Origin of the sequence: Chitinophaga skermanii (genome assembly GCF_003259335.1) — a bacterium.
Lineage (GTDB): Bacteria > Bacteroidota > Bacteroidia > Chitinophagales > Chitinophagaceae > Chitinophaga > Chitinophaga skermanii.
Window position 1 is genome coordinate 1 of the sequence record NZ_QLLL01000011.1, and the last position, 57671, is coordinate 57671.

Genomic DNA, 57671 nt, shown 5'->3' on the forward strand with positions numbered 1-57671 from the left:
CGCCTAAATGAATCATCATAACTCGATTGACCACCCCCAAGACCTTTTAGTCCAAATAATTTGCTTCTTTTCATCATTTTTCATTTGTGGGTGTAAACTTTTTGCAGGACTAGACATTATAAAGCCATTTTGGTGCTGTTATAGATAGTTAGGATGAATGATTATTATAAGTGTTGTGCCATATATTGATATACTAAGAAAAGTACTTAAAACGTTTTTTCAGCTGTTTAAGCTTGTTTAAGCGTTGTTATTCAATTATATATATAGTGGTCCCGGCCGGTATTATGCGCTTTCATATCGCAGTCTTTACCGCGGAAACAAAAAACTTTACCATTTAACATTTTTTTTACTGTTTCATGGGGGATTTATCACCCTCGAAATGTATTTTTGTGTACAAAGTGTTCGTATTGTAAATGAAGAAGCTAATCTCCATAATCCTGTTTTCGCTGATTTGCGTTCAGCTCCTTCCAATTAAGGAGGTGGGGAAGCTTATTTTCAATAATCAAATCGTAGAGGAACACGTTGAAGGAGGATGCTCGGCCAAAAGCCCTATGAAGCTGGTGAAAGATGTTCACTTCTGCAATTCAGAGCAAAGTTCCTTCCTCGATCCCGGCTTTATTATTGAAACACGTGCTCTTCAATATTTTGAGCAGCTCCCCGCAAGTCCTATTAAGGAAATCCAAACGCCCCCTCCCAACTTTACAGTTGCAGCTTAATGCTTAACCATGTGCACACCATCTTACTCGTGCGCATCACTGTTTCTTTTTTAACTTATTACAAGACTATTACTACGGCTAGCCTGTACTAACCACAGTGGCTTTATACGTGTGCATTCGCGTTCGTGTAAGTGCTATTGATGATGTTGTGTACTACATGGCAGTGGTGACTGTCGTCATTACTTAATGTCTTTCAAAATGAGCATTAAAACATCTCCTTTTTCGAATATTAAAGGCGACCTATCTGCGGGCCTTGTTGTGTTCCTTATTGCTGTACCATTATGTTTGGGTATTGCCCTTGCGTCTGGCGCCCCTTTATTTTCGGGCATGATTGCCGGTATTGTTGGCGGTATTGTTATTGGTGCTTTCTCTGGTTCTAATCTTTCTGTGAGTGGCCCTGCTGCTGGTTTAACGGCCATTGTATTATCAGCTATTACACAACTAGGTGCATTCGATATATTCTTGATGGCGGTTGTAATTGGCGGTGCCTTACAATTGGCTTTCGGCTTCTTGAAAGCGGGTACGGTAGCAAATTACTTTCCATCGAACGTTATCACAGGTATGTTAACCGCTATTGGTATCATCATCATTTTAAAGCAAATACCACATGCTTTTGGTTATGATGCTGACTCTGAAGGTGACTTTGCATTCTTCCAAGTAGATGGAGAAAACTCTTTTACGGCATTATTATCGACGCTCAACCATATTGATATAGGCGCTACTTTGATCACGATCATATCGATTTTGATTATTCTTTACTGGGGTAAAATTCCTAAGGTAAAAGTAGTTCCAGCCGCGCTCGTAGCGGTATTAGCGGGCATCGGCATTAACGAACTTTTCGCTGCGATGGGTTCTTCTTTAGCCGTTTCATCCAAACACTTAGTAAGTTTGCCAATTGCAAGCAGTTTTAACGAGTTCCTCGGTCAGTTTACATTACCGAATTTCGGATCTCTCGCTAGCGGTGAAGTTTGGACCGTTGCCTTTACTATTGCGATCGTTGCATCCATTGAAACTTTGTTGAACGTAGAAGCGACTGATAAACTCGATCCATTGAAACGCTATACTTCTCCTAACAGGGAATTAAAAGCACAAGGTATCGGTAATATGGTAAGTGGTATGATTGGAGGTTTGCCTATTACTTCGGTAATTGTTCGTTCTTCTGCCAACATTAATGCCGGCGGTAGAACAAAGGCATCAACGATTACCCACGGTATTTTGTTATTAGTGTGTGCGGCTTTAATCCCGTCACTCTTAAATAAAATTCCTTTGGCAACATTAGCAGCTATCTTGTTAGTAACAGGGTACAAGCTTTGTAAGATCTCTGTCTTCAAACAAATGTTCCAAAAAGGTAAATACCAATGGGTACCATTTATGGTAACAGTAGTGGCTATTGTATTCACGAACTTATTATTGGGCGTGGCACTAGGTTTAGCAGTAAGCGTACTCGCTATTTTACGCGGTAACTTGAAAACACCTTATTTCTTCACAAAGTCACAAGAAGAAACTGGTGAATTAAAATTGGAATTAGCACAAGAAGTTTCTTTCCTTAATAAAGCGAACATCTTATTAACACTCGATCACCTACCAAATAACACAACGGTGATTCTCGATGCCAGCAAAACCAGCTATATCGACCAGGACGTGTTAGACATCATCCGTGAGTTTGCGCAAATAAAAGCCCCCCAAAAGCAAATCAAAGTGATCTTAACCGGCTTTAAAGACGTATATAAGATCACAAACACAGATCACATGTTCATCGACCAACATAATTTGTCGCATGATACAGTGACCAATGTTAAAACCGGTACTCACAAAGAGTTAATCAAGGAATTGACACTCAATTAATTAACCTTTTTTAAAATTATTTTATGCAAGCGTATAATAAAACAACACAAGGAAATTTAACACCAGACCAAGTATTGGAAGTATTGCAAGATGGTAACAAGCGTTTTGTAAACAACTTGCGTATCAACCGTAACCTTTTACAACAGGTGAACGAAACGAGAGATGGCCAGTGGCCAATTGCGGCGATTGTTAGCTGTATGGACTCTCGTACTTCTGCGGAATTGATTTTTGACCTTGGTTTAGGCGATATCTTCAGTATTCGCTTAGCGGGTAATGTTATTTCTGAATATGTGCTCGGCAGCTTGGAATATGCGTGCTCAGTTGCAGGATCTAAATTTATTGTAGTACTCGGACATACAAAATGCGGTGCCATTAAAGGTGCTTGCGATCACATCGAAATGGGTAACCTTACTGCTTTATTAAGCGAGATTACGCCTTCGGTTGCAGCTGAAAAAGAACACCAAGACAATCGTAATTCTACCAACGAATCATTCGTGGACGCAGTTGCAAATATCCACGTTGATCGTTCAGTAAAAACGATCATGGAAAGGAGTCCTATCTTAAAAGATTTAATTGAAAAAGGTACTATTGGTATTATCGGTGCGATGTACGACGTAGTAACCGGTCAAGTAAGTTTTTATAATCATACAATGATTATAAACCATCCAAAATCTGTAGCTATGGTTGCAGAGTAATAAGTGTTAAGAAGAAAGCAGGGCGGCTATTTTTGGCCGCCCTTATTTTTTATCTAATATCTTATTTGTTAGCATATTGCGTGCGCGAATGCGCTTATCCTACTATAGATACTTCTCTCCTTTATGGCGTTTTACCTCTGCCACGTATTCTTTGATTTGCTGTTCATTTCCTCTTTTACACACCATTAGTACATCGTTTGTATCGATGAGAATGAAGTCGTCGAGGCCTTGTAAAACGACTAGCTTATCGTTAGGAACACGTACCATGCAGTTGCGTGCATCGATTACCATTACGTTTTTACCCTGTACGGCATTGCCGAGGTAATCTTTTTCGAGGTTGCTATAGGCAGAAGACCAAGTACCGAGGTCGCTCCAACCGAAGTTGGAAGGGATAACGTATACGTTATCAGCCTTTTCCATTAAACCATAGTCGATGGAAATGTTGGTGCATTGGGTATATATTCTTTCGATTACTTCTTTTTCGCGGGGTGTATTGAAGACATCGCTGGCGGCTTCGAACATTTCTTCCAATTCGGGAAGGTGTTTTTTGAAGGCAGCCGTAATGGTTTTCACATTCCCGGCGAATATACCGGCGTTCCAAAGGAAGTCGCCGCTTTTGATGAAGGTTTTAGCGATTTCGAGATCGGGTTTCTCTGTAAAGGTTTTTACGGGGTACACGTTATCTGCGACTTGCTGGGTTTCGTATTGAATATAACCGTAGGCCGTGTCGGGGCGTGTAGGTTTAATACCAAACGTGAGCAAGGCGCTATGTTTACGTACGAATAACAGGGCATTCAAGCAGGTGGTGTTGAAGGCGAGGTTGTCAAGTACGAGGTGATCGGCGGGGGCACAGATTAAGTTTGCCTTTGGATCACGGGATTGAATTTTATGGGAGATATACGCAATACAAGGCGCAGTGTTCTTCCTGGAAGGTTCGGCCACAATATTGGCTTTTACCATGCCGGGTAACTGCTCCTCCACCAAACCGGTATACTGGTTATGGGTAATTACGTAAATATTTTCGGGTGGAATAAACTGGATAAATCGCTCGTAGGTCCACTGCAACAATGTTTTGCCGGTATTTAATACATCCAAGAATTGCTTGGGATAATCGGTTCGGCTGTATGGCCAAAACCGGCTTCCAATTCCGCCGGCCATAATGGCCACATAGAAATGATTGTTCATTGACGTCATTACAACTTAAATAATACCTTCCCTGATAAGGTCGTGTAAATGAATAATACCATCGTAAACTTCGCCATCCATTACTAAAAGTTGGGTAATATTATATTGCCTCATCTTTTCCAATGCATTGATAGCCAGCTCATTCTTCTGGATGGTTTTGGGTTTCGTCGACATAATGTCGGCCGCAAGCACATCTGCCGTATCTATCTCTTTCTCCAACATGCGTCTTAAATCCCCGTCCGTAATGATTCCTTCTAAATGTTTATGGTCGTCTACCACGGCTGTAACCCCCAACATTTTGGAAGAAATTTCAACAATTACTTCCTTGATGGTACTTTGTTTTCTTACTTGCGGGGCTTCATGCAATTTACTTAAGTCGCTCACTTTCAAATATAAGCGTTTACCTAAGGCCCCACCTGGGTGGAATTTTGCGAAGTCGGAAGCCGAAAATCCTTTCATTTCCATGAGACAAACAGCCACGGCGTCGCCCATTACCATTTGTGCAGTGGTACTGGAGGTAGGAGCGAGGTTGTTAGGACAAGCTTCCTGGCTTACGGTGGTGTTTAGGATGAAGTCGGCAGATTTAGCTAAGTAAGAATCAAGTTTGCCTACGATAGCGATTAATGTATTACCAAAATTTTTAACAAGCGGAACTAAAACTTTGATTTCGGGAGATTCTCCGGATTTGGAGATAATCATCACCACATCATTTGTTCTTATCATGCCGAGGTCGCCATGTATGGCATCGGCAGCATGCATAAAAAGGGCAGGGGTGCCCGTAGAGTTTAAAGTAGCTACGATTTTTTGCGCCACAATGGCACTTTTCCCGATACCAGCAATCACCACGCGGCCCGTGCATTCGGCCAGCAGCTTCACACATTGCTCGAAATCTTCGTTAATATATCCTTGCAGCGCACCAATGGCAGCTGCCTCTAATTGGATCGTTTTCAACGCTGTTGCTGAGATGTTTACATTCATCGTTTGTATCATGCGGAGCTACAAATTTATCATTTTTTAACTAAGTGAGACGATCATATAATTTATATTGAAGAACGCACTTTTTTAGTTAATTTCGTGTCCCCAAAAAAATTTAGACTATCAATTTTCAGTTTTATCCATCCATTTTGTTGATTTCGTCTGATTTTAGAATTAAACTTCATATGTGATGGCTGTTGCAAAGGTAAGTTTGTTGGATGCTTTACAAGAACATTTTGGGTTTGAAGCCTTTAAGGGTAACCAGGAGAAGATCATCAACAGTATTCTTGCTAAAAAAGATACGTTCGTGATTATGCCTACAGGTGGCGGGAAATCGCTCTGTTACCAGTTACCGGCGCTGATGAACCCAGGGTGTGCTTTAATTGTGTCCCCGCTCATTGCACTGATGAAAAACCAAGTGGATTTGGTTCGTTCATACAGTAGCAAAGACAACGTTGCGCACTTCTTGAACTCTACGCTTACAAAAGCGCAGATCAAAAAGGTGCGTACCGACCTATTATCCGGTAAAACCAAAATGCTCTATGTAGCACCGGAAACGCTCACCAAACAAGAGAATATCGATTTCTTCAAAGATCTCGAGATATCTTTTATTGCCGTAGATGAAGCTCACTGTATTTCCGAATGGGGTCACGACTTCCGCCCGGAATACCGTCGTTTGAAAGAAATGATTGACCAAATCAATCCCGATTTGCCAATTATTGCCCTTACAGCGACTGCTACCCCTAAAGTGCAAAGCGACATTGTTAAAAACTTGGAGCTGCGCATGCCCGAGGTCTTTATTTCTTCCTTCAACCGCCCTAACCTCTATTACGAGATCAGGCCAAAGCGAAAGAAAGAGCAGACCATCAAAGAAATCGTCAAATTTATTCACTCCCATAAAGGAAAGAGCGGTATTATTTATACCCTCAACCGCAAAACCACCGAAGAACTGGCCGATATGCTCGTTGCCAATGGTATTAAAGCCGTAGCGTACCACGCCGGACTAGATGCTACAACCCGTGCACAGCGCCAGGACATGTTCTTGCATGAAGAGGTGGAAGTAATTGTTGCTACCATTGCCTTCGGTATGGGTATCGACAAACCGGACGTTCGCTTCGTTATTCACTTCAACATTCCGAAAAGCTTGGAAAACTATTACCAAGAAACCGGTCGCGCCGGTAGGGATGGCCTAGAAGGTATTTGCGTGTGCTTCTATTCACATAAAGACGTGCAAAAACTCGAGCATTTGATGCGCGATAAGCCGTTAAGTGAACGTGAAATGGGTGCCCAACTTATCAACGAAACCGTGGCATATGCCGAAAGTGCCGTTTGTAGAAGGAAAGTGATCTTGCATTATTTCGGGGAAGGATTAGAGAAAGAGAACTGTGGTAATTGCGACAACTGCCGGAACCCGAAAGAGAAAATCGAGGTGAAGAACCGTGTTGTGATCGTTTTAAAGGCTATTAAAGAGCTGGAAGAACGATTTGGTAGCGAATACGTGGTGAATATTATCATGGGTGTAATTAACCCGCAAATCACCACCTTCAAACACGACAAGTTATCGGTATTTGGTGAGGGTAAAGAATTTGATGCACACTTCTGGAATTCGCTTATCCGCCAGATGATGTTGGAAGACTTGATTGAGAAGGACATTGAAGAATATGGCTTATTGAAAATCAAGGAGAAAGGACATGCATTCTTAAAGAAACCTTATTCTTTGATGGTGGCATTAAATCACCAGTTTGAAGAAGAAGCAGCAGAAGACGACGCGGAAGAAATTGCGGCGGAAGCCCAAATTTCGGCCGACCCTGTGTTGTTCGAGATGCTGAAAGAGCTTCGTAAGAAAGTAGCGAAAGAAAAGAATTTACCGCCGTTTGTGATCTTCTTGGAAACCTCCTTAGAAGACATGGCCACGCAATATCCAACGTCTATCCCTGAATTAGAAAAAATACAGGGTGTAAGTAAAGGAAAGGCGATTCGTTACGGAAAGCAGTTCTTAGACGTGATTTCGAAATACGTAGAAGATAACGACATTACGAAACCGGATGATTTCGTGATGAAGAGCGTGGTGAATAAAAGCGGTTTGAAAGTATTCATTATCCAGAATATCGATAAAAAGATACCACTCGAAACCATTGCTAAGAACAAGGAATTAACCATGAGTAAACTGCTCGACGAGATGGAAACCATCGTTGCGAGTGGTACTAAATTGAACCTTGACTATTGCTTGGATGAAGAACTGGACGACTATGCACAAGACGAGATTTTAGAGTATTTCAAAAACTGTGAAACATCGAGCTTGGCACTAGCCCGCGAAGAGCTGATTGAAAGTAATTACACCTTGGAACAATTGAAACTAATGCGTATCAAGTTCCTCGTAGTATACGGAAACTAACTTTTTATACCTGCTTATATGAGTATCGAATTGATACAGCGCAATATTGCGACTGTAAGAGAGGAAATCGTGCAACATGCACTGTACAACAAACTACAATCCCTCGATGATGTAAAATTGTTTATGGAGCACCACATTTTCGCGGTGTGGGATTTTATGTCGTTGCTGAAAGGACTACAACGCACGCTTACTTGCGTGGAGGTGCCTTGGGTACCGAAAGGCTCTCCTGATACCCGTTATTTCATCAACGAGATTGTAACGGGCGAGGAGAGTGATGTGGACCAAGATGGCAAGAGATGTAGTCATTTTGAGTTGTACTTGCGTGCCATGGAGCAAGCCGGTGCCGATACATCATCGATAAACGGGTTATTAGCCGATTTAAGCGCCGGAAAATCCATTTCCGAAGCAATAGCCGGCTCAAACCTTCCTGCGGCCGTAAAGGGCTTTTTAAGCTTTACTTTTGATGTAATTGCAAGCGGTAAGGCACACGTGATGGCAGCCGTGTTTACATTTGGTCGTGAAGACTTAATTCCTGATATGTTCCACGAGTTGGTAAAAGACTTGAATGAGAAGTTTCCTGGTAAATTGAATATTTTCAATTATTACTTGGAACGTCATATTGAAGTAGATGGCGATCATCATAGTATCCTTTCTATGCAGATGGTGAGCGAGCTTTGTGGCAATGATATTTCGTTGTGGGAAGAAGCGAGTACGTTTGCAGTAAAAAGTTTAGAGTGGCGCAAATCCTTATGGAGCGCGGTTTTAGAAGAAAGTTCTAAAAAATATTCAAAATAAATTTTGCAGTTTCAAAACTTTGCATACCTTTGCAATCCCTTACAGCACAAGGGAATGCGATGGTGGGATAGCTCAGTTGGTAGAGCAAAGGACTGAAAATCCTTGTGTCGCCGGTTCGATCCCGGCTCCTACCACCAGGAAAGAAAAGCTTCGAAGTAATACTTCGAAGCTTTTTTGTTTTTAGACCTTCTTATTTCAAGAACCAAGTTAGAATTCAGCAGTGTCGCCAGTGTTTTCAATTGGATAACCAATAAGGTTAATTAATCTCAATTTTAACTCTTCGCTATAATCCAATTCGTTTAATAGAGAATGTATTATTTCCCTCAAAAGCTCCTTATCGATAATGCTATCTGCAACTAACACCGCGATATTTTCCATTTCAATAAAAAATTTGTCTACGAACATATCCAGCCCATTAATTTCCAAAAAAAAGCCACCTAATGCTATAGAAGTTCTTTTATTTCCATCTCGAAAAGTGTGTCCTTTATTTATTTCGTATACTAGATGAGTAAGTTTATCTTCAAAACAGTTATAATAATCATCGTTTTGAATATGCACCAAAATACTTTCCAACCTTCCTAAATCGACAACACCTGGTAATCCACCAGAAACTTTTAATATAGTATCATGGGTTTGAATGGCATATTTTGCATTAATGTATAAGTATTCAGCCATTACCTATCTTTTAATCTTTTAAATACTTCTTTATTTTCTTCTATCCTCTCTTCCAATGATCTGCTCTTTTGACCTAAAAACTTTTCAAAATCTTCAGAGCTTACAGAATTGATATATAACTTAAGCTTTTCGTGCAAAGCATCTCTAAATACCATATCTCTACTAGCCATTAGGCTTCTTGCCTTTTCTCTTAATGGGTCGTAAATTGTATCTGTCAATTCTTCAAATTCTTTAAACAATTGGTGTGCTTCAGATAGACGAAGTTTTTCATTCTTTTTTTCAAATGCCTTTTTTAAATACGAAGCAAACCCACTCTCATAGCTTGAAACCAAGTCTAGAACTTCTGAATACATAGTGGATCGTGCACTATCCTTAGTACTTAAATTTAGTATTTGGCGATATTCTTTTGCATCTTCTTTGAAAATGCTCAAATAAATCCTATCGGTAAGCTGCGCATACTTAAACTTATTATCCCCAATGTATGCATCTAAAGCGTTGGTAAATTCTTGACGATATGTATACTCCCTTATAGCACTTGGTAAAAACTCCTCCTCACGCTGATTAATGTACTTTGTAGCCCCTCCTAATCGTTTGTTTAAAACATCTATTACTATATCAAGAACAGCTCCGCGCATTTCTCTTGCACGATCAGAGCCAGTTAATAACATACCAATATTCAAAAAAGCCTTATATGTAAATATCGCAGCGCTTGGGGCCCTTGGGCTAATAATTTCATTATCAATGCCTTCGGCGATGTCTCCGACATTAATGTCGGAGACATCGTTTATATAAGCCGCCTGTTCAAAAGCGATCCTAATATCCCTTAAACGGGGACCAACAAATACTTCATACCCGCTTTGCGTAAGCTCTTCATGGTAATTCTCAATAAGCCTTTCAATTGTTCTTACATCTACTTCAAAGTAATTCGCAATCTGTTGTTTAGTAAATCGATAACGTCCTTCAAACATAACTCCATAAAAACCTAGGTTTTTGTAAATTTCTTTAAGGGCGGCAGCATTATTTAATATATTTTTTCTGTCTATTTGTGAATTTGTTAAGTCTTTCATTATTAATTGAAATTCATTAAATTAAAACTAGAACTCAAACATGGAGTACGTTTATAATCTCACGTATTGTAAATGTAACTATCTTATTTTGTTTCTATCAATGCCGTTACATTTTCACTCCCTTTAACTATCTAATACCATTTTTGCCATAATGCAACGCTGCTATTTTCCTATCTTAGCTCCACGACCATACATTTTCACATGGCGGTTTTTCGAGGATGGACAGCGGTTTAGATATTGATCAAGCTACAATCACGGGCTTCTCCACGGGGGATGAAAAAGCGTTTCAGCAGGTGTTCGACTTGCTATTTCGCCCATTGTGTTTCTTTGCCGGTAAGTTTACAGGGCAAAAAGAAGAAGCAGAGGATGCCGTTAGCCAAGCCTTTCACAAACTTTGGATTCACCGTGCTGGATTTAATGCATTGCCGGCTATTCGAACTTTTCTCTATACAACGGTAAAAAACCACTGTTTAGACCTGCTTAAACACAAGGCGGTAGTAGACCATGCTCACCACAATATTCGAATTTCTCAATTGAACGCCGATTCCTTCGCCGAATCGCGCATGATGCAAGCACAGCTTCTCCAAGTTATTTTTGCCGAAATAGAGCACCTTCCTGCCCATTACAGGGATGTGTTAATGCTTAGCTTCGTCGAAGAATTAAGCGTGGCGGAAATTGCTGCCCGTATTAACAAATCAGAAAACCATGTTCGGGCCGATCGTTCGCGCGGCCTAGCTCTACTTCGTGCTTCCTTGAAAAACAAAAAATTACTCGAAGCAGCCCTGCTGCTTTGGACGCTCTACGAGCAAGGTTACTTCCATCGATAACAACCCTCTCAAATTTTTTTTTCACATGGCTGCTGCGTTTTTTCGCATCGGTCGTTTTTACTTTTATATGCAACCAAAATTCTCCTTCAACGAAGCGCTATACCAAGTGCTATACAAACATTGGTCGGGCCAACCACTCCTACCAGCAGAACAGGTCATGTTCGAAGCCTGGATAGCGGAGCCGGATAATGCAGCCGTTTGGGAAGAGTTGAATGATGAATTTTTATTACAACAACAGTTGAAGGAATGGCAATCGTACGATGCACAAGCTACTTGGCAGCAATTCTTACAACTACGCGACGAAGCAACGCCGGTTAAAAAACCTTTCATTAGCCGCCAATTGTTCCGCTGGAGTGCAGCTGCGGCTGTATTCGCGGGTATCGCCATTGGTTCATATGTCTACTTCCAACCAACATCTACACCAACAAACACCACGGTAACACAAGTAGCCGATGTACTACCTGGCAGCTCTAAAGCGATGTTGATTCTCGACGATGGCTCTACGATCGACCTCGACACGGCGCATAACCAAGTTATTCAACAAGGAAGCTCAGCAGCGCAACTACAAGGCGGCTCGCTTCACTATCAAAACAATGTAAACAGCCATACCATTGCTTACAATACACTTAAAACCCCGCGCGGCGGGCAGTTCCAATTAACATTGCCCGATGGCTCCCTGGTTTGGCTAAATGCAGCTTCTTCCATTCGCTTTCCCACTTCCTTCCAAAACGCGGAACGCGTAGTAGATGTAACGGGCGAAGTGTATTTCGAAGTAGCACAAAATGTGAATAAGCCGTTCAGGGTAAATGTAAATAAACAGGCAAGGGTAGAAGTATTGGGTACGTCATTCAATATCCACGCCTACGACGATGCCCCCAATATGCAAACCACGTTGTTGGCTGGTTCCGTGAAAGTTAGCGCTGGTGTACATACCGCCTTGTTGCGGCCGGGCCAACAAGCACAACTGGGGACAGGGAATATGCGTATCAACAAAAATGTGGATATCGCCAAGGTGATGGCTTGGAAGAATGGTTTATTCGATTTCCAAGATGCCAGCTTGCAAGATGTGATGTTGCAATTATCGCGATGGTATGATGTGGAAATCGAGTTTAGGGGTGCTATTCCTGCAACAGAATTCTGGGGGAAAATGGGCCGAAACTTAACATTAATGCAAGTATTAAAAGGCTTAGAGGGTAGTGGTGTACACTTTAAATTGGAAAATAATGGTAAGAAATTAATCGTGCTACCATCATAAAAACAAACCGCCCCGTCTGACCACAGGGCGGCGAATAGTTTAAGGCGATCGCTTTATTAATCAACCAAAAACCGTAACAAAAGTATGTTTTTTAAAACGCTTTGTGATCGGAACGAGCTTGTTATGCCCAAGCGAAAACAGTTCCGGCTTCCAACCAAAATTGAACGAGCCATGAGATTGACCACCTTCCTATTACTGGTTTGCTTGCATGTAACTGCCAACAGCGTTGCACAACAAATCACGTACAGTGGTAAACAGGTGCCATTGGAGAAAGTTTTTAGTGTGATTGAAAAACAAACGGGAAACGTTGTTTTCATCAACAAACAATTATTAAAAGAGGCTAAACCCGTTACGGTAAATGTAACAGCTATGCCACTTAAAAACTTCTTATCGCTCATTTTACAAGATCAACCGCTCGACTACTCTTTCGAGCAACAAACAATCTTCATTAAGAAAAAAAATCAACCAACCATTCAATTGTCCCAAGCGCCAGCGCCGTTTCCAGTTAGCGGGGTGGTACGCGATTCACTGGGCGGCTTCCTGGCTGGGGCTTCTATCCGTATTAAAAACTCCCATGTTTCTACCATCACGGATGTAAACGGGCAATTTGTATTGAATGCGAACAGCGGCGATATCCTCGTGATTTCCTACGTCGGTTTCAAAAACTACGAGTTCAAGGTGATCAATTCTATCCCCGTTATTATTACACTAAGCCGCGAAAGTACCAGCATTGGCGAAGTCGCTATTACGGTAAATACAGGTTACCAAAGTATTCCAAAGGAACGGGCTACAGGTGCTTTCTCTATTGTTACGAGTAAACAATTGGAAGGTAAGATTCGACCCGATTTAAAATCGGCTTTAGAAGGACAAGTAGCCGGTATGTTGCTCACCAACGACGGTAGCATTGAAGTGCGCGGTGTATCGACCTTCGTAGCCGAAAAAACACCGTTGATTATCGTGGATGGTTACCCAATTTCCGGCGGCTTAGAAACTTTGAATATCGACAATATTGAAAGCGTAACTGTACTAAAAGATGGTGTAGCTGCTTCTATTTACGGCGCTAGATCGTCGAACGGGGTGATTGTAGTAACCACGAAACATGGCAAGAAAGGTAACCTGAACGTGAGCTATAACGGTTCCTTCGGGGTAACGCAGAAACCAAACTTGTCGTACCTCCGTCGTACCAGTGCTAGCGATTACGTAGATGCTGAATTGGAATTATATGCCAGCAATCCTAATCAATACCTCAACGCTTATAACAACTACGGCTACCTTTCCCGCGTGATGTATTTGAAAGTAGCAGAGAGTTTAAATATTGTGAAGTCGGCCGATGTAGCATCCGAACTCGCACAACTTCGCAAAAACAACGGGTTACAACAATTAGAGGATTACCTCTTCCGCAACCAGCTCACACAACAACATAACATCAGCCTTTCTGGTGGATCAGACAAAAACCAAGTGTCGGCTTCCGCCAAGTTTATCAACAACCGCGGCAATGCTTTATACATGAAGGATAACCGTTTGATTATGGATGTGAAGAACGACTGGAAACCCACCAGCTTTTTGAATGTAAGACTGTGGACAAACATTAACTACAGCACTGCCGACGCCCCTTTACGTCCGATGAGCGATTTCCTTAGTTACCATTCATTATATCTTATTCACCCGTATGACAATGTGGTAGATCCCAATACCGGCGCTTACCAAAATATATACGCGGTAAATCCTCGCAAACAAGCCCGCTACGAAAATATGCCAGGGCTTAAACCGATGTACTACAACCCGCTGGCCGACCTAGGTAAGGAAATGTCGAACACGCAAAACTTCCAGTTCCGTATTGGTGGTAACATTAGCGCCAACCTAGCGAAAGGTTTAATTCTCGATGCAGGCGGTACTTGGACGCGTGGGAACTCTTTTACCCGCAATTTATACAGCAAGGAATCTTTCAGAATGCGCATGGGTTATAACGATGCTACTTCAGTTACCAATCCTGCCAAGCATTATATTCCAGATGGCGACATGCTAAACGAATCGCGCAATATTAACTACGCGTATACTTTCCGTTCACAATTAAATTACAACCGGTATTTCGGTAAACATAGCGTAATTGGCTTGGCCGGTTTCGAAGTATCGCGTGATGTGAGAGATTACAATACGCTACCTACACGCTTTGGATACAACAACCAAGCGGGTACATTCAATAACTTCAATTATGCCGATTACATCGCGGGTATTTATAACGCAGATATGTTAAGCTCTGCCGGTAAACCTACTGCTAGCATGGGCACTATGAGCTTTCGTGATAACCGTTATGTTTCCTACTACGCTAACGGCTCTTACGAGTACGATCAACGTTACCTCGTAAGTGGTAGCATTCGCTTGGATCAAACGAACTTCTTCGGTACCGACCCTCGTTATAGGCATAAACCATTATGGTCGATCGGGGCTACTTATAAATTATCGAACGAAAGTTTTTACCACGTCGATTGGTTGAACCGTTTGTACTTGCGTGCTTCTTATGGCGTGAATGGTAATATCTCGTTAGATGCAGGTCCGTTCTTGATTATTGCCCCGGGTAGCTTTTCTAATTTAACAGGCGATATTTCTTACTCCATTGCTTCGCCTCCAAATAAAAGCTTACGCTGGGAAAGAACGAATACCAACAACTTCGGTACCGACTTAACCATTTTCAAAAAGCTGAACATCAGCCTCGACTATTACTTCCGTAAAAGCCAAGAGTTGTTAGCTACTAGCCAAGTAGATCCAACTTTAGGTTACAGTTCACTGATCCGCAACGTAGGGCAGATTAACAATACCGGGCTTGAAGTGGCGCTAAGTGGTGAAGTGTATAGAAAAGGTAACTTCTCATGGAATGTATTAGGAACAATGGCTTACAATACGAATAGGGTAGTAACGTACGATGTGAATTATACGTCCCCGGTAGATGTAACCATGACTTCTGTTAACCGTGTTGGCTATCCTTCGAACGCTGTATTTAGTTATCGTTTCGCGGGATTAGATAACAACGGTTTAGCACAGTATTACACCGCCGATGGCAAGTTACAAAGCGGTGGCGGGGTAGGATTGAAAGACGTAGTTTATAACGGCACTTTCCGTCCTAAATACATGTATAGCTTAACGAACACATTGCGCTATAAGAACTGGGAAATGGCGTTTATGCTGTTGGCAAAAACAGGCCACGTAATGCGCCGTGCAGCTTACGCGGGTAACTCCATTCAGCTGGCCGACGTAGCGAAACGCTGGCGTAAACCGGGTGATGAAAAAACAACGATTTACCCTGTATTGAATGAATATGCATTCGATGCCTTCTACTTCCCACAAGCCGACATTTTCATTGAAAGCGCAAATTTCTTAAAGCTCCGCGATGCAAGTTTATCGTACAGCTTTAATAAAGCCTTCATGAAAAAATTGGGCATTAACAATGCCAGCGTAATGTTACAAGGTCGTAACCTATTACTTATAGCTGCCAACAAGGATAAACTTGATCCCGAAGCATATGAAATGGGCGCTTCTGATCCGTTGAATGCAGAATTGGGATTCACGCCAATGCGTCCAATGCCAGAGGTGTATATCGGTTTACGTGTTAATTTTTAATTCTTATTTATGCGACTCTATCATAAACTTTTATTCCTCGCAGCAGGCTCGTTAGTAGCTTGTAATAAGTTCTTGGATGTGAAACCAAAAGGGAAACTCATTCCCCAAGAAATATCGGAGTTTAACCACCTGTTAGACAACCAAGATATTGTACAATACCCGTTCTTAAACAATAACTCCACTTCACTAATGGGTTATTTGAGCGATAATATTGAATTGTCGGAAGGGGTAGGAAAGGTGTATTACAAAGCTAATAACAGCGCTAATATCGACAACTACTACGCGTATACATTCCGCACACCTTATCGTAACCCAACCTTGCCAGATTATTACTGGAACTGGGGTACATATCGTTCGATGAAATATTTCAATAACGTAATTGATGGCATCAATAACATCCGCACAAACGAAAATGCGAAAGAAGCAGATGCTGTTACTGCCCAAGCTTACGTAGGCCGAGCATGGAGCTATTTCCATACGGTATTGGTATATGGCCCTATGTATAAACCAGGTGGCGATAATTCCACCAAAACAATCCCCTATGTAACAAGTAGCGATATTTCGGCACCAATGGTAAATTTATCAACCACCCAAGAGGTATTCGATAAAGTGTTGGCCGATTTACATACTGCTTTACCCAATATTCCAGAAAATACAAATTATCCATCAAGACCAACCAAAGCGGCTACATGGGCAATGCTGGCGTATTACCACTTGTTCACACAACGGTACGACAGTGTTGCTTATTATGCCAACCTCTCGTGGACAAACGCCACGGCTAAAGGCATTGATAAAGTGATGTATGATTTTAATACGTTGAGTTATGCCGATACTCTGAACCCGTTATCGAGCGCTATTTTAAGTCCCGATAGCAAAATCAATTTACCGAACAGCCGCGAAATCCTCTTCTTCCGCAATACCGATAACCGTGGTGGAAAGGCAAACGAATCTTATCCTTCCAGCGAGTTTATTGGCTTATTCGACCAAGCGAAAGATTTACGTTTCAAATATTACTTCATGATGGCGCCCGGTTATAAAACCACGTATAACGGTGTTACTTACAACGATGGTACTCGTTTACAATATTACCGGGGTGCTACAGCCATGGGTAACCCTAAGTTCCAAATGACGGCCGGTTTTACTTACCCAGAAGTATTATTAATGCGTGCAGAAGCGTATGCTAGGTTAGGTCGTTTAAGTGATGCCATGAACGATTTGAACTTGTTGCGCAGGTATCGTTTTGTAATCGGTACAGCACCGTTGGCTCAACCTGCTTCTCCTGATGAAGTAATTAACCTTGTTCTACAAGAACGCAGAAGAGAATTGCCATTAGCGCACCTTAAACGCTTTATGGATTTGAAACGCTTTAGCATAGAACCTGGTAAACCATGGAGCAAAGCCACGGTTAAACATACGCTGGGCGCAGAAACATTCGAAGGTCGTGTAGATGGTCCGCTATTCATTCTACCTATTTCAAATACTGTATTGCTCTTTAATCCTGGTTGGGGTATTCCTCCAGATAATAGACCTTATAATTAATCACCCTCCATTCTAAAAACTATTCATCATGAACAAACTATTCATAGCCGCGATGCTTGTATTGCCAGCGGCTGCTTTTGCACAAAAAACTGCACCCTCCTTCAAAATTAAAGGTGAAATAACCGGTGTTTCGTCACCTGCTAAAGTGTACTTATCGTACCGTATGGATAAAACGATGTACCGTGATTCTGCTGAATTGAAGAACGGAGCTTTTGAAATTGCAGGTAAATTTATGGAGCCTGTTTCTGCTAGTTTGCAACTACAAGTTGAAGGCAGCAAAGACAGGGACTATACTACTATTTACTTAGCACCTACAACGTTAGAAGTAAAAGGCGAACATAAAATTGCGCATGCTACCATTACAGGCGGCGAGGATAACAAGATGTACGCTCTATTGCAATCGAATATTAAGCCGGTGAATACGCGCGAGAAAGAGTTTTTGTTAGCAGGCACTTCTTTATCGAAAGAAGAAAAAGCAACCGCTGCTTATAAGGCTAAAGAAGAGGCGTTTGAAGATTCTATCTTCTCTGCACGCAAACAAGTATGGGCTGCTTTCGTGAAAGCACACCCGAATACGGTTGTTAGTTTAGATATTTTGGATTCTTATGGTGGTTTCTTCCCATCATTCGACGATTTATCGCCATTGTATAAGCTATTGTCGCCCGCTGTGAAAAAGACAGCAAAAGGTAAACAATACGCTCAAACGATTGCTAAATTGGAGAAAACAAATGTAGGCCAGTTTGCTCCTTTGTTCGAAAAGGCAAACCCGGAAGGCAAAAACATCAACTTAAAAGATCTCCGCGGTAAATACGTGTTAATCGATTTCTGGGCTTCTTGGTGCAAACCTTGTCGTGCCGAAAACCCGGTGCTCGTGAAAGCGTATAACGACTATAAAGACAAAAACTTCACCATCCTAGGCGTTTCACTCGATGCCGAGTTCACACGCAATGCTTGGATTAAAGCGATTAAAGATGATGGCTTAACGTGGGCGCAAGTAATTGACTTAGGCACCGAAAAAGCATCTGATACGTATTATGTACAAGCTATTCCACAAAACTTCTTATTAGATCCAAGTGGAAAGATTATCGCTAAAAACTTACGCGGCGAGGCTTTAGAGGCTAAGTTGAAAGAATTGTTATAGTAGTCGGGTAACCCGTTTTAGATAACCCAATCCCGGAATGTTTCGTAATATGCTGGTTACGAAATGTTCCGGGATTGTTGTTTTATAGGCAAGGTTTTGAAAAAATTTATTGACTTACTTTGATATGAAAAAACTTACGAGTAATTTTTACCCAGGCAAACTTTTTTTCTTGTCAGTACCTTTAACTTAACTCAAATTCAATGCTTAAAAAACTCCTCTTGGCAGTGTTAACCATCCTACCTGCTTTTGCATTTGCACAATTCAAGTATACCATTAAAGGCGAAATATCCGACCAAGCATCTGTTGGTCGTATGCAATTGCGGTACTATGTGCCTGGGCAGCGGCCACATTATGATACTGTACCTATTAGGAACGGGAAATTTGAAATAACCGGGGAATTAGATGAAATCAAAATGGCCGATATTTTTTTACTTCATCCTGGGCAACACGATTTGGGAGCTAAAAAATTTGTGCTCGAACCAGGTACGATCATCATGAAAGCAGAGAAAAATTTCAAGAATGTAAAAATAGAGGCTGGCGAAGAAAATCGGATAATGGATGAATATGTAAGGGAAGTTGAACAAATAAATATTCCTATAAGGGCTCGTCGCGCAGAGTTTACAAGTTTATCAAAAGAGTTAAAAGGAACACCTGGCTTCCAAGCTGCTTTTAAAGCGTTTAATGACTCGGTCATTGTCGTCCGTAAAAAATTTCGATCGAGCTTTATTAAATCTCATCCAAGTGCTACGTTTTGTTTCTACCTGCTAGAGTCTTATAATGGTTCAATCAATTCTTACAATGATTTAACCCCTTTATTCGATTTACTATCACCCGCTTTAAAAAGCACACCTACCGGTAAAGAATTTGCTGAAAAGCTGGTACTTATTAAGGCACTTGAAATAGGTAGTATTGCACCTTCGTTTAGCGCACAAGACACATTACAGAAACTTGTAAACCTGGAAGACTTCCGTGGTCAATATGTATTAATCGATTTTTGGGCTTCTTGGTGTGGGCCATGCAGGGAAGAAAACCCATACTTGGTAGCGGCTTACCAAAAGTATAAACACAAAAATTTCAATATTCTTGGTGTTTCATCTGATTTCGAAAATAAACGACAAGATTGGGTAAAAGCTATTAAGGACGATAATTTATCCTGGGTACATGTAATTGACGGGGATTATAAAATTGGGAAACTTTATGACATCAACCTCATTCCTCAGAATTATTTACTCGACCCCACTGGGAAAATCATTGCAAAGAATTTACGGGAGGATGAATTAGAGATGAAATTGAAAGAAATACTGTAATTGTCCTATTTGCTGGTCAACCACTGTCCCAAACATGTTTTTATCCTATTGAATACCAGCATGTTTGGGATTTATTTTTATCTAGCTAACATTTGTTATTACCCTACTGACATACTGCTGTCACTGCGTGGTTTTTACTTTGTACTATCAAACAAAAACAAACGCATATGTTACACTTAGAAACTCCTACCGCAACTGCAACACTCGCTACTATGGCTCAGAACTTCGCGATTTATAACGCTTGGGCCAATGAACGTTTGATCGAATGGTTAACTTCCAAACCCAAAGCCTGCTTCGATGAAGAAGTGGCTTCCAGCTTCAACACCATCAAGAAAACCTTCCAGCACATTGTCGACACACAACAATTCTGGCTCGAAGTATTGCAAGTACGCAATGAAAAGATCAATTTTGGCAATACTGAAGACGCTTATGAATTATTCGATTATATCATCGAACAATCCAACGAGCTACGTGATTATATTCTTACACTAGACGATGAAGCGCTTTGTGAACCGGTTTCATTTACAACACCGTGGGTAAGTGGTACGCAATCGCGCTTCGAATATATTATGCACGTGATGAACCATAGTACTTATCACCGTGGACAAATCATTACCATGGGCCATCATATCGATTTACACGATGCGCCTATGTCGGACTATGGCTTTTATTTAGCAATGCGCGGATAAACACACACCCATGCTACATCCATCTATCTCTTTCGCCCGGATTATTCAACAACAGCTCGTTTCGCCGAAGTTTTCGGCTATTAAAGACATTGTTCGTCATATGGGGGCCATGCAAGCACAAGACGCGTATGCTGCTCAATTTGCTATTGCTTCACGGTTGAACAAACGGGTGAAAGAAATTGACATAGAAAAAGCTTATGCAGCCCGCGAAATTGTGCGCACTTGGCTTTTCCGAGGTACTTTGCATGTATGCGCACCGGAAGATGTTTACTGGATGCTGGCCCTAGCGAAAGAACGACTGTGGAAAACCATGCAAACCCAGTGGCGAAATGCTGGGCTCGATGAAAAAACAATGGCGGGCGCCTTAGCATCTATCAAAAAATTATTAAAGGGTGGACAACAAGTACCCAGGAAGCAAATATTAGAAATGCTTACCGCGAAGGGCATCGATGTAAGCAACCACCGTGGCACCTACATATTGAACCGCGCCGCTTACGAAGGTCTTATTTGTTTCGGCCCCAAATCTGGTAAAGATTTCACCTTCGTATTACTCGAAGAATGGATTCCTAAGCCCAAACCCATTCCGCGGAAACGAGCCGTAGAAATGTTGTTCAACAGGTATATTGAAAGCCGGGGCCCCGCCACATTGAAAGACTTTGCGGCATGGTCGGGTTTAACTTTAACCGAAATCCGCACCGCTGTAAAGAATATAGAAGAGCATACAATCAACGATCAAGCATACATATTCCCCAAAAACTATGTACTGCCCGCCAAAGGCAAACACCCGGTTTTATTATTACCGGCATTCGACGAGTTTTTATTGGGATACGGCGATCGTACAGTAAGTATAAAGGCCGATTATGAAAAAGAAGTGTACAAATCGCTGAACGGGATATTTAGTTATATCGTGGTCATGAAATCGGCTGTTGTGGGCATTTGGAAAAGAACCCTGACGAATAAGAATGTAACTATCCATATCGACCTATTTGAACCTATAAACGCTACCCAAACGAAGGAATTACAAAACGCAGCGAAGCAGTACGGAGAGTTTCTATCGCTTCCTTCCACCATTCATATTCAACAAAAAAAAGCCGTCTCTACACTTAGAGACGGCACTAAATAATAACAAACAGTCTAACTTTTATTCAGTGCGACGAATACTTTTTACAGGATTCGTTAGTGCAACTTTCGATGTTAATAAGGTAACGGTCATCATTACCAGGCAAGCAGTAATGAGTGCTACGACAACAAACGGTACAATGCCCATGTTTACGCGGTAAGCGTAACTATCTAACCAATTCTGTAAAACGTAATAGGCGAGGGGCCATGCTACGATATTGGCAATCAATACAGTAGCTGAAAAATCTTTCACAAACAACATCACAATTTGCGGAACAGAGGCGCCTAATACCTTACGAATACCTACTTCTTTATTGCGTTTGGCGATGCTTAAAGAAACAATACCTATCACGCCTAGCAATACAATAATCAATGCAATCACAGTGGCCATTTCGGATGCTTTTTTCAACTGCATTTCGCGGGTATACATTTTGGCAATGGCATCGTCGATAAATTTATATTCGAATGGTGCACCGGGGAATAATTCTTCCCATTTCAATTTCAACGCGTTAATCGTGTTAGCCGTATTCCCTGGCTGAATTTTAAATGAAAAATACCTGTATAAGGGCGCCAAGTTAGGGTTCACAATTAGCATTGGCGCTATGTTGTTGTGTAAAGATGCGAAATGGAAATCTTTCACTACACCTTTGATCGTAAAGGAATTGTTATTTTGATACATCTTCACTTGCTGGCCAACAGCATCGGCCGGAGTAGCAAATCCATAGGCTTTGGCTGCTGCTTCATTTACCACTACTTGCATGCTGTCTAATACACCACCGGGTTTTACGAAATAGTCGCCCGCGGCCATGGCAATATTATAAGTAGCGGCGTATTTCTCGTCGGTAACAAGAATATCGGTGGCTATACCATTGCTTTCGTTGGATGTGGATTTGAAGGTGAGCACATTTAAACCATTATTGCCATTAGGAATTTCGTAGGAATACGAAGCTGCTTTCACACTTGGAATGCGGGCAAACTCTTCGCGGTTGTTTTGCATACGAATATTCCCTTGGGTTGACCAATCGCGTGGCACACTGGCGGTGATAATGAAGTCTTTTGTATAACCTAAATCCGAGGTGAAGAAGTACGATACTTGTTTACCAATAACGATTGTTGCTATAAACACCACGATAGCTGTAATAAACTGGATAACAACCAACGATTTTCTTAACGCTACCTTCTCACGTACTTGTTTTAGCTTTCCTTTAAGTGATTGAATAGTGGGTTGCATAGATAATACAAACGCAGGGTATAAACCTGCTAATACTCCCACCAACAATGTTAACACGAAAGGAATGGCTACAAATGCGAGCGGTAACTCGGCAATAGTAGGTACATGCTTGCCTAAAATATCACTCATGGTATTCCCACACGTAAGAAATAGTACCACCCCAATTAATACAGCAAAACCGGCAATCAATGTCGATTCGGCAATGAATTGGAGTTTGATCTGCCATGGGTAAGAGCCCATCGTTTTACGTACACCAATTTCACGCAAGCGACCAACAGAATTGCCCACTGTAATGTTGATGAAATTAATGATCGCCATCAACAAAATAAAGAACGATACCACCGCCAGCGTTTGTACCATTCTCAATGGTGCGCCGTTGCTCGATTGAAGATAATAATCTGCTACTGGCATCAACGATACTGTAATATCTTCTTGTACCGATTTATCGGCGTGAGTTTTAACGAGTTGATTAATAGCTTGTAGCACCGCTGCCGGTTGTACGCCGGGTTGCAATTGAATATAGTTAGGGAAGATGGCTAGGTTCCAGTTTTCTTCAATGATTTTACGGCCAAAGAACTCGAGACTCTTCAGTGGGAAAAATATTTGGGGCGCATCGGGAGATGCGTTTGTGATGGTATTGAAAGGCATCTTTTTCAAGACCCCGGTAATTTCGAAATCCTTTTTATTGCCGGCGAATTCTTGGATGTTCAATGTTTTTCCTACTACGTCGGTACGTTGAAAGTAACGCATCGCGGCTTCTTCTGTAATAACAATGCCATTGGGATTATCGAGGGCAGTATTTACATCTCCGTGAAGAAGATTGAAGCCAAACATCTTTAGCAAAGAGGCATCGCCGGGTTGCAGCGATTCGCTGTGCTTAATATCGCCGTTGGATACGTTGGATGTGAGGCCATCGTTGTGATAATGGGCAGCTACGAGGTTAGGGTATTGCTCCATTAGCACCCGGCCTAATGGGTTGAGCGATGTATGCTCTGGCCCCATTTGCAGTGTTTTCCATTTATTCAAAATAATATAGGTACGGTCGCTATTCTTCAAATTCTTATTCACTGTGCATTCACTCCAAATGAAGGCCGCCATCAACATCACAAACCCCATCGCAATGGCCAAGCCGGTTACGTTAACGAATGAAAAGAAAGCGTGTTTTCTAATGCTGCGCCAGGCAACTCGAAAGTAATGTTTTAGCATGCATATTCATTTTGATAAAATAGATTCCACACAAAACATACCGGATATTAACTACTTGATTACCAATCAATAACTTTTGCTATCATGTCCAAAATCGAACAGCGAACGCCCACTTTCGCAAATCCAATGCTTGAAAAATGCACCGTGGTGTAGGTAGATTTTTACAGCGGAATGGGTGATATTAAATTCACGTCAAAAGGCAAAAAAAGTGAATTGAAAGGTAACGAGTAATATCTTCTAATGTTTGTTCAATGTTGTTCCAATGTTATGCCAATGTTGTTCCAATACGAGGGATATATATCCCATGTTATTGAGATGTGTGTAAAGTGGGTTTTAGCTATATTTTCCATCGATCAAAATGGCGCAATACGCATTTTATCGGGCGCAAAACGACATTCTTATTTAAAAAAACTGGAAAAGTCGCCTCTTGAAACCCGCTACAGGTATAGGTGATGTCGGTGAAATGTCGACAAAAGGCTTACTTAAGCCTTACAAACACTGGGGTGTTCTCGGTGAAATGTCGGTGAAGTGTCGGAGACATATCGGAGGAGAGTCGGAGGAGAGTCGGTGGAGAGTCGGAAAAAAGACGGCTGCTGCCTTATTTACAGGTGGCAGCAGCCGGGAAATGATTTGAATAGTAAGATGTTAGCTTATTTGTTTCCTAGAAATTGAAGCCAACATGAATAGTAGGAACACCTACACCTTTCCTGGTTTCAATTTCACGGTAGTTTTCGTAATGGTAGTCGGTCATGGTGAAATAATCGTAGCGCAATGCGGCTTCAAAAATGCCAAACTGCACGCCAATAGAAGGCGCGGCAATAAAGCCTGTGCTGTACTCGTAATCGCTGTAATCGTATTCGTCGTAATAAGTAGTAGTATAGAAATTAGCGCCAATTTCTCCCATCACGAATAGGTGTTTTGTGATGTTGTATTTGTAGCCGGCTTTTAGTGGAATTTGAACGCCAACTTCCGGGTCCATACCTTCTTTTTCATTGGGCGCGAAAGCTTTTACGCCTGTGCCGGCTGTAATATACCCCGGGCCAACTTTATACCGGAAACTAAACGAAGCTCCTACGCCAGCTACATAATAATGAGATAAATAGTTGTCGGTAATGGGAGAATATTCTATTCCGAAACCGAAACTTTTCTTCTTACCAATTCGTTGCGCGTAAGTAGAAATAGAAAGAGCGAGGCAACATACTACTATAGCGAGTAGCTTACTTGTTTGCATAGGTGGATAGAGATTAGGAGTTATTTAAATGGTATATCAAATATATAAAACAGTTATGGCATATTGGGTTATAAAATAAATAATTATCAACAAAAAACCGCTCTCTATACATAGAGAACGGTTCTTCGCTTTACCTATAATTCTTAATGTTAGAAATTGAAACCAACACGGATAGTAGGTACCCCTACACCTTTGTTTTTCTCTTCCCAAGCTTCGTTTAATAATGTTGCTTGTTTCAATGTGAAGTAATCGTACCGGAATGCTAATTCAAACACTCCAAATTGCACACCTGCAGAAGGTGCTACGATAAACCCATTGTGCTGAACCGCATCTTTTTCACCACCATCATCTACAACACTTTGTCTAAAATACGAGTACCCACCTTCACCCATCACGAAGAAATGACGTGCGAAAATGTATTTGTAACCTACTTTAAATGGAATATGTACACCCACTTTTACTTCGTCGCCATCTGTATCTTTTGGTACATAAGCTGTTGCGCCAGTAGCTGCTGTTAAGAAGCCTGGGCCTAATTTCGCGCTAAAGCGGAAAGATAAACCACCACCTACGCTATAGGTATCCTTTAATAATTTATCGGCAGTTGAAGCTGCTTCAATACCAAAGCCAAAGCTGAATCTTTTACCTTTTCGTTGTGCTTGTGTTTGCAGGGAAACAGTAATACAGAGTAGGGCTACTGCGAGCAGTTTAAAATGTTTCATAGGGGAATATGACAGTTATAAATTGATTTGCAACCCAAAGATATAAATAAGTCTAATATTTAATATGTCGTTTTGTGTTTCTTCTGCCAACTATTTATGGGTAGTGAAAAAAGTATAGATTCTCCTGGTGATAGTACTATGAAACCATGTTATGCAAAATGGTGGTAGATCCATCTTCCCGGCCCACTACTACTACATTGGCGAGGTTGATAAACAATCCCGTTGTGGCTACACCGGCAATACTTTTTAATTGATTTTCCAGCTCAATGGGGTTGTTGATATGGTTTAATTGAAGGTCGATGATATAATTTTCGTTTTCCGTGATATAGGGTGCATGCGCTGCCCCTCTTATTATTGCAGGGCCACCAAGTTTTGCGAGTAAGCGCTGTGTTTGTTCGTATCCGAATTGTACTACTTCCACCGGTAAAGGGAACTTACCGAGATGGCGAACAAGCTTATTTTCCCCTACCGCGATTACTACTTTTTCGCTGGCTTGTGCTACAATTTTCTCTCTCATTAATGCACCGCCACCGCCTTTTATCATATGGAAATCTAAATCAACCTCATCGGCTCCATCAATTGTTACAGCTATCTTTTCTACTTCAGCAAAGGTTGTTTGTGGTATACCGTATTGGTGCATAAGTTGTAAGGTTCCGGCAGAAGTGGGGATAGCTTTAATATCGAGCCCTTCTTTGATCATTTCGCCGAGTTTTACAATAGCATAATAGGCAGTGGTACCTGTGCCTAAGCCTACTATCATACCGGGTTTTACAAACTCTACCGCTTTTTCCCCGGCAGCTTTTTTTGCAACATCTGTTTGTATCGTTTCCATGATTTAAAATTAGGGTAGAAGCGGTGAATGGTTATAATTTATTTTGCTTTGTTACTTTTGTTTATGTCTTCGTTACTTCAAACACCTCCACAAAAAACCGGTTGGCGATTAAAAGCGATTTTAACCGGCTCTATCGGCAACTTAGTAGAATGGTACGACTGGTACGTGTACACTGCGTTTGCGCTGTACTTCGCTCCAATTTTCTTTCCAGGCGATAATAAAACACTCCAACTATTAAACACAGCAGCCATCTTCGCGGTTGGCTTTTTAATGCGTCCACTAGGCGGCTGGTTCTTCGGGAAAATAGCCGATCAAAAAGGGCGGAAGGCAGCCATGACCCTATCGGTATTATTGATGAGTTTTGGTTCGTTGTTAATAGCCCTTACACCAGGTTATGATAGCATTGGATGGTTGGCACCGGTTATTCTCTTGGTTGCCCGCCTTCTGCAAGGATTATCTGTTGGTGGCGAATACGGTACTTCGGCTACTTATTTAAGTGAAGTGGCTACCCCTGAACGCCGCGGGTTTTATTCCAGCTTCCAGTATGTGACACTAATTGGTGGACAATTACTGGCCCTAGGTGTGCAAGTGATTTTGCAGAAGGTTTTTCTTAGCCCGGAACAAATGCATAGTTGGGGTTGGCGTATACCGTTTGTAATTGGTGCCTTGTTGGCGTTTGTTGCGTTGTATATGCGTCGTAATATGCACGAATCTGTAAACGTTGCCGAGAAGAAAGAGGGAAAAGGTTCTGTGGTAGTTCTTTTTAAAGAACACCCACGGGCAGTATTAACGGTGGTGGGCTTAACATTAGGCGGAACGCTGGCATTCTATACCTATACCACGTATATGCAGAAGTTTTTGGTTAACACCGTACATTTAAGCATTGAACGGTCTACCCAGTTAACGTTTTTCTTGATGTTGATTTATGCCGGTATGCAGCCCTTATTTGGCTGGTTATCGGATAAATTTGGACGGAAGCCATTACTTATGGGTTTCGGCATATTGGGCACAATCTTCACCATACCTATTCTTACCACGCTAAGTCATACCACCAGTGAATGGCAGGCTTTCTTTTTAATTCTTGGTGCTTTAATTATTGTGAGTGGGTATACATCCATTAACGCTGTAGTGAAAGCAGAAATGTTTCCAGCAGAAGTTCGTGCATTAGGAGTAGGCTTACCGTATGCATTAACAGTGGCCATATTTGGGGGAACGGCAGAAACGTTAGCTTTATATTGGAAAAGTATTGGGCATGAATCCTATTACTATGTGTATGTAACGGTTTGTATTTTCGTTTCGTTAATCGTGTATACGCTGTCGCGGGATTCGAAGAATGGATCTTATATAGATAAAGAATTAAAGGAGCAGTAGTACTGCTCCTTTTTTATGCAAACTGTACAGTAAATGTTGTGCCAATGCCGGGTTGACTTTCAATGCTGATATGTCCTCCCATTGCTTCTACTTGGTTTTTCACAATAAACAATCCCCAGCCGTTGCTATTCTTGCCTTTGTGGAATACTTTATTTAGCTTGAATATATGCTGCCCGTGTTTTTCTAAATCAATACCTAGGCCGTTATCGCTCACACTTAAAAATATTTCTCCTTGTTGCTTATACGTGGCAATTTTAATTACCGGTGGCACACCAGGTTGTGCATATTTTAGTGCATTACTAATAAGATTGTAGCAAATACTTTCTAAATAAATTTTACTAAAGAGAATAGTGGGCACTTGTATATCGATGTCAATTGTTGCCCTGTTTTTGTTTATTTCCTGTTGTAGTTGTACACAACATTTATCCACTATTTCTTTTACATCACAATTTTCTTTTACTACGTGTTCATTTTTCAACTTCACCTCAAGTAATTTCATCAGGTTAGCAAGCGTGTCCATTAAGGCAGCACTTGATTGTTCTAGATACGCGATGAAATTGTTTCTTTCTTCATCGGAATTAGCATCGCGTAAGAAGCTAACCAATGTTGAAATATTACCCGCTACACCACGAAGATTATGTGCAACGATTTGACTGAATTCGCTGAGTTGAATCATTTTTTCATGTAATTCTATTCCCGCTTGTTCTAGTGCATAGTTCTTCTCTTGTAAATCGGTGAAGAGTAATTTTGTGTGGGTAATATCTACAATTTGCGAGATGAAAAAGGATGGTTTTCCATTGAAATCTGTTACCATAGATACGGTGAGTAATATCCATACAATGTGGCCATTCTTATGAAAGTACCGTTTTTCCATTTGGTAGGAATCCAGTTTGCGGGCAAGCATTTGTTCCACGAATAATAGGTCCTTTGCGAGATCGTCGGGGTGGGTAATTTCTTGGAATGTTTTCTTCAACAACTCCTCCTTTGTAAACCCTGTAATGCCGCATAAAGCCTTGTTTACGTCTAAGAAAGCCCCGTTGGTGGAAACGAGTGCGATACCGATCCCGGAATGATTAAATGCTTTGGCGAACTTTTGGTCGTTTGCTCGCTGGGCGTCGTTTACGATAAGTTGATGTACCATTTGCTGCACGGATTGTCTTTCTTTCACCGTTTTCGTTACATCAATAAAATTCACGAGCGCATACTCTTCGTTTTCCACGGTAATCATCCGGGCGCTGGCCGACAGCCAAATATCTTCCCCTTCACCATTCTTAATACCCACTATTCGTTGAATTTGTGGTTCACCGCCCGCTAAAACAATAGCTGCTGGTGATAAATCTTGGGGAATGGGCGTCAAATCTTCGCGCATGGCGCGCCACATTGGATCGTATATATTTTTTCCGATGAAAGTTGTTGCAGGTAATCTTAATAGTTGCAGTGCTTGTTCATTACAAGCAATAATAAATCCCTCTTTATTCACAACAGCTGCGCCTTCCTCCATAATATTCAAAAGAGCTGTTGCAAAAGCGGGTGAAAGATGATATGGGTGTTCGTTCATGTTACAAGAATAGGACAGTAAAAATCAGCTCGTTTAATAAAAGCGGGCTTAAGGCTTGTTTTGGAGCTCTACAATGCTGCTAATATAAACGAGAAAAACCGGTCTATAGTTTTATAAAACGCTTGTTAATACGCCACAGTTAAGCGTTTCATAGAAAACGATATAAATAATAATAATTAAAAAAAGAATGCAATACCTAATTAACGCAACCTGATTTCCGACGGTTTAAAGTGTTGCGTAAATCCATTTTGTTCCATAAGCCATTGTATGTTGTCTTGTTTCCATTTTGGCATGCGCGGATGGCAAATCACATCGAATGCTGCTTTCTTTAATGCAGGAAGTTTGAAAGGTACCTGTGAAAATTGGTTTTTATGGTCTTTTGCTGATATGACGAGGCGAAACTCTTTTTCGCTTTCAAATCCAACATCCTTTCGTAAGCCCACGTGTTTAACATTATACGCTACCTCTGTATTAATTTGTACGAGATCGACGTATTGTACTTTGCCGGAATAAGCACTTGAAAGAGGCATTTGCGCATCAATATCTACCAAGCTTTTTGCCGCGGCGGCAAGGAGGTAAGCTGGATTCAATTTAATGGCAACACTATCTTTATTACTATATAAATTCCACATCGCCGTGCTTTCGCGGAAGCCGATGAACCAACAACTTACAAAATGTTTCTGTTGAATAGCCGCATGTTGGCGATTTTCTTTAATAAGTAACAATGGATCATCTTCTTTTACACGGGATTTTTGCGCTATTAAGAAACGGACAGGCATACCTTCTAATACATCTTCGAAGGTGTCCATCCGGCTAAACATAATGGATTGGTTGTGCAAAAAGGATAGAAACTTATGAATATCCACATAGCGCCACAGCGATTCGTTAGGTGCGAGGTCGGCTAAACCTTGTAACATATTGTGTTGCAATGCTTCTACTTTCATACACATGAAATTACTAAATACAATGAAGAAATATACATGCCTGGGAATTCTTTGAAAGCAACGCCATGAAGCCATAGTGGTGCTTTTTACGCTTAAAATTTTGGGCTGTTAATTTTTGGTTAACACGAGGGATTCTATATCATTCACCCCCTTATTCCATGCGTTCACAAAATTGAAATATTATATATGAATTGGGTGCATATCTTTGACATGGTTTTTCATAGGATATGGTTAAAATAATTGAAGGCAGTATTCTTACTGCCTTTTCCTTTTATACCTAATTAATGTTTTTCGAGCAGTTCGATTCTATTCCCAAAGGGATCGAAAATAGAGAAACGGGTTTGACCCGGTATTGGGATTTCATCTTTCACCACCATCCCTTTATCCAGAAAATATTTTCTTACGCTTTCAATATCAATTACTTCAAATGCAGGGTGACGTTTAGAGGGGCTTTGATTAGCTTCTTCGCCAATGTGTAGTTCAATATCACCCATGGCAAACCACATACCTGGTCGATTCGCTAAAGGTTCAGGACGATTTATTTCCTTCAACCCCAACACGCCGCTATAATAAGCGCGCGCCTGTTCTCCTGCTCCTGGTGGAATACAAATCTGTACATGGTGTACCCGCTTAAACGTAATCATTTCACTGCTGTTTTTCGGGCACGAATGTAAAGACTTGCTAAATTTTAGCAAAATCCTTTTATAACTGCACCCAGCTTTAATCTACAGCGTAAGTTTGTAAATGCAACCACAAAGCCAGTTCTTGTAAATAGGTTTGAACCAAGTAATTATGTTCACCGAAGCAATTCGCCGTTGCTGTAAGCTCTTGAAATTCGCGTACATCATTTAAATAGAGGTCAACAAGTGCTTGTTTCGCCACCGGTGAGGAATATTGCTTCTGGGTTTGTAATAAGGCCTGTAAGCCCCATGTTTCACGTGGCACATATCCCGGGATTGCATTAATTTCTAATCCTATCAACATAATCCTATTGCTCAAAGTTATCAAGCGTTGGAAAAGACTATGTTGTAGCACCGCTTGAGGTAAAACATTCTCCATGGCTACCTCTAAAAAATCGATCCATAATTTTGCTGTACTAGCTTGTTCGCAATGATAGAGGTAATGTGGGAATAATGGACGAGCGCTTGTATTATTTAATCCTGCTTTCCACCGAATACCGGCTAAATACTCCCGTAAATGATAGTTAAAGCGGTTAATCCAAGCGGGTGTTACAAAATGCTGCATCTCGTTATAGAACTTGGCTAGTAATTGACAGAGCTCATCAAAGCTACTACCGCCATCTTCACCGCTAATAATATGTTCGTAGCATTGGTGCACGGGCATAAGTTGCGTGGGAGAATAAAAACTGTAGAGATCGTTGTTGAGGATAAGCCAAGTATACAGGCGACTAAAAGCCAACAAACGTTCGAAACAAGCTGTGGGAAAGGTGTTGGCAATGAACTGTCCTATTTGCATGTTGTGGTAACGAATACGATCTTGTTCATCAATAAAATCGTACCCAGCTAGTTGCTGATCAACTTCCAGTTGTAAAGCTTGACCATACAAGCGTATTAACTGCGCTGCATTGTGTTGAATTGTAGGCATGGCGGTAATTTTTTACTTAAGGAACACAAGGTTTCGGTTAGGGCTACTTCTATCTAATTGTTGTGGATAGGAGATAGTCTTTCATACTGTTTATACACGCGGGGGTTAGGTCTAACAAATTACTTCGTTCGGCTGAATTGTTATATCAGTTCTAGGTTTCATCATGAAATTTAATATCCCCTTAACAGTTCATATAACTTGAATTTGTTGCTAAAGAATGACAGTCAATTCACTGTCAACAATAAATAATCTTACTTACTTTTGCCCGGTACGTCAAACACTCGGTATGTCATTTTTTTATATCAAAGCGCTGCATATAATTTTTATTGTTACTTGGTTCGCGGGCATGTTTTACATCGTGCGTTTATTCGTATATAATACGGAGGCGAATGAAAAGAGTGAGCCAGAGAAGGGAATTTTGCAAGCGCAGTATAAAATTATGATGAAGCGTTTGTGGTATGGTATTACTTGGCCTTCGGCAATATTGACGTTGATATTGGGTCCTACAACTCTTTACTTATATAGTAATACGATTCCTGCTTGGATGTGGGCGAAATTGGGGTTCGTTTTATGTTTATATGCTTATCATTTATTCTTACATAAAATCTTCAAAGAAGAATCAAAAGGCATCTTCAAATTATCTTCCACGCAATTACGTGTATGGAACGAAATAGCAACGATTTTACTCGTTGCTATTGTATTCCTTGTTGTAGTTAAAAGTTTATTGAGTTTTGTATGGGGATTAATAGGCTTATTAGCATTTACTTCATTATTAATGCTTGCTATTAAAATTTATAAACGTTCCCGTGATAAAAAATCTAAATAGCTTTACTGTATTGGTTTATAGCGCCAATTCCATTCGGTTGAAATACATCAAAAGCGTTGCAAATATTCCGAATAAAATGATGCCCTAGCGGTGTTACAATTACTTTTTTATTGTCTTTCAAAACCACCAACCCATCTTCTTCTAATAAAGTAAGTTTCGGTAACACTTTATTCGTAATAATTTCTTGATAAGGATGTTTATCAATGATGGTCATTCCTTTACAAGCAATGTCTAAAATATGTTTACGAAAAACTTTATCAATATCATTCAAATAATATCCTTTTACAACCGGTAATTCTCCTGCATCAATAGCTTTATAGTAAGGAGCTAAGTCCTTTACATTTTGTACATATGCAACACCTGCATCGCTAATACTAGATATACCGAGTGATAAAAGTAAGGAGCTGTTTGTTGTAGTGTACCCCATGAAATTTCGATGTAACTTTCCTTGTTCATATGCTTTGTATAATTCATCTCCAGGTAAAGCAAAATGGTCCATCCCAATATCGGTGTAACCTGCATTGGTAAGAACTTCTTTTCCTAATCTGTACAGTTGCATTTTCAGATCTGCAGAAGGTAAATCCATTTCCGTGAAAAGTCTTTGTGCTTTGGATTTCCATGGAACGTGTGCATAATTATAGAAGGCGATTCGATCGGGTTTTAAAGCCAATACATCTTCGAATGTTTTGCGCATGCTATCCACATTTTGGAAAGGCAGACCATAAATCAAATCGAAGTTAACAGACGTGAAACCTATACTGCGTGCAGTTTCTGTAGCAATGCGTACATTTTCCATAGGTTGTACCCGGTTAATCATTTTTTGTACAAGTGGATCACTGTCTTGCACACCATAACTTACTCTTCTGAAGCCCATTTGATACAATGCTTTCAAGTGTTCGGCGGTCGTGTTATTTGGATGTCCTTCGAAGCTAAAAGCATGTTGTGGATGAATGATGGCATCGGAGAATATACGGGTAAGTAAATCGACTAGGTTTTCGGGGGAAAAGAAGGTAGGGGTACCACCACCTAAATGAACTTCTCGAATGATGGGGGTTTGCGTCATCAACCTAGTATACAATTTCCACTCGCGTACAACAGCATCGATATAAGTATTTTCTACATAATGTTGACGTGTTATTTTCTTATTACAACCGCAATAAGTGCACAACGATTCGCAAAAAGGTAAATGTATATAGAGGCTTAAACCTTCTCCTGTGTTGTGAATATTGAATTGTTCGCTAAAAACTTGTCGCCATTTTGAAGTGCTGGTTATTTCGTGCCAGTTTGGTACGGTGGGGTAGCTCGTGTAGCGAGGTACCGGTACATTGTATTTCGTTAAAAGTTGTTGCATCCCTGTGATCATAGCATCCATTCATTTAATGATGCTAAGGTAGATGCTTATGCTAAGGCAGTAGAACGGGTTAGTCAACTGGTGAGATGATTTTCATCAGTTTTTCAGCTGATAAATTCACACGTTTTAGGGGTTTTTAGCGTGCCATTGGAAATTGATACCTGCGCTGTACAATTTTGTTTGTCCATACCCGATTCTTCCTAGTGGAAGTTTTACATACGGCTGTACGCTCCATTTATAGCGGTTTTCGTGTTTATGTTCATATGTAATACCAAAATTTAATAAAGCAAAGTAATGCTGGTTATCGGCGTATTTTGTAACTGTTTTCTCGGTGTAGTTGGTATAATAATAATCGTACTTTTCCTTTACCATAAACAAACTTGAAGCGCCTACTGTTGCACCCCATGCATGATTCGTATTTTGCTTCCAGAAATAAGTAACATCAAGTGGTACTTCAATAATATCACAATTAGCAGCTATGCTTTTTACGTAGGAAGCCTGGTAGGTATTTAACACTTTATAATCTTTGGCAGTTCCGGCGTAAAGTTTTTTATTATATACGATAGCAGCGCCAAGCATCCAATGTTTGTTTAGATAATACTGCATGTTCAAACCTGCGTTTAGTTCTAGCTTACCGTATGTCATGGAACTGGGTGCATTATAACCTAAGCCGGCAACAATGCCATAAGCCAAACCTTTACGCGGTTCGGGATCTTTTTCAATAGTTGTTGTTGAATCTGTTTGTAGTGGTGAATGATGTTTTCTTTGAATAGATTGATCGAAATTGTATGCCAGTTCTTTACTATTAATTTTACCAAAATTCAGCAAACGACCTTTATTAACACTATCAATTATTGACATATCAATAATATTATTTACTGATTTTATGTTTGTCGTTGATGTATCAATAATTTGTTTAGAAGTGTTAATATTTTCCCCATCAATTAGTGCAATTACTTGTTGCAGTGTATCTCTATAAGCCTTTACTGTTGTGCTTTTCGGGTGATCGTATTTTTGAACAACAATTGTTTCTTCGCTATTATGTGCAGTAATTTCTACATTGGGAGTTGATATAGTCGGCGTATTATTTGGAATGGTGGTTGTAGCTGTAGGTATATCATTTTGGGATGAAGCGTCTATATTATATTCAACGATGTTATTATTGTGATGAGGTAAATGCCAAACATAATATACCGTAGTACATAATAGTAAACACAGTATTGCACCACCTGTTAACCACCAGAAAATAGGGTAGCGGCGTTTACGGTTCAATGCATCAAGTTTCTGTTCCATTTTTAGCCAAGCATCAGCATCGAATGGGAACTCACCTTCATTGAGTTTATTACGGATTATATCGTCAAATTGATCACTCATTTCTTTTCAAATACAATATCATTCGCCGTTGAAATGCCCGGCTGGTAATAGTTTGTGTTGATAGCTATTTTTTCTTTTAGTATTTTTTTTGCTTTGAATAAATTGGATTTAGAAGTGCCTTCTGAAATCCCCAATAAGCCGGCAATTTCATGGTGTTGAAAGCCTTCCATCACGTATAAATTAAATACGGCGTTATAAGCCGGGGGCAGGCTTTGTACAAGCGTTAATAACTCGGCATAAGATAGTTTCTGTAAGGCTAATTCATCGTTCGAACTTTGCACTTCTGGGATATGCGCTACATCCTCGCCAATTACTAAGCGCTTTTTCTGTCGTAAATAATCGATGGCCGTATTCGCAATAATTTTCGATAACCAAGTTTTAAATGGCCGTGTTGTATCAAATTTTTGGATGTTTGTAAAGACTTTCAAAAAACCATCATTCAATATTTCAATCGCCTCTTCTCGCTGTTGCACGTAACGCATGCAAATGCCCATAGCATACCCGAAAAATTGTTTGTACAATTCTTCCTGGTTGCTTCGCTTTCCTTGCAAGCATCCTTGAATGATATCGTCTAAAGTCTGCACGCGCTTCTTAAAAATTTTTGACCATGCTACGAATTCCAAATTTTAATTTTTCGCTGCACAATTTCATTCACCATTTATCATTCGCACGAATACGACGAATTTCCTGCATGTTTATACGGATACTTGGTAAAATAGGTTGCCTGTGCTTATAATTTTTCTTCTATTTTAACTTATCGACACTAAGGCTATTTTTAGGCGTTTTAAGAGAGGGGAGTGGCTTTAGATAAAAACATATTACCCACCAGTCGATCATCGATTTAATAAGAGATAATGAGGTCGTTTTTTCTGCAAAAACATCATTTTTTTATCATTTTACAAGTAAAACGATTTTGATAGATTGTAATTGTCGCCTTAAGAAAAAAGCTGGGTATAAATACCCAGCTTTTCAAAATTATATTTATTGAAGTTTTACGGAAAATTATCTTCCCATATATACCATTAGGATTTGAACATCACTTGGATTCACACCACTAATTCGACTTGCTTGTCCTAATGTGCGTGGTTTAATTTTCAAAAATTTCTGGCGTGCTTCGGCAGATAAAGAAACCAACTTCGAATAATCAAATGAATCGGGGATGATCAAGTCTTCTAATTGACTCATTCTTTTTACAAGTTCATTTTCTTTTTCGATATATACTTCGTATTTGATTTGGATTTCTGCTTGTTCTAAAGTATCCCGGTTGAATTCAGCCAATGCTTGTTCTAATTTCGGCACCGCATTTTTCATTGCAAAAATATCCATCTGCGGGCGCAATAAAATTTGGTAAGCACGTTGACGTTGGGTCAAAGGAGCAGAACCTTTTTCTTCAAGCATGTGGTTAATCTCTTCAGGATCTATTGGTAGCTCTTTCAAGATGTTTTTGATCTTCACCACACCATCTTGCTTTACACGTACTTTTTCCATTCTTTCTTCAGAAGCTAACCCGAGGTTGTAGCTTCTTTCAGTTAAACGAAGGTCGGCATTATCTTGGCGGAGTAGGGTTCTGAATTCAGCACGACTCGTAAACATACGGTAAGGTTCGTCAGTACCTTTATTAATCAAATCGTCGATCAATACCCCGATATAGGCTTCACTTCTTTTCAAAACAAAAGGATCTTGACCTTTAGCTTTCAAAGCAGCATTAATACCTGCCATCAAACCTTGACATGCAGCTTCCTCATAACCGGTAGTACCATTTATTTGGCCAGCGAAGAAGAGGGAGCTAATATGTTTCGTTTCTAATGAGAATTGTAATTGTGTAGGTGGAAAGTAATCATACTCGATCGCATATCCTGGACGGAACATTCTTGCATTCTCAAAACCAGGCACCATTTGCAACGCTTTGTACTGCACATCTTCAGGTAATGAAGTAGAGAATCCATTTACATAGATCTCCACTGTATTAAAACCTTCAGGCTCTACGAATAATTGGTGACGGTCTCTTTCTGCGAAACGGTTGATCTTGTCTTCAATAGATGGACAATATCTTGGTCCTACACCTTGAATTCTTCCTTGGAACATAGGTGAACGATCAAAACCAGTACGCAACATCTCGTGCACTTTTTCACTAGTGTAAGTAATCCAGCAACTACGTTGTTCGGTCGGTTTAATCTTCTCTACATCTAAATAGGAGAAACCAACAATGTCGTCATCACCTTTTTGTTCTTCCATTTTAGAATAGTCCAAACTCCTACCATCGATACGAGGAGGAGTACCCGTTTTTAATCGATCGCTTTCGAAACCAAGTTCAACGAGTTGTTCGGTAATTCCTGTTGCAGCTTTTTCTGCAACACGACCACCACCGAAAGTTTTATCTCCAATGTGAATGACACCATTCAAGAAAGTACCATTTGTAAGAACAACAGCTTTTGCTTTGATTTCATGCCCCAAGCCAGTAATTACACCATAACAAACACCATCTTTCACAAGAAGGCCTTTTACCATGTCCTGGTAAAAATCTATATTCTGGGTATTTTCAAGAGCTTCGCGCCATTTAGCCGCAAACAACATGCGATCGTTTTGCGTACGAGGACTCCACATAGCGGGTCCCTTAGAACGGTTCAACATTCTAAACTGAATCATGGACTGGTCGGTAACAATACCAGAATAACCACCCAAGGCATCTATCTCGCGAACAATTTGTCCTTTTGCAATACCACCCATTGCAGGGTTGCAACTCATTTGAGCGATAGTTTGCATGTTCATGGTCACAAGTAAAACCTTTGACCCCATGTTGGCAGCAGCAGCAGCAGCTTCACAACCAGCATGACCTGCACCAACCACTATAACATCGTAAGTAGGAAACATACTTATAAATTGAAGATGCAAAATTACACATTAGTCAACAAGAAAAATCATAAAAATGAATTGTAGTAAAAGAGTGATAAAATGATGAGAAAGTAAATGTTCCACGTGGAACATATTCTAAGAATAAAGCAGGTTATATCTCCTTTTAATATCTTTAATTCATAAATGTTCCACGTGGAACATTTATGAAAATGGGTAAGATTGAGTTAAAAGTAAAGATATTAACTCTATAGGAAATTGGAGAGAGCACTAGCGTTATAACTATTTAAGGTAAAGCCCAAAGAAGAAATTCTTACATCTGCATCCACGACCAACAAACTCAATTCACAATAAAATCCCATTAAAAATAGACACGCTTAAAAATACATTTCAACTATATCTTCTCTAATTAATTCACGCAAGGAACAGCTGTAAAATATAGTTCGTTTGATAATGACAAATTACTATTCTATGGATTAAAGAAGGGGGCTAATATTCTGAATTCAATTTTAAATAAAATTTCATAGTCAAACCTTTAAACCCTAATCTTCTATACAGTCTAGTAATGCTAAACTACCCTAGAATTTGTTTAGAATTATCATATTGGGGTTAGAAGAGATGCTAAGTTTGAGGAGTGGGATGGCAAAAATTAAGATCGAATTCAATACAAAAAAGGTAGGTACTCGCGTCTCTCATTAAAAGAAAAAGCAGCAACCTAACTTTAGATTACTGCCTTAAAAAAAGTTGTTCTCGAAAATCCTAAGCAAAATATAAAGCTAGGTATTCATCTTCTTTCTTACGCATGAGTTCTTCTTCTTCTTCGGTTTTGTCGCCAAACCCACAAAGATGCAATGCTCCATGGAAAATAACACGGTGCAATTCGTGGTTAAAGCTCACATTGAAGTTAGTCGCATTTTCCTCTACACGTTCTACACTTACATAAATTTCACCCTCCGTTATTTCCGGATCTGGCGATAACTCAAAAGTGATAATATCCGTGTAAGTATCGTGATCTAAAAACTCTTGGTTTACTTGCAAGAGATATTCATCTGTGCAGAATACATACTGCAACCCAGATAAACCTTGATTTTCACGTTTAAATAGGTCGGCTAAAAACTTCTTCAACCTTGTTTTATCCTCTAGAACTAATTTTACTTCGTGGTTTGAAAATCTTACTGCCATAATTGTAAGTTTAGGATTGTAAAAGTATAGTGAAAATTCGGTTTAGCGACCATTTCATTTTTGCATATTGATGATACTAAGGTACTTTTGCTAAGTAATTGCAAAGTGTATTTGTAACTATAGATTGGTAAATCACTTATTTCCTAGACAATGAAAAATGGCATGATCAAATTATCTTCACTTGGCATCGGTAAGAGTGCTGTGATTCGTGAATTCGAAAAGGATGATATTCACATTAAGCTCATGGAAATGGGTTGTGTTCCTGGTGAATATGTAAAGATTGAAAAAATAGCTCCATTGGGTGATCCAATTTCAATCATTGTAGCAGGCTATAATTTATCTCTTCGTAAAACAGAAGCGGACTTTATTTGGGTAGAAGAAGTTGAAGTTACTACTGCTAAATAATCTTAATAATTTCTCTTTATAAAAAGCGAATGTATCAATTGGTACATTCGCTTTTTTTATTGATTTATATGTTCTTATAAGAAGTTTTTGCTTATGCAAAAACAAAAAAATAAAAAATTTTGACTCTTCACAACATTAAAACCCACAAAAAATCTAGAAAATAAATGAGCTGGGTAAAACTAAATTGTTCCGTATAAATAATACTTCCATTTTCAACATACAGTTTTTAAAAATGAAAGTTTTAAATTTATAATAGTTCGAAAAAGAAAATTCTTCATTACGCAATAGATCCACACTTTTTATTTATTCAATAAACAAACATCTTTTATCAACTTGTTAATCCACAAAATATGCTTGAATTAAAACAGCTTTTCTGCAATTAAAGCTATGATATCCTCAATTATTTAGAAAAAGGGGAAAAACAAAAAGCAACAATGTGTTTTCCACAAATAAATAATAGAAAAGAAAAGAAATCATGTAAATGGGCCAGTTATCCACTTATAGACTATAAAAACTGAAAAAAATCGAAATTATAAGCGCTAAGTGTGGATAAGCTAGTCCTTTAAACTTAATAGCAGTAAGGATTTCCAGAATTAATTTATATAAAATCTACAAGCATATTTTTGAAGGCGTTAAGAATCCATTCCAAAATAAAACGACGCCATTACCCTTCCACAATTCAATATTTTTCATTCTCAGCTACTTCCATTTAAAGCTCCTGTGAATTAATCATCCAAATATTTCTAAACATATTTACAAACTATAGGAATCCATCTAAATCTCACGGCCTTAAAAAATGAAGGCTATGAGATTTAAATGAATCTAATAATCTAGGGGAACTTACGGACAATTTTACGGATAAAGCCTTCATTTTTAATGCCTTTGAGATTTGTAAAAAGAGAAAAATACTGTCACTACCACAAGAAAAATATCAGAATAAATTCTCCAAGGCTTTATTAAAAAGTGCACTGAAAATGATATGCTTATCCACATCCCAGGGTACCCACGAAAAAAATGTAAATATTTAATTCTCAACGCTTTAAAATAATGAGTCGTTTGAGAATTCCACAATAATTTCACATCAGATACTAGACTTATACACATAAATCTCAAGCCCTTCTTAAATGAATACAATGACAATTGCGCTAAAAGCCTTATCCCGTGGTAACCACAGGATATGTGTATAAAGTAAAATCTCAGGAGGTTAATTTTCCATTTATAATAAATTAAAACTCAAAATGAAGGCGCTGAGAATTGAATATTTAGGAAGAAATGGGGATATGTACGAGTTTATTCACGTATAAAAGCCTTAAATCACGCATTACCCAGGTATTTTCCACAGCTATTAACACCTGGTTCACATCTTATAATATATATGATGCTATTTTTAATACTGATTATCAACTAGTTACAAAATAACAAGTGTAAGTTACCCAGGTAAATACCAATTAACATGAGAATAATACAGGCAATAAAAAACCCTGTTAAGTGAATTACTTAACAGGGCTATGTGTATAAGAGTGAATTGTTATAAACCAGCTGCAGCACTAATTTCGAGCATAAGATCGATTGGCTTTTTTGCAGCTATACGTAAATTTTCGTCCATTGTAATTTCAGGTTGTTCATACTCCATACATAAGTATAACTTCTCTAGTGTATTGAGTTTCATGTGTGGACAATCGTTACAAGCACATGCATTATTAGGGGGAGCAGGGATAAAAGTTTTACTTGGGTTTTCTTTTTGCATCTGGTGCAAAATCCCAGTCTCAGTAACTACTATGAATTCTTGTGCTTCATCACGTTGACTGAATTTCAACAAACCAGTAGTAGATCCAATATAATCCGCGATGGCTAAGATTGGAGCTTCACATTCTGGGTGAGCAATGACCTTAGCTTTGGGGTGACGAGTTTTTAAGTTGATGATTTTTTCAAGTGAGAAAATTTCGTGCACCATACAAGCCCCGTTCCACAATACCATGTTACGACCAGTTTTCTTATTTAGATAAGAACCTAGGTTGCGATCAGGTGCAAAAATGATCGGTTGATCCTTTGGAAGGCTTTCGATTATTTTTTCGGCATTAGAAGAAGTACAAATGATATCGCTGAGCGCTTTGATACCTGCCGAACAGTTGATGTACGAAATCACTAAGTGATCGGGGTACTTCTCTTTGAACTTTTTGAAAAGCTCCGGGGGAGCACTGTCAGCAAGAGAGCAACCTGCTTTTAAATCAGGCAAAAGCACTTTTTTATGTGGATTTAGAATTTTTGCTGTTTCGGCCATGAAATGCACACCGGCGAATACGATAATATCAGCATCAGTTTTCGCAGCAGCTTGCGCGAGCCCGAGAGAGTCGCCAATATAATCGGCTACATCCTGAATATCGGGTTCTTGATAATAGTGTGCAAGCAAAACGGCATTCTTTTCTTTTTTCAACCGGGCGATTTCATCGAACAAATCCAGGCGCACATCAACAGGTACATCGAGGAACCCATTTTTTTGCAAATTTTTTTTTGCTTCCGTTAATGCCGTAATCATAACTATAAATTCTTTTTTAAATTTTTCAAAAAAATAAAGCCCACTACTATTAGGGATGTTAGTTTGTGGAAAGTGATCAGTCAAACACCATCACAAAGGTACTTGTTATTATATTTTTCTGTGCTATCCACACAAAATTAACAGGCAGTTTTATTGCTGCTATTGAATTTGAGCTACTTTATACACACTGTGGATTATTTTGGACGTGAATAACCACAATGTGGAATAACTCGAAAAAAAGTGTGGGAAATGTACCTTAAATTCGATCGCCAGGTAAGGAAATGATCCAGGCGAGAAAAACAAAAATATTTTTCCCTGCCTGGGAGCCGCAGTTTTCCCACCATTTTTCGACTTACCCAGGGGGTTATCAACAGCTTTTGTGAAAAAATCGACTTGGAAACCTGGGAAATGTTACCCTGGCAAAAAACGGGGTAATTTTAAAAAAATGTGATCTTTTTCCACAAAACGCTGTGAATTATTGTGTAAGTATAATTATTTTGTGGATATTGCTGAAGTCTTATAACCAGGCCTGGAGACCTACCACTGGCGGCTTATAACAACAATTTTAAACCTAATTTTTCAACCTTTATAAAAGCAAAGATTGTGGATAACGTGTGAACCGCCCCTATGCCTTAAAAGTGAGCAATCTCCCGAAATGCTTGCTAGTATTGGTTTTTAACCGATTTAAAGCTATTTTGCAGTTACAGTATTTTTATTTTATTTTTGCTTTCCTTTAAAATTTAGACTATATAATATATGTCAGTTATTCAGACTATCAGGGAAAAGTACGCTAAGATTATGGTTGCGATAATCATCTTAGCCATTTTAGGGTTCATCTTACAAGATGCCTTTTTTGGAAGAGGCGGTGGATTATTCAACCGTTCCACAACCGTAGGTAAAGTAGACGGCGAAGAGCTTTCTCAAAAGGAATATTTGGAGCTAACTGATTTAGCTGAAAGAAACTACTCACAACAAACTGGCCAAGCTTTAGGCGATGAAGGTCGTCAACAAGTTCGTGAACAAGTTTGGAACCAATTCATTTCTGAACAAGTAATGAATAAGCAATTCGAGAAATTGGGTTTAGTTGTTACTGAAGATGAGATCTCTGATCAATTTTTTGGTAAAAATCCAAATCCTCAAGTTGTACAATTATTTACTGATCCACAAACCGGTAAATTCGACCAAGCACAATTGCGTCAAATTGCTCAAAACGTTGCGCAAGATAAAACTGGCCAAGCTTCTGCTCAATTGAAATCTCTCGAAGATCAAATTGGTAAACAACAATTGTATAATAAATATACTACCCTCATTCACCAAGGTATCAATTACCCTAAATGGATGATGGAAATGGATGCTGCCGCTGCCGCAAATTCAGCTAACATTTCTTATGTTCAAGTTCCATACGCTTCAATCCCTGATAGCGACATCAAATTAACTGATGCTGAATTGAACGACTATATTCAAAAACACAAAGATCAATTCCAAACAGAAGAAAACCGCAGAATTGAGTTCATCTCTTTTAATGCAATTCCTTCTGTTGCTGATAGCTTAGCTGCTATTCAACAATTAAATGAATTGAAGGCAGAATTGGATAGCACTACAAATGCTACTGATGTTGCTAACTTGATTAATGCTAACTCTGAAACGAAGTTTTTCGATGGCTATGCTCCAGCTAGCATCGTACGTGTTCCAAACGCAGAAAGCATCGTGAACTTACCAGTTGGTGGTTCTTTCGGTCCTTACTACGATAACAACTTGATCACTTACGCTAAAATGGTTGATCGCAAAACTTTACCTGATACAGTTAAAATCCGCCACATTGCATTAAGCGCTCCAGCTGGCGATTCTTCAGCGAAAGCTCGTTTGGATAGCTTACAAGCTGTGATAAAAGCAGGTGGTAACTTTGCGGCTTTAGCTGCTGAGTTCTCACATGATAACGAAACAGCTAAAAACGGTGGTGAAGTAACAATCACGCCAAACGGTAACTATGTTGAAGAAGAAAAAGAATTTGCTTTGAGTGGTGCTAAAGGCGCGATGAAAGTGGTAAAAACTTCTTACGGTTATGCGTTAGTTGAAATCTTAGAACAAAAGAACTTCGGTCCAGCTATTAAGGTGGCTTATTTGTCAAAGAGAGTAGATCCTAGTGCTGCAACTGCAAGCGCAGCTTATGCAGAAGCTAGCGAATTCGGTACTAAAAACCGTGATCGTAAAACTTTCGAAAACACTATCCGCGAGAAAGGTTTGAACAAAGGTATTTCTGAAGATATTTACCCAATGGATTTCGTTGTGCCAGGTATCGGTTCTACTCGTGAATTAGTTAGATGGGTATACGGTGCAAAGATCGGTGATGTTTCTCCAGTTTTCTCCGTTGAAGATAAACACGTAGTTGCTGTATTAACTAACATCCGCACTAAAGGTACTTTAAGCTTAGATGAAGTTCGTCCTAGAGTAGAAGCGGAAGTTAGAAAAATTAAAAAGGCTGATAAAATCATCGCTAACTTAAAAACACCAGCATCAATCGAAGCAGCAGCACAAGCTACAGCTCAACCTGTAATGGCAGCTTCTAACATTAACTTTGCGGGTTATACTATCGAGGGTTTAGGTTTTGAACCACGTGTAATCGGTGCTTCTTTCAATAAAGCATGGGGTGTTGGTAAAGTTTCAGCTCCTATTGAAGGTTCTAACGGTGTATTTGTAGTGAAAGTAGATGCATATGTTCCATCTTCAATTCCTGCTCCTGAATACACATTGGCTCGTTCTGCATACGAACAACAAACGCGTCAACTTTGGAATTCAGCATTATTTAATGTTATTAAGAAGAAAGTAAATGTGGTAGATAACCGCGCTAAATTCTTCTAATAGAATATATTATACATTCAACAATGCCTCAACACTATGTTGGGGCATTGCTATTTTAGGACTTGTCATGAAATGTTAAAAACATCATTCCAACGCACCATCTCCTCGCTAAGGAAGAATGCTTGCCTGATTATTTCGTAAATTTGTAGCTATAAATTAGCATCATGGAAGAAATTGTTAATAAAGTCGCTCAGAGTGGTTTAATCACGATTGACCTTGAAAAATTTTACCCGGCAGAAGAAATAGTGACTTTCGATTTGAAAGGATATCTTTTTATGGAGTTGATTTTGAAGGAAAAAGATTTCCGTGCTGCGTTACTTACCACCGATTGGGAAGCATACCGTGGTAAGAATGTTGCTATTACATGCACAGCTGATGCTATTATACCGGTGTGGGCATATATGTTAGTGGTTTCTTATTTGGAACCTGTTGCAAATTATGCTACATATGGTGATGAAGCTGTTTTACAACATACACTCTTTTTAAAGAATCTTGCTACCATTAATCCGCAAGATTATATTGATGCGCGGGTTGTGATAAAAGGCTGTGGTGATAAGAATATCAGTGCTTCGGCTTATGTGGAAATCACAAGATTGCTGCGACCAGTAGTTAAAAGTATTATGTACGGAGAGCCTTGCTCTACTGTACCTGTTTATAAAAAGAAATAATTGCAGTGCCTGTAAACCCAATCAGGCATTGTTTCCCACCTTATTGTCCCTATCTCCTGCGATTCAAAAAAGGATATTATGCAGATAAAAAAACTGATAGGAAGTATTGCGCTCATTGGATTAGCTACTTATTTGTTACCCTCATGCGGAGGTTGCAATAAAAATCAACAACCTACCAACGAATCTTCATCTAAAACAGAAGAAAATAACGCCCAAGGTGCCGATTCACTCGATTACTATATCGAACATAACCTAATTACCTGGAAAGGGTGGGTAGATACTGCTTTACACCGCGAATTTAATCTCGATTCTCTTAATCAAGTTACAGTCGATTCTGTTAGAAACCCATTTACAACAGTAATGACACAAGAACGCTATGATGCTTATGCTCCATATTTCGTGTATAATAAGGAGAAAACAATGGCCATTGATATGGTGAGTTATGGCAATGTTTTAGAGAAAGATGTTAATGGTAAACCTCGCTTACTGGGTGGAGATCCCGATTCAGAAGTTGCGATTTTAGATGTGGCATCAAAAGTTCGGTTAAGAATTCTGTTCGTAGGCCCAAGTATAACAATCAAAGAAGTGAATTGGATCAACGACCATGAAATTATCATCGGTGGAATTGAAGCAGATGAACATGGTTTGTTGCGACCAGTAGCATGGAAGTATAATATGGAAACTTCTGAACTATTAAATTGGTCGGCGAATTAGAACCACCTTCTTTTCCTAAAGAAAATAATCATCCCGATAAGAATTATTAACATAACTCCTAGGGTGATGTAATAACCAAATCGAGTTCGTAACTCGGGCATATTTTCGAAGTTCATCCCATAAATACCGGCAATAACGGTTAGAGGCGCCATTAGTGTTGTTACAACAGCCAACACTTTCATGATTTCATTAAGTTTAAGGCTATTTTGCGTATGGTATAGTTCCTGCAGATTAACAACCATATCACGGTAGTTATCCACAAGATCATTTGCTTGAACAATATGATCATACACATCTTTAAAGTATTTCTCTGTCCGTTCTTGCAGCAAATCATTTTCAGATTTTATCAACCCATTAATTACTTCGCGAACAGGTGCGATAGCGCGTTTAAGATATAGTGCTTGTGTACGTGTATGGTTAATTTGAACGAGTGTACGTTTATCGGGGCGATGAGGAATTATATCTTCGAGTATCTCGATTCTTTCACCGAGCTTATCCATTACCACGAAGTAATTATCAACTATGATGTCCAAGAGAGCATATAGTAAATAATCTGCTTTTGCCCCGCGGAGTTTAGAATTAGCTATTCGCAAACGTTCGCGGATTGGATTGAAAACATCTCGATTTGGATCATCTTGAAAGGAAATCACAAAATTTTTTCCCAGTACGAAACTTACTTGCTCTTGCTCTACTTCAGCTGTTTGATCATTAAAATAGATCATCGGCAATAAACAAAATAGTATGTTGTCAATTTCATCCATTTTTGCACGTTGCCCAACACTTAGAATATCTTCTGTTAACAATGGGTGAATCCCAAAATGCTGAGATATATTATTTACGCTGGCTTTGTTAATACCGTCGACATTTATCCACTTTACTTTGTTATTGCCATTATGTACAAAACAGTCTTCCTCACAAGTGTAACTTTTCTCCTTTAGCGCCTCCTCATTGTATTCAAATACGGTAATAATAATCTCCTTTGCTTCAACGCGTGTGGCAACGCTATTAATAGGATTGAAGTTCATAATACGCTGCTTCCGCCTTGATTTGAAAACGGAAAACATATCTGCGATTGGAATGAGCGGACGAATAGCCATTTACGTAAAAAATTTCTATGTTGAAAATTACGAAATAATATAGCATGCAAACAAAATGCCCTCTTCAAAGAGGGCATATGTACTTGTAAAATAGTAAGGAGGAATAAAGAATATTTTTAGAATTTCGGAAGATTGATAACAGGGGAATTTACATTCGATGTATGCTCGAAAGTATCGCCCGCTTTAGCATTGGCGGGTTTGAAGCCGGCAGTCCATAAATAAAACCATTGCTGCTCTGCACCGCCACCATAATCGAGCCTATCCTTTGCCCTAGCCGTAGCATCGTTGGAGAACTTAGCTTGATTTAGTGGATACCATTTACCTTCTGCTGTTTTAATCCAATGATTACCATAATAAGCCTTACATGAAATATTTCCGTTTTCAAATGAAAAATTTTCTAAAAAGGAGTAGAGATTTTTCATGTATTGCCCATCCTTAGGAGCACGGAAGCTGGCTACAAGTTTCCATTCTTTATGCTCAGGAACATAGAAATAAGCCGTATAGGTTGTGTACGTATCTTCCGGAACACTGTGCATCAGGAAACGATAAGTACTATCGGCTTGCCAATTGTACACCCAATGACTATGCCCCCCGGTACCTTCTCCGCCAAAACCATGTGCAACTACTTCATCACCTTTTGCAAGTAAGGTAACTTGGTCTTCATATCTCACTTTATCCCGTGTTTCTGGTTCTCCACCAGCATCCCAAACCGAAAAAATTACACGTCGTTCGGTAGCGCTGTTTACTTGTATACCAAAATATCCACGATGGAACCCACAACTCATATAATACGTTCCAATCTTATCTTCTCCAGTCGGCACCTTAATTTCACCATAAAACCACTCAACTTTTTCATTTGCTGGAGGTGTGTATTTTAAATGTACTGATGCCGATCTTCTCCATGGTTTTGGATTGTACTGAATATCTTTAGTGGCAGTACCTTCTAAAATAACCCCACGTATATCAGCAAAGGTTTTTCCTGTTTTCGTAAGTCCAGTTATGGTTATATCGTAAAACCCGGCTTTCTTTATCTCTGTTTGTAAAACAGGGAGCTTTGTGTAGTCATTAAGGCTACTTAGCTTAACCTGCTTACTCACCCCGTTGGTGATTACTTTTAAGGAAGCTCCCGTAGATTTCGCATCGAGCGAGATATTAAGCTTTCCCGGGTTGCTGATATAACAATAGAACTTCACTTCTGCTTGGGAACTCTCCCAGTTTTCCACACCACGATGTTCATCAATAACAATTCCTTCTTCTAAAGGCGAAGCATATGCAGTAAAGCCAGGAAGTGTAACGCTTTGTGCGCTTGTAGTAAGCGCGTAGATACAGAGCAGGAGGGCTGTGCCGAGTTTTTTCATAAATACGTGTTTAAAATACACTTCAAATAAAACCTTAAACAAGCCGGGATGCAAATGTTGAAGTAGAATTTTACATTTTGCTGAGAGTTTCTAGTTAGTTCAGCTGTACCATGATTATTTCATTGCCGTACAAATCGGCGAAGTGAATGTATTGACTAGAAGGATCGCTTTTTAAAGGACGAATAATCTTCACTTGGTATTCGTCTAAGAGGGTAAGGAATGCTTGCATATCATTTGTGTACATAACCAGTGCTGGTTGATCGCCAGTTTGTTGGCCAACCAGCTGCTTTTGAGTTTCATCTTCAGCTAATAAAAACCAAATTCCTAGGTGACGATCATCAAATCCAATATGTAAAAAGCGTTGCCCAGTTTCAGTTGTTTGTTGGAAAAGAATGCGAGCGTTGAGAACTTTAGAATAAAAATCAAGCGCATCATCGTAATCGTGCACAAGGATTACTACGCGACCAAGAGTAATTTGCATGGTGTATCGAACATTTATGCTGGAATAATTAAACATTGTACCCAATTCACAAATGAAAGGGAGAAAACACGAATCAATTTATTTACTTCTCGCATCGTGCTATCATTCTCTTCAATAACCCCTAATTGTTTTACCACACCGTTTTCCACAATACCATAATACTTGCTGTTGGTTGTTTCCAAAGAAAACCCATTTTCAACGTAACCTTCATGTCCTTGAAATGAAATGCTACCAGGCTCACTTACCTGCAACACAGCCATTAGTTGTTCCAAGGAAATATATAATCCAGGTAAACCGATGGTTTTACGAACATGAATATTTTTAAACGCACGGTGATCATCGTCTATTTCTTTACTGAAATTCATCCATATTTCTTTAATCTCATCTACTTCTTCACCAACTAAAGCAAGTTTGCGTGGATGAATGAATTCTTTTTGTCGCCATTCGTCTTCGTGTAAGAATAGTGTGAATGAGGAGAAAGGCGCTTCTTGCACAAGCATCGGGATTTCATTCGAGATAGTAGGTAAAGAGTAAAGAATATTACTAGGAGGAAGGGGCGTACTGATTTTTTTTAGGTGCAAAACCAATTCCTTTGAAGCAATAAAATCGCTTGCTTGGCTAGGGGTTGCTTCAATTACTTGCCATTGTTCATGCCCAATTTGCAAAGTATTATTATCATCGAATGAAGGAGGCAATTGGTTGGCCGCAATGGAAGTTTCGCCAAACGGTTCCCCGTTTTCAACATTGATAAAAATTACATGGATGTTCTGGTCGTAGGACATAATGAATAAGATATAAGTTGTGCGATTTGCAACAACTGGTTGATAGTTAATGCGTATTCAAAGGCTTTCCGCTATTAGGGTTGTTTGGTCTATAAAAATAACAGCTATTTTTATTAGATGCAAGTCCATAATCGTATTCAAGCACATCTTCCTTTAAAAGTCAATACCAGCCGGGATCTTCATCATATTAATTTAACCTTTCCTCGGTTTTTTATACTTGATTTTCACGTTTGCAACACCTGCTTGGGTTAAATCAATTTTCTTTGCCGCTTTTTTCGACAAATCAATGATTCTTCCAGGAGCAAAAGGACCACGATCGTTGATAGTAACCGTAACGGTTTTACCATTGGTTAAGTTGACCACTTTTACGCGTGTACCAAATGGTAAAGTTTTGTGTGCAGCAGTATTCTTGTTTTGACTGAAACGTGCGCCACTAGCGGTTTTTCTCCCTTCAAATTTATCGGCATAATAAGAAGCTTTTCCGCTTTCTGTTATTTTCGGGCTACAAGAAGCAATAGAAAAAGCAATCGTGGCAAACAAAACTCCTTTGGCAATCAATAAACGTCCTTTCATATGGTGCTTTATACATGAAGAACAAATATAATGTAATTGTATCTTAAGCGTTCAGAACATCTTGCAAAACTTCATTCTTATTTCGCAAGTCGATACCATTTTCTAAAATTGATTTAAGGTTAGCCATGTAAAATACCCAACCTGCCATGCAACCGAGATGCAGCGTGGTTTTTCCTTCTTCAGTAACTGGAATATTAGATTGTACCAGTTCTAAAATAGTTACATGATGCTCCTTAATAATCTTGATTTCAACAAGGCAGCCACAAAAAGAGAATTGTATTGAATCGTGGTGATTGGTGTAGAAAACCTCGCCGATTTCAAAAGTTTCATCATTGTAACCAAACCAACGCCATTTATAGCGATCACCCATTTCGATTTGATCATATTTATTTCGCCGGGTTTGCTGTAGCGAGGTGAATTGGGCACTTCTTAGAAACCACTTCTCAAGTCCAGCTGGTGTAGCCCAAGCTAGAAAAATGTCGCGTGCACTTGCATTGATGGGAATACGTTTTCTAAATTGGCTCCAGTCGTACTGCATAAGAAGGAATTTTTGTACTTATGCTTGAAAAACAAAACCAACCCTTAAAGAGTTGGTTTCGCAGTTATAATTTCCTTTGCATGATAGCATCATTCATAAAAAAGCCATTTCCAATATCTATATCTTCTTCACCAACTTTTTCGAAGCCCACTTTTTCATAGAATTTAATGGCCCTGTTATCCCGGTTTACATTCAGAGAAATATAGTCTTGATGAGCTATACGACCAATTTCACAAACTTCATCCATTAACAATTGACCAGCTTTTTTGCCTTGCATTTCCGGGAGCACATAAATCTTGTGCAGTTTGATGACGGGCGTACCTTTGTAGTTGATTTCGTAAGCAGCATAACCAGCAGGTTTTTCGTCCTCTAGAATAAGAATGTACTTATGCTGTAACTCAGTCATTTGCTTTATGATAGCAGCATCGCTGTACATCATATCGAGCATATATGTGATTTGCTCTGTTGATAAGATATGTCCAAAGGTATTTGGCCAAGTATTTTTGGCAATAAATTGTATTGTAGGAATATCTTCTTGGTGTGCGGGAGTGATACGTAACATCTGTTTCCGGTTATGATGAATAAATATGTGTCCTTTATTTCTTCAGCAAATTATGCACGGCCGTTAATTGTGCTGGCGTTACCTGGTTTTTATGATAGCATAAATACAATGTATTTGTAACAGGAGCATATCCTGGCCATATTTTAACAAGTTGTTTTTGTTTAAGGGCCGACTTAACGAGGTATTCTGGCAATATACTTAATGCTTTTGATGTGGCGATTGCTTTTGCGATGGTGTCGAGATCTGGTATGATGAACGACGGTTGTATAGCAGGGCGTTTCTGAAAGTTAATCAGCCAAAACCGGCGAATAAGTGCAAGATCACTGCTATAGGCGAGCCATTTTTGTTGCTTGAGCCAATTTTCTGTTTTTTGTGAATCACCGCTGGCGACCAGTTTTTTGAAGGGTTGGATATTTAATTTGGGGCTACTGACTAAAACGAGCTTCTCGGTGAAAATAGGTTCGCTGGCAAAATTGGAATTATCCATTGCATAATTCGAAAACACAAAATTGAGTTGCGATTTCTCCAACTTCGCTAAAAGGTCATTAGTTAACCCAAACTGAAAATTTATTTGAAATCCCGATTTCGCAATTCGTGAAGCAACCATTGCATGAAAAAATTCGCGTGGTGCACCAATCGAAATTGTGGGCTGTTGCTTAATAATATTTTTATGAAAAGAATTCTCAACAGACTCCAACGTTTCAAGCGCTCCCACTATCTTCGTATATAACACTTTCCCATAATGTGTCGCAATCATTTTTCGCGCCGTCCTCTCAAATAATTCGACGCCGATATAATTTTCAAGTGCAGCTAAATGTTGACTAACATTCGGCTGCGTGATTGCCAATTCTTTCGCTGCGCCGGTGAGCGTTCCCGCTGTATATATCGCTTTAAAAGTGCGATACCATTCTAGGTTAACCATAAAAAATAACTATAAAAAATTTTATAGATAGCTATAATTCATATTATTTTCTTTATGACTCAAAAACTGCCAGCTTTGCAAATATAACATTCACAAAAAAGATAAAAAAATGATGTTACAACGTAGCATAAAACAATTCTGGCAAACTAGTGTAATACTTATAATGCTTTTATTATCAAGCATTACAGGATTTTCATTCAATAAAGAATTAATCATGAAAAAAAGAATCTTATTTGTATTAACAAGTCATGGTGAAATTGGAAATACCGGTGAAAAAACTGGATTTTGGTTATCTGAAGCTTCCCATCCTTGGGCAGCATTTAAAGAGGCAGGTTATGATATAGATTTTGTAAGTCCACAAGGAGGAATGCCGCCAATTGATGGCAATGATTTAAAAGATCCCGAAAATGCAGCATTTATGGCAGATGCAAAAGTAAAGGATGCGCTTGCACATACCAAAACCCCGTCCAGCATAGATTACAAAGCATACGATGCTATATTTTATGTCGGGGGCCATGGTACAATGTGGGATTTCCCAGGAAATAAGGATTTAGCTCAAATTGCCGCGAAAATATACGAGCAAGGGGGAATTGTTTCCGCTGTTTGTCATGGCCCTGCCGGGTTATTAAATATCAAATTATCGAATGGCGATAATTTGCTTAAAGGTAAGCGCGTAACGGGTTTTACGAATAGTGAAGAAACTGTGCGTGGTTTAGCTAAGGTTGTTCCTTTCTTATTGGAAGATGAATTGAAAGCCCGTGGTGCTCAATACGTTGGAACAGAAAATTGGGCAGATCATATTGAAGTAGACGGAAGATTAATTACAGGGCAAAATCCAGCTTCAGCGAAAAGTGTAGCAAAAGCTGTTATTAAAGCCCTTGAAAGTAAATAAGAATAGAAAGTTAGGATTCCTTTATAATACTATTTGCACTTGTTGATGTTATTCACATCACAAGTGCATTTTTTATTACTGTTTGATGTATTGTTTACTACGATTCGAAAAAAAACGTATTGGTTATACACAGAAGTATGTTAATTATAGCCCTTTATCCACAATATTCTTAATACTTTATTATTTATATTTCGAATATTCGTTTATTCGTTAACGTTATTAACATTTTTTGTGTATAATAATTCGTAAAATCTACAATGAATAATAAAATTGATATATCATATAAATGATCATTTTAGTTCAAATAATTCATTGATATGCTAATAAAGTAACGCTAATAAAAAATCGTATCGTTGTCCCCGTTTTATCCACAAAACTTTGCGGAATGTTTTTTGTTATGTAAGGGATAAAATTTGTTCCCTCATGCGCCTTATACTTTGTTATTTCCTTATTCTTATACCACATCTTGCGCCAGCACAACAACTACAACCTGGTTTCGATCCAAAAGAATATCTTTCATTATTAGAAATCCCGGAAAGAACCGACAGTACAGGTAACTTCAAGGAAGCCAAAGGTTTCACGTTAAAGTATGTGTCTCCAGAAGTTGGCCTATACAACCGCTGGGCACTTTGGGAAAGAGCTGATGGTGTGGATATTATCCGCGTTCGCGGCACTATTCCTAGAAATGAAAGCTGGCTGGCGAACTTTTACGCGGGCATGATCCCTGCTCATGGTACCTTACAAATAAACGATAGCACCAAGTTTGAATATAAGCTAACGGCCGACCAAAATAAAGCTTTTGTACACACCGGTTGGACAATCTCGTTGGCACATCTAGCACCCACAATTGAACAACAAATATTAGCGGAGTATGCAAAAGGTAAACGGGAGTTTATTATTATGGGGCATAGCCAAGGTGGTGCAATAACATTCTTACTTCGATCATATTTATACTACAACCCGCGAATACCCAAAGATATTATATTTAAAACCTATAGCAGTGCAGCTCCTAAACCCGGCAACCTATTCTTCGCATACGATTACGACTTTATCACTCGCGGTGGATGGGGCTTGCGGGTAGTAAACAGCGAAGACTGGGTACCAGAAACGCCTTTCTCCCTTCAAACACTGAAGGATTTCAATCATATCTCTGCCTTTATGAATGTGAAGAAAATTCTTCACGAACAAGATTTTTTTGCCCGGTTAGCAGGCTCCTATGTTTATAATAAAATGGATCGTACAACGAAACGCTCCGAAAGAAGATTTAGGAAATACCTAGGCAACTATGTTTATAAAATGGTAAAGAAAACTTTGCCAGAATTGAAACAACCCAACTATGTAAGATCACACAATTACCAATTAGCAGGTACGCCTATTATACTATTAGCAGATAGCGCCTATCACGAGAAATTCAAGTTTGATGGCAAAAATGTGTTTATGCACCATATGTTTGAACCATACATTTATTTAGTGGAGAAGTACTATCTGCAAAATACCGTAAAGTAATAGCGAATAATCAATGAAGGCAATGCAATCCTTAGGTAATTAGTGTATTAACATTTCTAAATAATCGTTTGAAAGGATAGGGGATTACCTATCCTTTTTTCTGTTATTCCTAACTATTCTAAAATGCTATAAAACAATAATTATCGCTTTATAGAAATTGATATAACTATTTGATTATTAATAAAATGTGTTGTTTTGTATTCGATGATGTCCTAATTTCGCACAACGATGAAAAACTAGTTTTTACGAAAAAACCAACTTGAAAACCATGTCAGAAACTCAAGTAGAATCGATCTTATCAGAGATTAGATTTTTAGGAAACATCATGAATGAAAACTTTCATTCTATTGACCTTCAATTTACCAAAGTCGATGCCCGCTTCGACCTAGTAGATCAAAAGTTCGAGCAAGTCGACGCCCGCTTTGATTTAGTAGATCAAAAGTTCGAGCAAGTCGATGCTCGCTTCGATCTAGTAGATCAAAAGTTTGAAGAAGTCGATGCCCGCTTTGATTTAGTAGATCAAAAGTTTGAGCAGGTCGATGCCCGCTTTGATTTAGTAGATCAAAAGTTCGAGCAAGTTGATGCCCGCTTTGATTTAGTAGATCAAAAGTTTAAGCAAGTCGATGCTCGCTTCGATCTAGTAGATCAAAAGTTCGAACAAGTCGACGCTAGGCTCGATGGTATCGACAATCGCTTGGACAAAATGGATGTTCGTTTAGAGAAAGTTGAAGGAAGATTAGATGTGATCGAGGTAAGGTTAGATAACATCGATGTTCGACTAGATGGTATTGACGATCGCTTAGACAAAATGGATCTCCGCTTCGATGGTATCGACCAACGTCTAGATCAGATGGATCTCCGCTTCGATGGTATCGACCAACGTTTAGATCAAATGGATCTCCGCTTCGATGGTATCGACCAACGTTTAGATCAAATGGATCTTCGTTTCGATGGTATCGATCAACGTTTAGATCAAATGGATCTTCGCTTCGATGGTATCGATCAACGCCTGGATCAAATGGATCTTCGCTTCGAAGAAATGAGTTACCAAATGAACAAAGGTTTCGAAGCAATGGAACTAGGCTTCAGAGGTATAAACACCATTCTTCGCGATTTCCAAAAGAGGTTTGAAGTGCTAGAAACTAGACACAAGCGCCGTAGACGCAGATCCTACTAACTCCAACTATTCTAACCCTTTTTAATTGCTCTTATCACCCATTATCGAAAAAAAAAATGGCCGACTTTTGTCGACCATTTCCTGTTATCTTGAACTATTAAAAGTATCGCCTTGCTTTATATCGCCCGTTTCATACCCCTTCTTAAACCAATACATCCGTTGCTCCGATGTACCATGTGTAAATGCATCGGGCACCACATATCCCTGGGACTCCTTCTGTAAACGATCATCACCAATAGCATTGGCTGCATTCAACGCCGCCTCAATATCACCAGGCTCTAACACGTTCTTCATCTTCTGATCGTAATGCGCCCACAAGCCTGCAAAGAAATCGGCTTGTAGTTCCAACTTCACACTCAGCTTATTGTATTCCGCCTCGCTCAATTGAGAGCGCATGCGTTGTACTTGTTCATTTATGCCTAGTAGGTTTTGTACATGATGACCCACCTCGTGCGCCACTACGTAAGCCATAGCAAACTCG

49 protein-coding genes and 1 tRNA gene (1 of these 50 running past the window's edge) are annotated in these 57671 nt (G+C 39.5%); 23 read left to right on the plus strand and 27 right to left on the minus strand.

Going from position 1 to position 57671, the window contains the following annotated elements:
* The first annotated feature begins 413 nt into the window (after positions 1-413).
* The 3 genes from LX64_RS22775 to LX64_RS22785 all read left to right on the plus strand — a co-directional run bounded on the left by LX64_RS22775 (position 414) and on the right by LX64_RS22785 (position 3256).
* Positions 414-716 carry a hypothetical protein gene (locus LX64_RS22775; protein WP_111600010.1) on the plus strand — a complete coding sequence of 101 codons (303 nt, stop codon included), beginning with the start codon at positions 414-416 and terminating at the stop codon, positions 714-716.
* Positions 717-914: 198 nt separating this feature from the next.
* Entirely contained in the window at positions 915-2561 is a 1647-nt protein-coding gene (locus LX64_RS22780; protein ID WP_111600141.1) for a SulP family inorganic anion transporter, read from the plus strand.
* Positions 2562-2584: 23 nt separating this feature from the next.
* Entirely contained in the window at positions 2585-3256 is a 672-nt protein-coding gene (locus tag LX64_RS22785; protein ID WP_111600011.1) for a carbonic anhydrase family protein, read from the plus strand.
* A 102-nt stretch (positions 3257-3358) separates the two neighbouring features.
* Here the strand turns inward: LX64_RS22785 and LX64_RS22790 are convergent, their stop codons facing one another.
* Positions 3359-4441, minus strand: coding sequence for a mannose-1-phosphate guanylyltransferase (locus tag LX64_RS22790; RefSeq protein ID WP_170132831.1), 1083 nt, complete (start codon positions 4439-4441; stop codon positions 3359-3361).
* Positions 4442-4456: 15 nt separating this feature from the next.
* On the minus strand, positions 4457-5431 hold the full coding sequence (locus tag LX64_RS22795; protein ID WP_245952792.1) for a KpsF/GutQ family sugar-phosphate isomerase: 975 nt from the start codon (positions 5429-5431) through the stop codon (positions 4457-4459).
* A 175-nt stretch (positions 5432-5606) separates the two neighbouring features.
* Here LX64_RS22795 and recQ point away from each other — a divergent pair, with 175 nt between their 5' ends.
* From recQ to LX64_RS22810, 3 genes are all read left to right on the plus strand, one after another.
* Entirely contained in the window at positions 5607-7811 is a 2205-nt protein-coding gene (recQ, locus tag LX64_RS22800; RefSeq protein ID WP_111600013.1) for a DNA helicase RecQ, read from the plus strand.
* A gap of 18 nt (positions 7812-7829) precedes the next feature.
* On the plus strand, positions 7830-8606 hold the full coding sequence (locus tag LX64_RS22805; RefSeq protein WP_111600014.1) for a DUF3050 domain-containing protein: 777 nt from the start codon (positions 7830-7832) through the stop codon (positions 8604-8606).
* 61 nt (positions 8607-8667) lie between these two features.
* Positions 8668-8743: transfer RNA gene (locus LX64_RS22810), tRNA-Phe, on the plus strand.
* Between the two features lie 70 nt (positions 8744-8813).
* Here the strand turns inward: LX64_RS22810 and LX64_RS22815 are convergent.
* Both LX64_RS22815 and LX64_RS22820 read right to left on the minus strand, forming a co-directional pair.
* Positions 8814-9281: a type II toxin-antitoxin system death-on-curing family toxin gene (locus LX64_RS22815; RefSeq protein WP_111600015.1), complete on the minus strand. Its 468-nt coding sequence runs from the start codon at positions 9279-9281 to the stop codon at positions 8814-8816.
* Positions 9281-10348, minus strand: a complete 1068-nt coding sequence (locus LX64_RS22820; RefSeq protein WP_211324876.1) for a hypothetical protein — start codon at positions 10346-10348, stop codon at positions 9281-9283. Before LX64_RS22820 ends, LX64_RS22815 begins: the two co-directional genes overlap by 1 nt.
* A gap of 218 nt (positions 10349-10566) precedes the next feature.
* On the opposite strand from LX64_RS22820, the gene LX64_RS22825 reads away from it, so the two are divergent.
* The 8 genes from LX64_RS22825 to LX64_RS22860 all read left to right on the plus strand — a co-directional run bounded on the left by LX64_RS22825 (position 10567) and on the right by LX64_RS22860 (position 21844).
* On the plus strand, positions 10567-11175 hold the full coding sequence (locus LX64_RS22825; RefSeq protein ID WP_111600017.1) for an RNA polymerase sigma factor: 609 nt from the start codon (positions 10567-10569) through the stop codon (positions 11173-11175).
* A gap of 67 nt (positions 11176-11242) precedes the next feature.
* Positions 11243-12430: a FecR family protein gene (locus LX64_RS22830; protein WP_158538716.1), complete on the plus strand. Its 1188-nt coding sequence runs from the start codon at positions 11243-11245 to the stop codon at positions 12428-12430.
* A gap of 171 nt (positions 12431-12601) precedes the next feature.
* A complete protein-coding gene (locus tag LX64_RS22835) occupies positions 12602-16045 on the plus strand; it encodes a SusC/RagA family TonB-linked outer membrane protein (RefSeq protein ID WP_158538717.1) in 3444 nt (1147 codons plus the stop codon).
* Between the two features lie 9 nt (positions 16046-16054).
* A complete protein-coding gene (locus tag LX64_RS22840; protein WP_111600020.1) occupies positions 16055-17584 on the plus strand; it encodes a RagB/SusD family nutrient uptake outer membrane protein in 1530 nt (509 codons plus the stop codon).
* 28 nt (positions 17585-17612) lie between these two features.
* A complete protein-coding gene (locus tag LX64_RS22845) occupies positions 17613-18725 on the plus strand; it encodes a TlpA disulfide reductase family protein (protein ID WP_111600021.1) in 1113 nt (370 codons plus the stop codon).
* A gap of 200 nt (positions 18726-18925) precedes the next feature.
* Entirely contained in the window at positions 18926-20032 is a 1107-nt protein-coding gene (locus LX64_RS22850) for an AhpC/TSA family protein (protein ID WP_111600022.1), read from the plus strand.
* 167 nt (positions 20033-20199) lie between these two features.
* Complete coding sequence (locus LX64_RS22855) at positions 20200-20721, plus strand: DinB family protein (RefSeq protein WP_111600023.1); 522 nt, start codon at positions 20200-20202, stop codon at positions 20719-20721.
* A gap of 10 nt (positions 20722-20731) precedes the next feature.
* Positions 20732-21844 carry a winged helix DNA-binding domain-containing protein gene (locus tag LX64_RS22860; protein ID WP_111600024.1) on the plus strand — a complete coding sequence of 371 codons (1113 nt, stop codon included), beginning with the start codon at positions 20732-20734 and terminating at the stop codon, positions 21842-21844.
* 18 nt (positions 21845-21862) lie between these two features.
* Here the strand turns inward: LX64_RS22860 and LX64_RS22865 are convergent, their stop codons facing one another.
* The 4 genes from LX64_RS22865 to rpiA all read right to left on the minus strand — a co-directional run bounded on the left by LX64_RS22865 (position 21863) and on the right by rpiA (position 27059).
* On the minus strand, positions 21863-24277 hold the full coding sequence (locus tag LX64_RS22865; RefSeq protein ID WP_111600025.1) for an ABC transporter permease: 2415 nt from the start codon (positions 24275-24277) through the stop codon (positions 21863-21865).
* 661 nt (positions 24278-24938) lie between these two features.
* On the minus strand, positions 24939-25508 hold the full coding sequence (locus LX64_RS22875; protein WP_111600027.1) for a hypothetical protein: 570 nt from the start codon (positions 25506-25508) through the stop codon (positions 24939-24941).
* Between the two features lie 149 nt (positions 25509-25657).
* A complete protein-coding gene (locus LX64_RS22880) occupies positions 25658-26227 on the minus strand; it encodes a hypothetical protein (RefSeq protein ID WP_111600028.1) in 570 nt (189 codons plus the stop codon).
* Between the two features lie 136 nt (positions 26228-26363).
* Positions 26364-27059, minus strand: coding sequence for a ribose-5-phosphate isomerase RpiA (gene rpiA / locus LX64_RS22885; protein WP_111600029.1), 696 nt, complete (start codon positions 27057-27059; stop codon positions 26364-26366).
* 63 nt (positions 27060-27122) lie between these two features.
* Here rpiA and LX64_RS22890 point away from each other — a divergent pair, with 63 nt between their 5' ends.
* Positions 27123-28430, plus strand: a complete 1308-nt coding sequence (locus LX64_RS22890) for an MFS transporter (protein WP_111600030.1) — start codon at positions 27123-27125, stop codon at positions 28428-28430.
* A gap of 13 nt (positions 28431-28443) precedes the next feature.
* On the opposite strand, the gene LX64_RS22895 is transcribed toward LX64_RS22890, so the two are convergent.
* The 4 genes from LX64_RS22895 to LX64_RS22910 all read right to left on the minus strand — a co-directional run bounded on the left by LX64_RS22895 (position 28444) and on the right by LX64_RS22910 (position 32537).
* Entirely contained in the window at positions 28444-29988 is a 1545-nt protein-coding gene (locus tag LX64_RS22895) for a sensor histidine kinase (protein ID WP_111600031.1), read from the minus strand.
* Between the two features lie 200 nt (positions 29989-30188).
* Positions 30189-30932 carry a hypothetical protein gene (locus LX64_RS22900; protein ID WP_111600032.1) on the minus strand — a complete coding sequence of 248 codons (744 nt, stop codon included), beginning with the start codon at positions 30930-30932 and terminating at the stop codon, positions 30189-30191.
* 281 nt (positions 30933-31213) lie between these two features.
* Entirely contained in the window at positions 31214-31576 is a 363-nt protein-coding gene (locus tag LX64_RS22905) for a VOC family protein (protein ID WP_111600033.1), read from the minus strand.
* A 76-nt stretch (positions 31577-31652) separates the two neighbouring features.
* Positions 31653-32537: a terpene synthase family protein gene (locus LX64_RS22910; RefSeq protein ID WP_111600034.1), complete on the minus strand. Its 885-nt coding sequence runs from the start codon at positions 32535-32537 to the stop codon at positions 31653-31655.
* Positions 32538-32823: 286 nt separating this feature from the next.
* Here LX64_RS22910 and LX64_RS22915 point away from each other — a divergent pair, with 286 nt between their 5' ends.
* Positions 32824-33363 carry a CopD family protein gene (locus LX64_RS22915; RefSeq protein ID WP_111600035.1) on the plus strand — a complete coding sequence of 180 codons (540 nt, stop codon included), beginning with the start codon at positions 32824-32826 and terminating at the stop codon, positions 33361-33363.
* Here the strand turns inward: LX64_RS22915 and hemN are convergent.
* From hemN to ybeY, 5 genes are all read right to left on the minus strand, one after another.
* Complete coding sequence (gene hemN / locus LX64_RS22920) at positions 33356-34726, minus strand: oxygen-independent coproporphyrinogen III oxidase (RefSeq protein WP_245952793.1); 1371 nt, start codon at positions 34724-34726, stop codon at positions 33356-33358. The two genes, LX64_RS22915 and hemN, sit on opposite strands and share 8 nt — an antisense overlap.
* 114 nt (positions 34727-34840) lie before the next feature.
* On the minus strand, positions 34841-36088 hold the full coding sequence (locus LX64_RS22925; protein WP_111600037.1) for an outer membrane beta-barrel protein: 1248 nt from the start codon (positions 36086-36088) through the stop codon (positions 34841-34843).
* Positions 36085-36672, minus strand: coding sequence for an RNA polymerase sigma factor (locus LX64_RS22930; protein ID WP_211324877.1), 588 nt, complete (start codon positions 36670-36672; stop codon positions 36085-36087). Before LX64_RS22930 ends, LX64_RS22925 begins: the two co-directional genes overlap by 4 nt.
* Before the next feature lie 418 nt (positions 36673-37090).
* On the minus strand, positions 37091-38959 hold the full coding sequence (gene mnmG, locus LX64_RS22935; protein WP_111600038.1) for a tRNA uridine-5-carboxymethylaminomethyl(34) synthesis enzyme MnmG: 1869 nt from the start codon (positions 38957-38959) through the stop codon (positions 37091-37093).
* A 738-nt stretch (positions 38960-39697) separates the two neighbouring features.
* Complete coding sequence (gene ybeY, locus LX64_RS22940) at positions 39698-40120, minus strand: rRNA maturation RNase YbeY (protein WP_111600039.1); 423 nt, start codon at positions 40118-40120, stop codon at positions 39698-39700.
* A gap of 162 nt (positions 40121-40282) precedes the next feature.
* Here ybeY and LX64_RS22945 point away from each other — a divergent pair, with 162 nt between their 5' ends.
* Positions 40283-40525 (plus strand): FeoA family protein, encoded by a 243-nt coding sequence (locus tag LX64_RS22945; RefSeq protein WP_245952795.1) that lies wholly within the window; start codon positions 40283-40285, stop codon positions 40523-40525.
* Positions 40526-42053: 1528 nt separating this feature from the next.
* Here LX64_RS22945 and nadA read toward each other — a convergent pair.
* Positions 42054-43145 (minus strand): quinolinate synthase NadA, encoded by a 1092-nt coding sequence (gene nadA, locus LX64_RS22950; RefSeq protein WP_245952796.1) that lies wholly within the window; start codon positions 43143-43145, stop codon positions 42054-42056.
* A gap of 672 nt (positions 43146-43817) precedes the next feature.
* Here nadA and LX64_RS22955 point away from each other — a divergent pair.
* The 3 genes from LX64_RS22955 to LX64_RS22965 all read left to right on the plus strand — a co-directional run bounded on the left by LX64_RS22955 (position 43818) and on the right by LX64_RS22965 (position 47302).
* Entirely contained in the window at positions 43818-45920 is a 2103-nt protein-coding gene (locus LX64_RS22955; RefSeq protein ID WP_111600042.1) for a peptidylprolyl isomerase, read from the plus strand.
* Between the two features lie 164 nt (positions 45921-46084).
* A complete protein-coding gene (locus LX64_RS22960; protein ID WP_111600043.1) occupies positions 46085-46588 on the plus strand; it encodes a DUF2480 family protein in 504 nt (167 codons plus the stop codon).
* A gap of 78 nt (positions 46589-46666) precedes the next feature.
* Positions 46667-47302, plus strand: a complete 636-nt coding sequence (locus tag LX64_RS22965) for a hypothetical protein (RefSeq protein WP_111600044.1) — start codon at positions 46667-46669, stop codon at positions 47300-47302.
* On the opposite strand, the gene corA is transcribed toward LX64_RS22965, so the two are convergent.
* The 8 genes from corA to LX64_RS23005 form a co-directional block, all read right to left on the minus strand.
* Entirely contained in the window at positions 47299-48399 is a 1101-nt protein-coding gene (corA, locus tag LX64_RS22970; RefSeq protein ID WP_111600045.1) for a magnesium/cobalt transporter CorA, read from the minus strand. The genes LX64_RS22965 and corA overlap by 4 nt on opposite strands.
* Before the next feature lie 116 nt (positions 48400-48515).
* Complete coding sequence (locus LX64_RS22975) at positions 48516-49757, minus strand: DUF3472 domain-containing protein (RefSeq protein WP_111600046.1); 1242 nt, start codon at positions 49755-49757, stop codon at positions 48516-48518.
* A 94-nt stretch (positions 49758-49851) separates the two neighbouring features.
* A complete protein-coding gene (locus tag LX64_RS22980; RefSeq protein WP_158538719.1) occupies positions 49852-50238 on the minus strand; it encodes a VOC family protein in 387 nt (128 codons plus the stop codon).
* Between the two features lie 14 nt (positions 50239-50252).
* Complete coding sequence (locus LX64_RS22985; protein ID WP_111600048.1) at positions 50253-51020, minus strand: hypothetical protein; 768 nt, start codon at positions 51018-51020, stop codon at positions 50253-50255.
* Between the two features lie 192 nt (positions 51021-51212).
* On the minus strand, positions 51213-51593 hold the full coding sequence (locus LX64_RS22990) for a septal ring lytic transglycosylase RlpA family protein (protein ID WP_111600049.1): 381 nt from the start codon (positions 51591-51593) through the stop codon (positions 51213-51215).
* Positions 51594-51636: 43 nt separating this feature from the next.
* Entirely contained in the window at positions 51637-52131 is a 495-nt protein-coding gene (locus LX64_RS22995; protein ID WP_111600050.1) for an SRPBCC family protein, read from the minus strand.
* A gap of 64 nt (positions 52132-52195) precedes the next feature.
* Positions 52196-52693 carry a GNAT family N-acetyltransferase gene (locus LX64_RS23000; RefSeq protein WP_111600051.1) on the minus strand — a complete coding sequence of 166 codons (498 nt, stop codon included), beginning with the start codon at positions 52691-52693 and terminating at the stop codon, positions 52196-52198.
* A gap of 34 nt (positions 52694-52727) precedes the next feature.
* Positions 52728-53615, minus strand: a complete 888-nt coding sequence (locus LX64_RS23005; RefSeq protein WP_111600052.1) for a LysR family transcriptional regulator — start codon at positions 53613-53615, stop codon at positions 52728-52730.
* A gap of 109 nt (positions 53616-53724) precedes the next feature.
* Between LX64_RS23005 and LX64_RS23010 the strand changes: the two genes are divergently transcribed.
* The 3 genes from LX64_RS23010 to LX64_RS23020 all read left to right on the plus strand — a co-directional run bounded on the left by LX64_RS23010 (position 53725) and on the right by LX64_RS23020 (position 57190).
* The gene (locus LX64_RS23010; RefSeq protein ID WP_211324878.1) at positions 53725-54507 is read left to right on the plus strand and encodes a type 1 glutamine amidotransferase domain-containing protein; all 783 of its coding nucleotides are present in this window, start codon (positions 53725-53727) and stop codon (positions 54505-54507) included.
* A 423-nt stretch (positions 54508-54930) separates the two neighbouring features.
* Positions 54931-56013 carry a lipase family protein gene (locus tag LX64_RS23015; protein ID WP_111600053.1) on the plus strand — a complete coding sequence of 361 codons (1083 nt, stop codon included), beginning with the start codon at positions 54931-54933 and terminating at the stop codon, positions 56011-56013.
* A gap of 268 nt (positions 56014-56281) precedes the next feature.
* Positions 56282-57190 (plus strand): tropomyosin, encoded by a 909-nt coding sequence (locus LX64_RS23020; protein WP_111600054.1) that lies wholly within the window; start codon positions 56282-56284, stop codon positions 57188-57190.
* A gap of 84 nt (positions 57191-57274) precedes the next feature.
* On the opposite strand, the gene ypfJ is transcribed toward LX64_RS23020, so the two are convergent.
* A protein-coding gene (gene ypfJ / locus LX64_RS23025; RefSeq protein WP_111600055.1) for a KPN_02809 family neutral zinc metallopeptidase crosses the window boundary here: on the minus strand, positions 57275-57671 show its 3' end. Its footprint extends 443 nt past the window's final position; only the last 397 of its 840 coding nucleotides appear in the window; its start codon lies beyond the right edge, outside the window — the gene reads right to left on this strand; its stop codon occupies positions 57275-57277.

What these genes read in the sequence shown, in the direction of transcription:
- corA (WP_111600045.1), bottom strand. Translation starts at nt 48,399, where the DNA reads ATGGCTATTCGTCCGCTCATTCCAATCGCAGATATGTTTTCCGTTTTC.
- LX64_RS23015 (WP_111600053.1), top strand. Translation starts at nt 54,931, where the DNA reads ATGCGCCTTATACTTTGTTATTTCCTTATTCTTATACCACATCTTGCG.
- LX64_RS22860 (WP_111600024.1), top strand. Translation starts at nt 20,732, where the DNA reads ATGCTACATCCATCTATCTCTTTCGCCCGGATTATTCAACAACAGCTC.
- LX64_RS22785 (WP_111600011.1), top strand. Translation starts at nt 2,585, where the DNA reads ATGCAAGCGTATAATAAAACAACACAAGGAAATTTAACACCAGACCAA.
- LX64_RS22805 (WP_111600014.1), top strand. Translation starts at nt 7,830, where the DNA reads ATGAGTATCGAATTGATACAGCGCAATATTGCGACTGTAAGAGAGGAA.
- LX64_RS22895 (WP_111600031.1), bottom strand. Translation starts at nt 29,988, where the DNA reads ATGAACGAACACCCATATCATCTTTCACCCGCTTTTGCAACAGCTCTT.
- LX64_RS22875 (WP_111600027.1), bottom strand. Translation starts at nt 25,508, where the DNA reads ATGCAAACAAGTAAGCTACTCGCTATAGTAGTATGTTGCCTCGCTCTT.
- LX64_RS22790 (WP_170132831.1), bottom strand. Translation starts at nt 4,441, where the DNA reads ATGAACAATCATTTCTATGTGGCCATTATGGCCGGCGGAATTGGAAGC.
- LX64_RS22820 (WP_211324876.1), bottom strand. Translation starts at nt 10,348, where the DNA reads ATGAAAGACTTAACAAATTCACAAATAGACAGAAAAAATATATTAAAT.
- LX64_RS22890 (WP_111600030.1), top strand. Translation starts at nt 27,123, where the DNA reads ATGTCTTCGTTACTTCAAACACCTCCACAAAAAACCGGTTGGCGATTA.
- LX64_RS22865 (WP_111600025.1), bottom strand. Translation starts at nt 24,277, where the DNA reads ATGCTAAAACATTACTTTCGAGTTGCCTGGCGCAGCATTAGAAAACAC.
- LX64_RS23020 (WP_111600054.1), top strand. Translation starts at nt 56,282, where the DNA reads ATGTCAGAAACTCAAGTAGAATCGATCTTATCAGAGATTAGATTTTTA.
- LX64_RS22985 (WP_111600048.1), bottom strand. Translation starts at nt 51,020, where the DNA reads ATGTCCTACGACCAGAACATCCATGTAATTTTTATCAATGTTGAAAAC.
- LX64_RS22995 (WP_111600050.1), bottom strand. Translation starts at nt 52,131, where the DNA reads ATGCAGTACGACTGGAGCCAATTTAGAAAACGTATTCCCATCAATGCA.
- LX64_RS22925 (WP_111600037.1), bottom strand. Translation starts at nt 36,088, where the DNA reads ATGAGTGATCAATTTGACGATATAATCCGTAATAAACTCAATGAAGGT.
- LX64_RS22775 (WP_111600010.1), top strand. Translation starts at nt 414, where the DNA reads ATGAAGAAGCTAATCTCCATAATCCTGTTTTCGCTGATTTGCGTTCAG.
- LX64_RS22850 (WP_111600022.1), top strand. Translation starts at nt 18,926, where the DNA reads ATGCTTAAAAAACTCCTCTTGGCAGTGTTAACCATCCTACCTGCTTTT.
- LX64_RS22990 (WP_111600049.1), bottom strand. Translation starts at nt 51,593, where the DNA reads ATGAAAGGACGTTTATTGATTGCCAAAGGAGTTTTGTTTGCCACGATT.
- LX64_RS23005 (WP_111600052.1), bottom strand. Translation starts at nt 53,615, where the DNA reads ATGGTTAACCTAGAATGGTATCGCACTTTTAAAGCGATATATACAGCG.
- hemN (WP_245952793.1), bottom strand. Translation starts at nt 34,726, where the DNA reads ATGATCACAGGGATGCAACAACTTTTAACGAAATACAATGTACCGGTA.
- LX64_RS22845 (WP_111600021.1), top strand. Translation starts at nt 17,613, where the DNA reads ATGAACAAACTATTCATAGCCGCGATGCTTGTATTGCCAGCGGCTGCT.
- LX64_RS22830 (WP_158538716.1), top strand. Translation starts at nt 11,243, where the DNA reads ATGCAACCAAAATTCTCCTTCAACGAAGCGCTATACCAAGTGCTATAC.
- LX64_RS22840 (WP_111600020.1), top strand. Translation starts at nt 16,055, where the DNA reads ATGCGACTCTATCATAAACTTTTATTCCTCGCAGCAGGCTCGTTAGTA.
- LX64_RS22910 (WP_111600034.1), bottom strand. Translation starts at nt 32,537, where the DNA reads ATGCCTACAATTCAACACAATGCAGCGCAGTTAATACGCTTGTATGGT.
- LX64_RS23010 (WP_211324878.1), top strand. Translation starts at nt 53,725, where the DNA reads ATGATGTTACAACGTAGCATAAAACAATTCTGGCAAACTAGTGTAATA.
- LX64_RS22955 (WP_111600042.1), top strand. Translation starts at nt 43,818, where the DNA reads ATGTCAGTTATTCAGACTATCAGGGAAAAGTACGCTAAGATTATGGTT.
- LX64_RS22960 (WP_111600043.1), top strand. Translation starts at nt 46,085, where the DNA reads ATGGAAGAAATTGTTAATAAAGTCGCTCAGAGTGGTTTAATCACGATT.
- LX64_RS22900 (WP_111600032.1), bottom strand. Translation starts at nt 30,932, where the DNA reads ATGAAAGTAGAAGCATTGCAACACAATATGTTACAAGGTTTAGCCGAC.
- LX64_RS22825 (WP_111600017.1), top strand. Translation starts at nt 10,567, where the DNA reads ATGGACAGCGGTTTAGATATTGATCAAGCTACAATCACGGGCTTCTCC.
- LX64_RS22880 (WP_111600028.1), bottom strand. Translation starts at nt 26,227, where the DNA reads ATGAAACATTTTAAACTGCTCGCAGTAGCCCTACTCTGTATTACTGTT.
- LX64_RS22915 (WP_111600035.1), top strand. Translation starts at nt 32,824, where the DNA reads ATGTCATTTTTTTATATCAAAGCGCTGCATATAATTTTTATTGTTACT.
- LX64_RS22980 (WP_158538719.1), bottom strand. Translation starts at nt 50,238, where the DNA reads ATGCAAATTACTCTTGGTCGCGTAGTAATCCTTGTGCACGATTACGAT.
- LX64_RS22905 (WP_111600033.1), bottom strand. Translation starts at nt 31,576, where the DNA reads ATGATTACGTTTAAGCGGGTACACCATGTACAGATTTGTATTCCACCA.
- LX64_RS22945 (WP_245952795.1), top strand. Translation starts at nt 40,283, where the DNA reads ATGATCAAATTATCTTCACTTGGCATCGGTAAGAGTGCTGTGATTCGT.
- LX64_RS22975 (WP_111600046.1), bottom strand. Translation starts at nt 49,757, where the DNA reads ATGAAAAAACTCGGCACAGCCCTCCTGCTCTGTATCTACGCGCTTACT.
- LX64_RS22815 (WP_111600015.1), bottom strand. Translation starts at nt 9,281, where the DNA reads ATGGCTGAATACTTATACATTAATGCAAAATATGCCATTCAAACCCAT.
- LX64_RS22855 (WP_111600023.1), top strand. Translation starts at nt 20,200, where the DNA reads ATGTTACACTTAGAAACTCCTACCGCAACTGCAACACTCGCTACTATG.
- recQ (WP_111600013.1), top strand. Translation starts at nt 5,607, where the DNA reads ATGGCTGTTGCAAAGGTAAGTTTGTTGGATGCTTTACAAGAACATTTT.
- LX64_RS22835 (WP_158538717.1), top strand. Translation starts at nt 12,602, where the DNA reads ATGAGATTGACCACCTTCCTATTACTGGTTTGCTTGCATGTAACTGCC.
- LX64_RS22965 (WP_111600044.1), top strand. Translation starts at nt 46,667, where the DNA reads ATGCAGATAAAAAAACTGATAGGAAGTATTGCGCTCATTGGATTAGCT.
- LX64_RS22795 (WP_245952792.1), bottom strand. Translation starts at nt 5,431, where the DNA reads ATGATACAAACGATGAATGTAAACATCTCAGCAACAGCGTTGAAAACG.
- ybeY (WP_111600039.1), bottom strand. Translation starts at nt 40,120, where the DNA reads ATGGCAGTAAGATTTTCAAACCACGAAGTAAAATTAGTTCTAGAGGAT.
- LX64_RS22780 (WP_111600141.1), top strand. Translation starts at nt 915, where the DNA reads ATGAGCATTAAAACATCTCCTTTTTCGAATATTAAAGGCGACCTATCT.
- LX64_RS23000 (WP_111600051.1), bottom strand. Translation starts at nt 52,693, where the DNA reads ATGTTACGTATCACTCCCGCACACCAAGAAGATATTCCTACAATACAA.
- rpiA (WP_111600029.1), bottom strand. Translation starts at nt 27,059, where the DNA reads ATGGAAACGATACAAACAGATGTTGCAAAAAAAGCTGCCGGGGAAAAA.
- mnmG (WP_111600038.1), bottom strand. Translation starts at nt 38,959, where the DNA reads ATGTTTCCTACTTACGATGTTATAGTGGTTGGTGCAGGTCATGCTGGT.